Raw genomic sequence first — 56,751 nt, 5'->3', positions numbered from 1 at the left:
ACTGGGCTTCGAGCTGTCGTTTGACGAGCTGGGCGGCGCTGCCGTGGACAAATATGGCGTGCCGCTGGCCGACGAAACCCTGGAGCGCGCGCGCGCTGCCGATGCCGTACTGCTGGGAGCGGTCGGCGGACCGAAGTGGGACAAGATCGATCCTGCCATCCGCCCCGAGCGCGGCCTGCTGAAGATCCGCTCGCAGTTGGGCCTGTTCGCCAACCTGCGCCCGGCCATCCTTTACCCGCAGCTGGCCGACGCTTCGTCGCTCAAGCCGGAAGTGGTTGCGGGCCTGGACATCCTCATCGTCCGCGAGCTGACCGGTGGCATCTATTTCGGCCAGCCGCGTGAGAGCAAGGTGCTGGATAATGGCGAGCGCATGGCCTACGACACGCTTCCGTACAGCGAAAGCGAGATCCGTCGCATCGCCAAGGTCGGTTTCGACATGGCCCGCGTACGTGGCAACAAACTGTGCTCGGTGGACAAGGCCAATGTGCTGGCCTCCAGCCAACTGTGGCGCACTGTGGTCGAGGAAGTGGCCAAGGATTATCCGGATGTCGCGCTGAGCCACATGTATGTCGACAACGCGGCCATGCAGCTGGTGCGTGCACCCAAGCAGTTCGACGTGGTGGTCACCGACAACATGTTCGGCGACATCCTCTCGGACGAAGCGTCGATGCTGACCGGTTCCATCGGCATGCTGCCGTCCGCTTCGCTGGATGCCAACAACAAGGGCATGTACGAGCCATGCCACGGTTCGGCACCGGATATCGCAGGGCAGGGCATTGCCAACCCGCTGGCGACCATCCTGTCGGTGTCCATGATGCTGCGTTACAGCTTCAACCAGACCCAGGCCGCCGACGCCATCGAGCAGGCCGTGAGCCGCGTGCTCGACCAGGGCCTGCGCACTGGCGACATCCATTCGGCGGGCACGACCAAGGTCGGCACGGCGGCAATGGGTGATGCAGTAGTCGAAGCGCTGCGTAGTCTGTAATCTTCCAGGCCGCCGGAAAGTGGCCGGCGGTTTGTTCATATAGGTGTAGTGGTTATGAAACGTGTAGGTCTTATCGGTTGGCGTGGCATGGTTGGTTCCGTGCTCATGCAGCGCATGCTGGAAGAACAGGATTTCGATCTGATCGAACCGGTGTTCTTCACCACTTCCAACGTCGGCGGCCAGGGTCCGGCCATCGGCAAGGAAACCGAGACGCTCAAGGATGCCTACAGCATCGAAGAGCTGAAAGGTCTGGACGTGATCCTCACCTGCCAGGGTGGCGACTACACCAATGAAGTCTTCCCGAAGCTGCGCGAAGCCGGTTGGAAGGGCTATTGGATCGATGCGGCGTCCTCGCTGCGCATGGCCGACGACGCGGTGATCGTCCTCGACCCGGTCAACCGCAAGGTCATCGACCATCAGCTCGACCTGGGTACGCGCAACTACATCGGCGGCAACTGCACCGTCAGCCTGATGCTGATGGCGCTGGGCGGCCTCTACGAAGCCGGCCTGGTCGAGTGGATGAGCGCCATGACCTATCAGGCCGCTTCTGGTGCCGGTGCGCAGAACATGCGTGAGCTGATCAAGCAGATGGGCGCGGTCAACGCCAGCGTCGCCGATGAGCTGGCCGACCCGGCCAGCGCCATCCTCGACATCGACCGCAAGGTCGCCGAGGCCATGCGCGGCGATGCGTTCCCGGTCGATAACTTCGGCGTGCCGCTGGCCGGCAGCCTGATCCCCTATATCGACAAGGAACTGCCCAACGGCCAGAGCCGCGAAGAGTGGAAGGCCCAGGCGGAAACCAACAAGATTCTCGGCCGTTTCAAGAACCCGATTCCGGTCGACGGCATTTGCGTGCGCATCGGCGCCATGCGCTGCCACAGCCAGGCGCTGACCATCAAGTTGAACAAGGACGTGCCGCTGACCGACATCGAAGGGCTGATCAGCCAGCACAACCCCTGGGTCAAGCTGGTGCCGAACCACCGCGAAGCGAGCATTCGCGACCTCGGTCCGACGGCAGTCACGGGTACCTTGAGTGTGCCGGTCGGCCGTCTGCGCAAGCTCAATATGGGTTCGCAGTACCTCGGCGCCTTTACCGTCGGTGACCAGTTGCTGTGGGGCGCGGCCGAGCCGCTGCGGCGCATGCTGCGGATTCTGCTGGAGCGTTGATCGTCACGAGCGCGCCGCAAGCGTGCAGTGAGGGGCGGGTAGAACGGTGTCGCTAGCGATTGCCGTCGCCCGCCCCTCTGCTTTTCGGTAGAGTGCCGAGTCTGTTTCAGCCATCGAGCATCAGACGCCCCTCATGACTTCTACCTTTGCTATCGCCATCGTCGGCGCCACCGGCAGTGTCGGCGAATCCCTTCTGCAAATTCTCGAAGATCGCGGGTTCCCGGTGGGTGACCTGCACTTGCTCGCCAGCAATGAATCGGCGGGTCGAACGCTCCCTTACAAGGGCCGCAATCTGCGCGTTAGGGCCGTCGAGGGTTTCGATTTCAAAGCGGTGCAGTTAGCGTTTTTTGCTGCGGACCAGAGCGTGACCCTGGCCCATGCCGATGCGGTGCGCAAGGCAGGATGTTCGCTTATCGACCTGTCTGGCGCATTGTCGGCAGAGCAGGCGCCGCGAGTGGTGCCAGAGGTCAACGCGGCAATACTGGAAGGGCGTACGGCGCCGTTGGCACTGACCAGTCCGTCTTCGGTAGCTGTGGCGGTCACGTTGGTGCTCGCCGCTCTGCGCGATCAGGTGCAGGTCGATCGACTGGTGATCAACGCCGCGCTGGCAGTGTCCAGCCGCGGCCGGGAAGGTGTCTCGGAGTTGGCACGGCAAACTGCCGAGTTGCTCAACGGCCGTTCATTCGAACCGCGCCTGTTTGATCGGCAGATGGCCTTTAACGTGCTCGCCCAGGTCGACGAGCCGGATGCCGACGGGCATGGCCTGCTGGAGCGCCGCATCAACCAGGATATCAAGGCTCTGCTCGACAACGCCTCGCTGAGCGTTGCTGTCAGTTGTCATCAGGTGCCGGTTTTCTTCGGCGATAGTTTGAGTGTGACCGTGCAGGCGTCTACACCTGTAGAAGTGAATCAGGTGATCGCCGCTCTGGATGCCGCGAGCGGTATCGAGCTTGTCGAGGCGGGCGACTATCCGACCGTCATCGGTGACGCAGTTGGCCAGGACGAGATATATGTAGGGCGCGTACGGCGTGGTTTGGATGACCCCTGCGAGCTAACTTTGTGGATTGTGTCTGATAACGTGAGAAAAGGTGCGGCTTTGAACGCCGTGCAACTGGGCGAGTTATTGATAAAACACTATCTGTAAAAGATACTTATCCGGACATGTGAAGATCTATTCGAGCTTGGCAGCTATTGAGCGCGCTGATCGCTGGCTGGGGGGCCTGTAAAAGGGGGCAGCCAGCGATCACCAACCCTCTCGTTGTGCGAGAGCAGTTAACACAAAGGAAAAGGCTATGGTTCGGGTTCGTAAACTGGTACTGGCTATCGCTGCGGCGACGGCGCTGTCTTCCGGTATGGCGCATGCGCTGGGTGTCGGCGAGTTGACACTCCAATCGTCTCTGAACCAGCCGCTGGTGGCTGAGATTGAGCTTCTGGACGTTCGTGACCTGTCGGCGGCAGAAGTACGCCCGACGCTGGCGTCGCCAGAAGAATTCAACAAGGCCGGGGTGGACCGCCAGTACTTCCTGACCGACCTTACCTTCACGCCGCTCGTCAAACCGAATGGCAAGAGCGTGATTCGCGTCACCTCCACCAAGCCGGTTCGCGAACCCTATCTGAATTTCCTCGTGGAAGTGCTGTGGCCCAATGGTCGACTGCTGCGTGAATACACGCTGCTGCTCGATCCGCCGCTTTATTCCCCTCAGGCCGCTGCCGCACCGCAGTTGCCGGTTGTTGCGCCAGCGCCGGTACCGCGCCCAGCACCGAATGCCGCCCCGCGTGCTACTGTCCCGGTTACCAGTGCCCCTGCTGCACCGCGTGCCGCCAGCGCCGGTGGTGACTACCGCACCAACGCCAACGACACGCTCTGGGAAGTCGCCCAGCGTGCCGGCGGCAGCGGCAGCGTCCACCAGAAGATGCTGGCCATCCAGGATCTCAACCCGAACGCGTTCATCGGCGGCAACATCAACCGCATGAAGAGCGGCCAGGTGTTGCGCCTGCCGGATGACCAGCAGATCGCTAGCCGCTCCCAGGCGCAGGCACTGGCCCAGGTCAACGAGCAGAACAGCTCCTGGCGCCAGTCGCGCAGCGCACCAGCGGCGGCCGGCACTCGGCAGATCGATGCCACCCGTCGCACCGGTGCTGGCGCAGCACCTGCTCAGGTGCCGAACGAAGACAAGCTCAAGTTGCTCGCTGCGGATGCTGGCAAGGCCACCTCTGGCAGCGAAAACGGGGCGAATAACAGCGCTGCGTTGAGCAATCAGCTGGCGGTCACCCAGGAAAGCCTGGACTCGACCCGTCGTGAAAACGATGAGCTGAAAGACCGTATGAATGACTTGCAGAGTCAGCTCGACAAACTGCAGCGACTTATTCAGCTCAAAGACAATCAGTTGGCCAAGCTGCAGGCGGACGTCTCTGCGCCTGCCGGGCAAGCTGCCGGCGCCAGCGAATCTGCCGTTGCCGCTCCTGCAACTGGCGAGCTGCCTGCCGATCCGGCGGCTAGCTCTGCCGAGGCAGGGGCTGACGCCGCTGCGAATGCCAACGCACCGGCTGCGCCAGTGGATCCGGTAACCGAAGCGCCGCAGGCTGGTGCAGAGGTCGCGCCAGGCGCTTCGGTTGATGGTACTGCTCCGGCTGAAGAGCCTGCAGCTCCCGCGCAGCCAGTACCCAGCGAACCGGCTGCACCTGTCGTTGCCGAGGCACCTGAGCCGGCAGCTGCCGCGCCCGAGCCCGTTGAAGAAGACAGTGCCCTCGACAACCTGCTGGCCAACCCGATGTTGCTCGGTTTGATCGGCGGCAGCCTGTTGCTCGCGTTGTTGCTGGTGCTGTTGATTCTGTCGCGCCGTAATGCGCGCAAAGAAGCCGAGCAGGAAGAAAGCCTGGCGGTGTATCAGGAAGACACCCATCGTTTCGACAGCGATATGGAATTGCCTGCCGACAGCCTGAACGATCTGCCTGATGATCGCGCAACGCTGCTGGCACCGGTCGGTGAAGAGCGCGTTACCGCGCAGACCGGCGATGCGCTGGGCGAAGCCGATATCTACATTGCCTACGGCCGCTTCAATCAGGCCGCGGAATTGCTGCACAACGCCATCAACGACGAGCCGCATCGCACCGATCTGCGCCTGAAGTTGATGGAAGTCTATGCCGAGCTGGGCGACCGAGATGGGTTCGCTCGTCAAGAAAGCGAGCTGCGTGAGATTGGCGGCGCCCATGCTGAAGTTGAGCAGCTGAAAAGCCGCTACCCGGCCATGGTGATGCTGGGTGGCGCCGCGGCGCTGACCAGCACTGCCACCGCTGCCGACGACCTTGATTCTTTCAGCCTGGATGACCTGACGCTGGAGGAGCCTGCGCAGCCAGTTGCATCGCAGCCTGCTGATGATTCGTTCGATCTCGATCTGGATGCACTCGAGGCCGAGTTCGCAGCGGACCCGCTACCGCAGGCGCAAAGTGCTGATCGTTTCGATGAAGTCGACACCCTGAGCCTGGACTCTGATCTGGACTTGCAAACGCCGCAACAGCCGGTCGCCAGCAAGCGCGAAGACGATGCGTTCGACATTGATTTCGGCAGCGAAACCGATAGTCGCCAGGACCTGGGCGGCGAGCTGGCGGATTTCAGCCTCGACCTGGACTCGCCGGCAACGCCCGTCGCCAAGGAAGATGAATTCCTGCTGAGCCTTGACGATGATGCCGATAAGTCGCCAGCCAACGATGATCAAAATGATTTCTCCTCGGCGCTGGCCGGCGAGAAAGCCAAGGATGATTTCGATTTGCCAGCCGATTTCGACCTGTCACTCAATGACGAACAGCCAGCGCCAAACAGTGGGGCCAGCTTCGCCGCTCAGCTTGATGACGTGACTGCCGAACTGGACCAGTTGGCCGAAAGCATGGAGCAGCAAGGTAAGCTTGAGCCAGAGTATCTGCAGGCGGATACGTCGTCGCTTGATGATGACGAAGAGTTCGACTTCCTCTCAGGCACCGACGAGACGGCTACCAAGCTTGATTTGGCGCGGGCCTACATCGATATGGGCGATTCCGAAGGCGCGCGTGACATCCTCGATGAGGTGATTGCCGAAGGCAACGAAGGTCAGCAGCAGGAAGCACGTGAGCTGATCGGCAAGCTGGTTTGATGTCTATCTGACGTGCCATCGACGGCAGCCGAAATGGCTGCCGTCTTTGTTTCTGAGGTCCGCTAAGCACACGCCTTTCATCGCTATCGCGTTCTCAGCTGTCTTGGCTTCGCTTGGGTTGAGCGTTGGTAGAATCAGAACCCGAATAAAAAGCCCCGCATTTTGCGGGGCTTTTTATTCGGGTTCGCGCTAGTCAAACGGCGGTCGATTTGGGGTAGCTGGTCTTGTATCGCGTCAACTCGTCCTTGCCCGGCTGGCGATAAGGAGTACCTGGGCCGTCGTTGGCAATGAAGAACGTGTCCGACGAGGGGTGCTTTGCGGCCGCCTTGGAAACCGTGTCGAGTGGAGTCCAGGGCAGTACGACTGAGCCTTTCTGGAATGATGTGCAGCCATTGATAGAGGCGAGGTAGAGCTTCTTTACCGGAGCTCCTGGTAGGGCAACTGTCGCTTCGCGCTCTTCAAGTAGTCGCTTGGCAACGGCCGCGCCCAGCAGTCGTTCAATGGGGGCGGTCAGGCTATCGATGTTGCCCGGGACCGCCACCAGCGTGTGATCATTCTTGTTCATGGCTACCCGCAGGACCCTGGCGAATTCGTCCGGGTAAAAGCCGTGCTTAACCGTGTGATACATCATATTCCGCATCCTTACGTTGATAATTCCTGTTGATAAAATAATACCTGAACCATCAGCCTGCAAGGCGGTATTCGCTGGGCGGCTGCGACTGATGTTCTGCGTTCGCAATAGGGCAAAAGGGACCTTTGATTGCCTGGGGCCGGCGAAGAAAGGCGGTGTCGTTCCCCCAACTAAAACCTCGCCCCGCGTGTTGCTGCGTTTTGGCAGCGGTATAATTGGCGTAACTGCGAAACTACCTGGTCCTGATTTTTTGATTACTAAAAACATGTCGGCAGCCGAAATGGCTGCCGTTGGCATCTATAAGATAGCCTTGGGCGTCGAATACCGTGGCGCGCGCTATCGTGGCTTTCAGCGCCAGCGTGACGGTGTTCCGTCTATCCAGGCTTCGCTCGAGAAAGCCCTGTCCAAAGTCGCCGGAGGCGCGCCTGTGACGCTGAGCTGTGCGGGGCGTACCGATGCCCTGGTGCACGCCAGCGGCCAGGTGGTGCACTTCGACACCACGGTCGAGCGCTCGATGCATGCGTGGGTAATGGGTGCCAACATGAACCTGCCCGGTGACATCAGCGTGACTTGGGCCAAGGCCATGCCGAAGCACTTCGATGCACGCTTCTGCGCCATGGCGCGACGCTATCGCTATGTAATCTATAACGACCAGATCCGCCCGGCGCACATGGCCGAAGAGGTGACCTGGAATCACCGTCCGCTGGACATTGAGCGCATGCGCGAGGCCGCGCGGGTATTTATCGGTACGCACGACTTCAGCGCGTTCCGAGCCCGGCAGTGCCAGGCGAAATCACCTATCAAGACGGTGCATCATCTTGAGCTGCTGCAGCACGGGCGCTTTATCGTGCTGGATATTCGTGCCAATGCATTCCTGCACCACATGGTGCGTAACATTGCTGGCGTATTGATGACTATTGGTGCGGGCGAACGACCTGTGGAGTGGGCGGGCGAGGTGCTGGCAACCGGCGTGCGGCGTACTGGCGGCGTGACGGCTCACCCCTATGGGTTGTACCTGGTGCAGGTCGATTACCCGGCGGAGTTCGAGCTGCCGACGCGTTATCTGGGACCGCACTTTCTCTCCGGACTTCGAGACGTCGCAGCCCCATAGCAAGCGGCGGAGCAAGGCGCGGCCAGTAATTAATGGCCCCATGCCGGTCGGTCATTTGTTACCATTCGGCATTTCGCGGAGGTATTCGTCCGTTGTCAGTTGTTCGCTGCAAGATCTGCGGGATTACCCGTCTCGAGGATGCACTGGCCGCAGTGGCTGCTGGTGCAGACGCTATTGGCCTGGTGTTCTATGCGCGCAGCCCGCGGTCGGTGTCGATCGAGCAGGCTCGTAGCATCGTTGCCGGATTGCCGCCGTTCGTTACTACGGTTGGTCTGTTCGTGGACATGCCGCAAGCCGAGATCGAACAGGTGCTGGCAGCCGTGCCGCTGGACCTGCTGCAGTTTCACGGCGATGAAAGCGCAGCCGATTGCGATGCATTGAAACGACCCTACATCAAGGCGCTGCGTGTTCGCGCGCAGGATGACGTGACGGCTCTGGTCGATGCCTATCCCGATGCGCGTGCCGTGTTGCTCGATACCTTTGTCGATGGCGTGCCCGGCGGAACCGGTCAGGCGTTCGATTGGGCGCTGGTGCCCGCGCGCCTTGGCAAGCCGGTGATCCTCGCCGGAGGCCTGACACCCGAAAATGTCGCTGCGGCCATCGCTCAGGTGCAACCTTACGCGGTGGACGTCAGCGGTGGCGTGGAATTGGCCAAGGGCATCAAGGATGCGGCCAAGGTAAAAGACTTTGTACGTGCCGTGCGGACGGTCGAGGGCTCAATGTGACGGCGCCGCTTGGCGAACCGTCCATACTCCTATCGCCGCAACGAGTGCGCGCTTTTTTCGTGGTTGGGCTAGGTGGCGGGCTTGATGCCGGCCCCTGTCCTGACCACTTTTTGAATTCGCTTGTCATGTGCAGCAAGCATGTTGAAGCCTACAGCGTTGGAGAATCGAGAGCATGAGCAACTGGCTGGTAGACAAACTGATCCCATCGATCATGCGTTCAGAGGTCAAGAAGAGTTCGGTGCCAGAAGGTCTTTGGCACAAATGCCCGTCCTGCGAGGCCGTGCTGTACAAGCCTGAGCTGGAAAAGACCCTGGATGTTTGCCCCAAGTGCAACCACCACATGCGTATCGGTGCTCGTGCACGCCTGGACATCTTTCTTGACGCGGATGGCCGCGAGGAAATCGGCGCCGATCTGGAACCGAATGATCGCCTGAAATTCCGCGACAGCAAGAAGTATAAAGATCGCCTGGTCGCTGCACAGAAGCAGACTGGCGAGAAGGACGCGCTGATCTCCATGAGCGGTACGCTGGAAGGCATGCCGATCGTGACCTGTGCGTTCGAGTTCTCCTTCATGGGTGGCTCGATGGGCGCCATCGTCGGGGAGCGTTTCGTGCAGGCCGCCAATGTGGCCCTGGAAAAACGCTGCCCATTCGTGTGCTTCGCTGCTTCCGGTGGCGCGCGCATGCAGGAAGCACTGATCTCGCTGATGCAGATGGCCAAGACCTCCGCGGTACTGGCGCGTTTGCGTGAAGAAGGCATTCCGTTCATTTCCGTGCTGACCGACCCGGTATACGGCGGCGTATCCGCCAGCCTTGCCATGCTGGGTGACGTGATCGTTGCTGAGCCGAAGGCGTTGATCGGCTTTGCTGGCCCACGTGTGATCGAGCAGACCGTTCGCGAGAAGTTGCCAGAAGGCTTCCAGCGCAGCGAGTTCCTGATCGAGCACGGCGCCATCGACATGATCATTCATCGCGCAGAGCTGCGTTCGCGCCTGGCTCGTTTGCTGGCGCAATTTACCCATCAGCCATCCCCTGCAGCGTTGCCGGTCACGGCATGACCCAGCGCTCCCTGGCCGAGTGGCTGGCGTATCTGGAGCGTTTGCACCCCAGCGCCATCGACATGGGCCTGGAGCGCTCCCGCGAAGTAGCCGGGCGGCTGGGCCTTTCTCGGCCTGCGCCGAAGGTGATTACGGTTACTGGCACCAACGGCAAGGGCTCGACCTGTGCCTTTCTGGCGTCGCTGTTGCGTGCCCAGGGGCTCAAGGTCGGCGTATACAGCTCGCCGCACTTGCTGCGTTACAACGAGCGTGTGCAGATCGACGGCCAGCAGGCGAGCGATGAAGCTCTTTGCGAAGCCTTCACTGCCGTTGAGGCCGCTCGCAGCGATACCTCGCTGACCTATTTTGAAATGGGCACCCTGGCAGCTTTCTGGTTGTTCGAGCAGGCGTCGCTGGATGTCGCAGTGCTGGAAGTGGGCTTGGGTGGTCGCCTGGATGCGGTGAATTTGATTGACGCCGATCTGGCGCTGATCACCAGTATCGGCGTCGATCACGCCGACTGGCTGGGGGATACCCGTGAGTCGGTGGCGTTCGAGAAGGCCGGTATCCTGCGCCCTGGCATGCCAGCATTGTGCGGGGACTTCGATCCGCCGCTGCCTTTGCTGGAGCGCGTGGCTGAGGTGGACGCGCCGTTCTTCCTGCGCTGCCGCGATTTCGACCTGAGTATTGGCGAGCGCCATTGGAGCTGGTACGGGCTGACAGCTCGTGGCGAGGTGTTGCGTCTGGCCGACCTGCCGTTGCTCGATCTGCCGATGGAAAACGCCGCCTTGGCCTTGCAGGCCTATGCCTTGCTTGATCTTCCCTGGGATAGCGATTGCATCGCCTCGGCGTTGCAAGCGACTAAGGTGACCGGACGCCTGGACCGTCGCCGCTTGAACTGGCAAGGCAAGTCCCTCACTCTGTTGCTCGATGTAGGGCACAATCCCCATGCTGCGCAGTTTCTCGCGGGTCGCCTGCAGGTGAGTCAGCCTGCTGGCAGGCGCCTTGCCGTGTTTGGCCTGTTGGCCGACAAGGATCTGCCCGGTGTGGTGGCGCCTTTGCTGGCCGAAGTGAAGCACTGGGCCGTGACGCCGCTGCCGACCGAGCGCTCGCGCTCTGCGCCCGAGCTGCACGGCCACTTGCTGGCCTGCGCAGCGCAGGCCGAGATGCACGCTGATGTTGCCAGTGCGTTACAGGCGCAGTGCGAGCGTGCCGTGGAAGGGGACGAAATTCTGCTCTTTGGATCTTTTTTCTGCGTGGCCGAAGCCCTGATGTGGCTGGAGCGTCACGCCCAGGAGGGTGTGCAGGATGGCAATGCTGGATAGCGGAACGAAGCAACGTATCGTCGGGGCTCTGGTGCTTGTTGCGCTGGCCGTGATCTTCCTGCCGATGCTGTTGTCCCGGCCTGACGAGTTGCGTCATGTTGTCGTGGATGCACCGACCATTCCGGCCAAGCCGGTAGTGCCGGAAATCGAGATGCAGCCGGTGATCGTCCCGGATCCGCAGGAACTGCCGCAAGAGCCGGTGCCAGGCGACAGCAATGCTGCCGATCAGGCTCAGGCCCAGGCGCCGGTGGAGCAGCCTATCGCCGAGCTGCCTGCGCCCGAAGCACCGGCAGCAACTGCTGCGCCGCAGCCTACCCCCAGCAAGCCCGCGGAAGTGGCGCCGCCTCCGCAAAAGGCGCCCGCTGAACGATTGGATGTCAACAGCCTGCCGGTAAGCTGGTCGGTTCAGCTGGCCAGTCTCTCCAGTCGTCCGGGTGCCGAGACGTTGCAGAAAACCCTGCGTGCTCAGGGTTACAACGCCTATATCCGCAGTGTCGACGGCATGAACCGGGTCTTCGTCGGCCCTCTGATCGAGCGGGTCGAAGCTGATCGCCTGCGTGATCAGCTCAATCGTCAGCACAAGCTAAATGGCTTTGTGGTGCGCTTCCAGCCGGAAAGCAACTGACATCACATCCGTATCTGCGCTTAACCGATGGATCGGGCTCTGCTAAAATGCAGCGCCTCTTCTATCGGTAGCCTGCATCGTGGCATTCACTTGGGTCGATTGGGCGATCATCGCCATCATCGTCGTATCGAGCCTGATCAGCTTGAGCCGTGGCTTCGTCAAGGAAGCCTTGTCGCTGGTTACCTGGATTATCGCCGGTGTGGTGGCCTGGATGTTCGGCGGCGCGCTTTCTCAGCACCTTGGCGCGTATATCGACACCCCATCTGCACGCGTCATCGTTGCTTGTGTCGTGTTGTTCGTGCTGACGCTGCTGGTCGGCGCGCTGATCAACTACCTGATCGGTGAGCTGATTAGGGTAACCGGCCTGTCTGGCACTGACCGCTTCCTGGGTATGGTGTTTGGCGCTGCCCGTGGGGCGTTACTGGTCGTGGTAGCGGTTGGGCTGTTGAGCCTGGCGCCTGTGGAACAGGACGTCTGGTGGCAGCAATCGGCACTGATTCCGCATTTCCTATTGGTTGCAGACTGGTCGAAGAACCTCATATTGGGGATGTCCAGCGAGTGGTTGGCGAGTGGTATTCGCGAGCCGGTCGAACTGCCGTTCAAAGATGTGCTGTCGGGCTCCATTCCCGTTGGCACTGGTAATTAGTCGTTCCACTGAGTAGGGGTTGCGTCACATGTGTGGCATTGTCGGTATCGTCGGTAAATCGAACGTCAATCAGGCGCTGTATGACGGCCTGACCGTCCTGCAGCACCGCGGCCAGGATGCTGCCGGTATCGTCACCAGTTACGAAGGACGGCTGTTCCTGCGCAAGGACAACGGCCTGGTGCGCGATGTGTTCCAACAACGGCACATGCAGCGCCTGATCGGCCACATGGGCATCGGTCACGTGCGCTACCCCACTGCGGGCAGCTCCAGTTCGGCCGAGGCTCAGCCGTTCTATGTCAACTCGCCCTATGGCATCACCCTGGCGCACAACGGCAACCTGACCAACGTCGAACAGTTGGCCAAGGAAATCTACGAATCGGATCTGCGCCACGTCAACACCAACTCCGACTCGGAAGTGCTGCTCAACGTGTTCGCACACGAGTTGGCCGTACGCGGCAAACTCAATCCCAGCGAAGAAGATGTTTTCGCCGCGGTCAAGGACGTGCACAAGCGCTGCCGTGGCGGTTATGCAGTCGTAGCGATGATCACCGGTTATGGGATCGTCGGCTTTCGCGACCCGAACGGTATTCGTCCGATCGTCTTCGGTCAGCGTCATACCGATGAGGGCGTGGAGTACATGATCGCCTCGGAAAGCGTGGCGCTCGATGTGCTTGGCTTCACCCTGATCCGCGACCTGGCGCCTGGTGAAGCGGTGTATATCACCGAGGAAGGCCAGCTGCACACGCGTCAATGCGCACCGAATCCGCACTACGCACCGTGCATCTTCGAGCACGTTTACCTGGCGCGTCCGGATTCGATCATGGACGGTGTCTCGGTCTACAAGGCGCGCCTGCGCATGGGCGAGAAACTGGCCGACAAGATCCGTCGCGAGCGCCCCGAGCATGATATCGACGTGGTCATCCCGATCCCCGATACCAGCCGTACCTCGGCGCTGGAGCTGGCTAATCACCTTGGTGTGAAATTCCGCGAAGGTTTCGTCAAGAACCGCTACATCGGCCGTACCTTCATCATGCCGGGCCAGGCTGCGCGCAAGAAATCGGTGCGCCAGAAGCTCAATGCCATCGAGCTGGAGTTTCGTGGCAAGAACGTGATGCTGGTGGACGACTCCATCGTGCGTGGCACCACCTGCAAGCAGATTATTCAGATGGCCCGTGAGGCCGGTGCCAAGAACGTGTACTTCTGTTCTGCAGCGCCTGCCGTGCGTTATCCGAACGTGTATGGCATCGACATGCCAAGCCCCCATGAGCTGATTGCCCATGGTCGCACCACCGAGCAGGTGGCTGAACTGATCGGTGCCGACTGGCTGGTGTATCAGGATCTTGATGATCTGAAAGAGGCCGTTGGTGGTGGCAAGATCAAGATCGAGCATTTCGATTGCGCGGTGTTCGATGGTCAGTACGTCACGGGTGACATTGACGAGGCCTACCTCAATCGCATCGATCTGGCACGTAATGACGGGTCCAAGACCAGTCAACAGGCGGTCAGTGAGATCATCGATCTGTACAACAACTGATTGGTAGACAATGCGTAAATATCCGGGCCCATGTGGCCCGGACTGGTTTCTGGACGAGGACGCGATATGACGCAGGAATGGGATGCTGGTCGGCTCAACAGTGATCTGGACGGTGTCGGCTTTGACACCCTGGCAGTGCGTGCCGGGCAACACCGCACGCCCGAAGGTGAACACAGCGAGGCGCTGTTCCCCACCTCCAGCTACGTATTCCGCACTGCCGGCGATGCCGCTGCGCGCTTCGCGGGTGAAGTGCCGGGCAACGTCTATTCGCGTTACACCAACCCGACGGTGCGCGCCTTCGAGGAGCGCATTGCCGCGATGGAAGGCGCCGAGCAGGCTGTCGCCACGGCTTCGGGTATGTCGGCGATCCTGTCGATCGTGATGAGCTTCTGCAGCGCTGGCGATCATGTGTTGGTGTCGCGCAGCGTCTTCGGTTCAACCATCAGCCTGTTCGAAAAGTACCTCAAGCGCTTCGGTGTTCAGGTCGATTACGTGCCGTTGGCTGATCTGCAGGCCTGGGCCGGGGCGTTCAAGCCCAACACCAAGCTGCTGTTCGTCGAGTCGCCGTCCAACCCGTTGGCCGAGCTGGTAGATATCGCTGCATTGGCCAAGATCGCTCACGAGCACGGCGCGCTATTGGCCGTCGACAACTGCTTCTGCACGCCAGCGTTGCAGCAGCCTTTGAAGCTCGGTGCGGACATCGTCATGCACTCGGCGACCAAGTTTATTGATGGCCAGGGCCGTGCCATGGGTGGTGTGGTGGCCGGTAGCACCAAACTGATGACCGACGTGGTGGGTTTCCTGCGCACCGCCGGGCCGACGCTGAGCCCATTCAATGCGTGGATCTTCCTCAAGGGCTTGGAGACCTTGCGCATTCGCATGCAGGCGCATTGCAGCAGTGCCCTGCAGCTGGCGCAGTGGCTGGAGCAGCAGGACGGCATCGAGCACGTGTATTACGCTGGTCTTGCCAGTCATCCTCAGCATGAACTGGCTGCGCGCCAGCAAAGCGCCTTCGGCGCGGTGGTGAGTTTTGAAGTGAAGGGCGGCAAAGAGGGCGCCTGGCGTTTCATCGATGCCACTCGAGTTATTTCCATCACCACTAACCTCGGTGATACCAAGACCACCATCGCTCATCCGGCGACCACGTCTCATGGTCGCCTGTCGCCCCAGGAGCGCGAGAGTGCGGGTATTCGCGACAACCTGATCAGGGTTGCGGTCGGCCTGGAGGATGTTGCCGATCTCAAGGCCGACTTGAGTCGTGGCCTGCAGGCGCTTTGAGCAATGAGCAGTGAAGTCGCCCCAGGGCGGGTCGCGCTGGTTACCGGCGCTGCCCGTGGCATTGGCGAGGGTATTGCCCGTTGGCTGCTAAGCCATGGCTGGCGTGTAGCCCTTTGTGATCTGGCTGAAAGCCGGGGCCTCGAAGTGGCGACAGCGCTCGGCGACGAGGCGCTGTTCGTCGCCATGGATGTCGCCGATGAAGCTCAGGTCGAGCGCGGTGTTGCAACGGTTATCGAGCGGTTTGGCAGGTTGGACGCGCTGGTCTGCAACGCCGGCGTGGCCAGCCCCCACAGCGGCCCGCTGAACACGTTGTCGCTGGATAATTGGAATCAAGTGCTGGCGATCAACCTTGGCGGACCAATGTTGTTGGCCAAGCACTGCGCAGCGCACCTGCGCGCCAGGGGTGGCGCAATCGTCAACATGGCGTCGACCCGAGCCAGTCAGTCCGAGCCTGAAAGTGAAGCCTATGCTGCCAGCAAAGGTGGGCTGGTGGCGTTGACCCATGCGCTGGCGGTCAGTCTCGGTCCGGCCATACGGGTAAATGCCGTGAGCCCCGGCTGGATCGACTCCCGAGACTTCGAACAGCGTGCTGACGAACCGTTGAGCGCTGATGATCATGCGCAACACCCCGTCGGCCGAGTCGGCCGGGTGGACGATGTGGCGGCGCTGGTTGCCTGGTTATTGTCGGATGAGGCGGGGTTTGTGACCGGGCAGGAGTTCGTCACCGATGGCGGTATGACGCGCAAGATGATCTACCGCTGAAGGCGGGCAGGGTGCATGGCGTCTTTTTAGAAAAAAATTCAATAGCGGCCTTGACTTAGGTGAGGCCGCCGCGTAAATTTCGCCTCCTCGCAAGGCAATGGGTGATTAGCTCAGCCGGGAGAGCATCTGCCTTACAAGCAGAGGGTCGGCGGTTCGATCCCGTCATCACCCACCATTCCCTTGAGAGATTGGACGCAAGTCCACCGACGCGCAGCGGTAGTTCAGTCGGTTAGAATACCGGCCTGTCACGCCGGGGGTCGCGGGTTCGAGTCCCGTCCGCTGCGCCATATTTTCCATCTCTGCACCCTGTGTTGAGGTGTGATACGAAAGCTGCTTTCGTATCTGACGAAGCAAGAGTTGTTCGGACGCAAGTCCACCGACACGCAGCGGTAGTTCAGTCGGTTAGAATACCGGCCTGTCACGCCGGGGGTCGCGGGTTCGAGTCCCGTCCGCTGCGCCACATCCACCTGCCTCGAGCAGGTTTCCTGAAAAGCGGCCGTTGGCCGCTTTTCTTGTTTCTGCCCCTCCATCTAATTTCGTTGAATGCACGAATCGCCCCAGTCGAGCGTGATTCTTGACTGCTGACTGCTGCCTGTTATCGCCCTGTGATAATGGCCCAGGTGCAATTAGGGCCTTTTTTCCGATTCGCTCATCTCTGTTCGAATTCCAACAGCTTCTTGTCTTTACCGCTTCAGTTGCGAGTGATATTTTCGCTAATGAAAATGTCATACAACTGTCACATTCGTGTGCGCAGCTAAAAAACAAGAACTGGAGTCTCTGGATGTTCGCCTTCTTCCGTCCTGCCCCGCATCGGGAAACCTTGCCCGATGAACAAATAGATAGCACCTACCGCCGCCTTCGCTGGCAGATATTCGCCGGGATATTCATCGGCTATGCCGGTTACTACCTCCTGCGCAAGAACTTCTCGCTGGCCATGCCCTTCCTCATCGAGGAAGAGGGCTACACCCGAGGCCAGCTTGGCTTGGCCATGTCGGCTATCGCTATTTCCTACGGCTTGTCGAAGTTTCTTATGGGGCTGGTATCCGACCGCTCCAATCCGCGCTATTTCCTGCCATTCGGCTTGCTGGTGTCAGCGGGCGTGATGTTCGTTTTCGGTTTCGCGCCTTGGGCAACCTCCAGCGTGACCATGATGTTCATCCTCCTGTTCATCAACGGCTGGGCGCAGGGTATGGGCTGGCCACCGAGTGGCCGAACCATGGTGCATTGGTGGTCGCAGAAAGAGCGCGGCGGCGTAGTGTCGGTGTGGAACGTCGCGCACAACGTCGGCGGTGGTCTGATCGGGCCACTGTTCCTCGTCGGCATGGGCTTGTTCAACGACTGGCACGCGGCGTTCTATGTACCGGCTGCAGTCGCGCTGCTGGTCGCAGTGTTCGCCTTCATGACCATGCGCGATACGCCGCAATCGGTCGGCCTGCCGCCCATCGAGCAGTACAAGAACGACTATCCCGAGGGCTACGATGCTAGCCACGAGAAGGAATTCAGTACCAAAGAAATCTTCGTCAAGTACATCCTGCGCAACAAGATGCTCTGGCTCATCGCCTTTGCAAACGTGTTCGTTTATCTGCTGCGCTATGGCGTGCTGGACTGGGCGCCGACCTACCTCAAAGAGGTCAAGCACTTTACGGTCGACAGCACCTCGTGGGCGTATTTCTTCTACGAGTGGGCAGGTATTCCCGGCACGCTGCTGTGCGGCTGGATGTCGGACAAGGTGTTCCGTGGTAACCGTGGTCTGACCGGTGTGGTGTTCATGGCATTGGTGACGGTCGCAACCGTGGTGTACTGGCTCAACCCACCGGGCAACCCGATCGTTGACATGGTCGCGTTGTTCTCCATCGGCTTCCTGATCTATGGTCCGGTCATGCTGATCGGCCTGCATGCGCTGGAGTTGGCTCCGAAGAAAGCGGCGGGTACTGCTGCAGGCTTCACAGGTCTGTTCGGTTACCTGGGCGGGTCGGTCGCAGCGAGTGCCGCCATGGGCTACACCGTTGACCACTTCGGCTGGGATGGCGGTTTCGTCCTGCTGATCGGCGCGTGCCTGCTGGCGATCGCGTTCCTGATCCCGACCTTGTGGCACAAGCAGATACCGAGTGAAGAGCGGTGATGATCAGCTAGGCCGTCACTGATATGGGCGCGGCGCGGGCATAGGCCGCGCTGCACCTTTCTTCGGTGAACGCATCGCTTGAAAAAACGGGACGCCGGTCATTGATCGGCGCCCCGTTTTTTTTGCCCACTTCGCTCTGTAGAGCCGCGGGCGGTCGAGGCTCCCGCCTACACGGGAGCCGCTGCGCTTTCAGGCTTCGTTCACTCAGCTTTTTGCCGATTGGTCGTCGGTGTGTTTGCCGTGCGGCTCTCGACGCAGCAGCGACAGCACCCAAGTGAAGAAGATCGGCACGAAGATCACCCCGAGCAACGTCGCGCTGAACATCCCGCCAATGACGCCCGTACCGATGGCGCGCTGGCTGGCAGCGCCAGCGCCGGTGGCGATAACCAGCGGTACCACGCCGAGCATGAAGGCCATGGAGGTCATGATGATCGGCCGGAAGCGCAGGCGGGCTGCTTCGATGGCTGCGTCACGCAGGGAGTAGCCGTCTTCCCAGAGGTCCTTGGCGAACTCGACGATGAGGATGGCGTTCTTCGCCGCCAGGCCGATCACGGTGATCAGGCCGACCTTGAAATACACGTCGTTGGGCAGGCCGACGGCGGTCACCGCGAGCACCGCGCCGAGGGCGCCGACCGGTACGATGAGCATCACCGCCAGTGGAATCGCCCAGCTCTCGTAAAGCGCGACCAGCAGCAGGAACACCACCAGAATGGCCAGCGCGAAGAGGATCACCGCCTGACCACTGGCGACCTTCTCCTGATAAGACAGGCCCGTCCATTCGTAGCCGATGCCTTCCGGCAGGTCGCCGGCGATGCGCTCCAGTTCGGCCATCGCCTCGCCGGTGCTCACGCCAGGGGCGGCGTCGCCGGAAATGCGGATCGAGGGATAGCCGTTATAGCGTGCGACCTGTACCGGCCCTTGCTCCCACTGGGTGGTCACGAAGGCGCTGAGCGGCACCAGGCTGCCGCTGTCGTTGGGCACGTGCAGCTTGAGCACGCTGTCTGGCGTCATTCGCGCGCCTTGCTCGGCCTGCACGACCACGCGCTGCTGGCGCCCGGCGTTGGCGAAATCGTTGATCACCGACGAACCGAACGCGGTGGACAGCGCACTGCTGATCGACTCGAAGCTCACGCCCTGAGCGCGTGCCTGGTCGCGGTCGATGACCAGCCGCAGCTGCGGCGCCTCGGCCAGACCTTCCATCATGCCGTAGAGGAACAGCGGGTTACCGTTGACCTTGCCGAGCACTTCGTCACGCGCGGCGAGCAGCGCCTCGCGGCCGAGGCCGGCGCGGTCCTGCAGGCGCAGGGAGAAGCCGCCGGAGTTGCCCAGGCCTTCGATCGGCGGCGGTGGAACGGCCATCATCGCGCCGTCATCAAGGTTGGCGAAGCGACCGTTGACTGCCGTGGTTTCGGCCTGCACCGACTGCTCCGAGCTGCGTTCAGACCAGTCCTTGAGCAGCGGAAAGGCGATGGCGGCGTTTTCGCCCATGCCCGAGAAGCTGAAGCCCAGTACCACAAAGGAGGTGGCCACAGCTTCGCGCGAGGCGAGGAATTGCTCCAATTCTTTGGCGGTCGACGAGGTGCGCTCGCGGGTGGCCCCCGGCGGCAACTGGATGTCGACGATCATGTAGCCCTGGTCCTCGACCGGCACGAAGGATTCCGGCAGGCGCAGGTAGAAGAAGCCCATCAGGATCACGATGCCCAGGTAGATGAACATGAAGCGCCCGGCGCGCGGCACCAGCTTGCTGTTGAGTTTCGTGTAACGTCCGGTCAGCCCGGTGAATTTGCGGTTGAACCAGCCGAAGAATCCGCTTTTTTCGTGATGCCCCTTGGGAATCGGCTTGAGGATGGTGGCGCACAGCGCAGGCGTGAAGGTCAGCGCCAGGAAGCCAGAGAACAGGATCGACACCGCCAGCGACAGCGAGAATTGCTGGTAGATCACACCCACCGAGCCGGACATGAACGCCAGCGGCAGGAACACCGCCGACAACACCAGGGTAATACCCAGGATCGCCCCGGACACCTGTTCCATCGCCTTGATGGTCGCCGGCACCGGGTCCAGCCCTTCTTCGGCCATGATCCGCTCGACGTTCTCGACCACCACGATGGCATCGTCGACCAGGATGCCGATCGCCAGCACCATGCCGAACATGGTCATCATGTTCACCGAGAAACCGAGCAGGTACATGAAGGTCAGCGTACCGAGCAGGCACACCGGCACCACGATGGACGGAATCAGCGTGTAGCGCACGTTCTGCAGGAACAGGAACATCACCAGGAACACCAGCACCATGGCCTCGAGCAGGGTCATGATGACCTTGTCGATGGCCACATCGACGAACCGCGAGGTGTCGTAGGGCATGGAGAACTGCACGTTGTCCGGAAAGTTGGCGGACAGCTCGGTGAGGCGCTGCTTGACCGCTTCGGCGGTCTGGATGGCGTTGGCGCCCGGGGCCAGCTGCACGGCCGCAGCGACGGCCGGTTTGCCGTCCTGGCGCGAGCCGAAGTTGTAGTCCTGGCTGCCGATTTCGATGCGTGCGACATCGCCCAGGGTCAGGCGCGAGCCGTCCTGATTGGCGCGCAGCACGATGGCGGCGAATTCCTCCGGATTGTCCAGAGTGCCCTTCACGGCCAAGGTAGCGGTCAGCTCCTGCTCCGCGGTGCCTGGCGTGCTGCCGAAAGCGCCCGCCGGCACCTGCACGTTCTGGGCGCGAATGGCGTTGTTGACGTCGTCGATCGACAGGCCGTAACCGACCAGCTTTTGCGGGTCGATCCACACGCGCATGGCCGCTTCGGAGGCGAAGAACTGCAGTTTGCCGACGCCCGGCACGCGGCGAATTTCGTTGTTGATATTACGCGCGGCGTAGTCGGCCAGCGCAGTGGTGTCGTCGTCAGCGCCACCGTCCTTGTAGCTCAGCGCATAGATCAGCAGAAAGCCGGCGGTGGCCTGTTCGGTCTGGATGCCGAGCGTGAGCACGGCCTGGGGCATGCGCGCCTCGGCACGCTTGAGACGGTTCTGGACGTCGACCTGAGCCAGCTCCGGGTCGGTGCCGGGCTGAAAGGTGACGGTGATTTCAGCGATGCCGTTGGCGTTGCTGGTGGACTCGAAGTACAGCAGGTTCTTCGCGCCATTGAGCTCTTCCTCGATCACGCTGGTGACCGAGTCGGTCAACACCTGCGCCGAAGCACCTGGATAGGTCGCGGTTACGGTGATCTGCGGCGGCGCTACGTTGGGGTACTGCGCAACCGGCAGAAACGGAATGGCCAGCAGCCCGGCCATGGTGATGAACAAGGCGACTACCCAGGCAAAGTTGGGGCGCCGGATAAAAAACAGGGACATGTCGTTGCTCCGGCTTACTGCGCCTGGGGAGTGTTTTCGTTCTGCGCCTCAGCGCTGGGCTGGCGTGGCACCACCTTGGCGCCCGGGCGAATGGCCGTCAGGGAGCTGGTGATAACCTGGTCGCCGGCTTTCAGGCCCTCGGTGATCTGCCAGCGTGCGCCTTGCATGGCGCCGGTGGTGACCGGTCGCGGTTCCACGGTGTTCTCGGCGCCCAGCACCATCACACTGGCCTTGCCGTCGGCGGAGCGCTGCACGGCCCGTTGCGGCACCAGAATGGCGTCCTGATCGAGGCCTTGCGGCGTGCGTACACGCACGTACATGCCGGGCAGCAGCACCCCGTTCGGGTTGTCGAAGCGCCCACGCAAGGCAATCTGGCCGGTGCTGCGGTCCACTGAGATGTCGGTGAACAGCAAGGTGCCTTTGCTCTCGATATCAGTGCCGTCTACACGCAGCGACAACGTCTTGTCGCCGTCACCGGAAACCTTGCCATCAGCAATCGCCGCGCGCAGGCGCAGCGCATCGGCGGCGGGCTGGCTGAAGTCGGCATAAACCGGGTCGAGCTGCTGAATCCGGGCGAGCAGGGTGGTTTCGCCCTGGCCGACCAGCGCGCCTTCAGTAACCTGCGCACGCCCGATGCGCCCGGCAATAGGCGCACGTACCTGGGCATAACCCACATCCAGTTTCGCGGTTTCCACGTTGGCCTGGGCCGAACGCTTGTCGGCCTGGGCGCTTTGCATTGCCGCACGGGCGACATCGAAATCCTGCTGGCTGACGGCGTTGATTTTTACCAGCGGCTCGTAGCGTTTGACCGTAGCCTGGGCCTGGAACAGCTGCGCCTCGGCGCGTGCCAGTTCACCCTCAGCACGCGATAGCGCGGCCTTGAACGGCGCCGGGTCTATCTGGAACAGCAGGTCGCCCGCCTTAACGTCAGCGCCTTCCTCGAAGGTCCGCTTGAGCACGATACCCGCGACCCGCGCGCGCACTTCGGCAACGCGTACCGGCTCGATGCGGCCCGGCAGTTCAGCGACCACGGTAAACGGTTCGGTCTTGACGGTAAGCACGTCGACTTCGCGCGGCGGTGCTTCCCCCCAGCCTTGTTCACCCTTGTCACAGCCTGCGAGGCTGACGGCTACCAGAAGGGCTATCGTCGAAAAGACGCAACGTTCGCGAATCCTGCTCATGCTTCACCTGGGGCGTAGCCCATTCGTTAGTTCTTGAAAGGCGCGGATGATGGTACTTTACTGCAAATGAGTCAATATTGACTCATTTGCAGTTTTCGTGATCAAAATGGATGGTCCCCTTGAGGAAAAAGGTTTTTCCTGCACAATGACGCGCCCTTGCCGACGCCTGAATGAAGACTGGAATTGATGCTTAGACCCGCTGCTGAAGAAAAACTGCTCAAGGCCCTGGCGGTCGCCATCGTCGAACACCCGCGCGGCACCTTCAAGGAAATAGCCCAGGCTGCCGGGGTGAGCAAGGCGACCCTGAATCGTTTTTGCGGAACCCGCGACAACCTGATCGAAATGCTCTTCGATTATGGCTCCGAAGTCATGAATCAGATCATCGTTGAAACGGATCTGCATGAGGCACCAGTGCCCGAAGTCTTCCAGCGGCTGGTTGACGGTCATTTGGTCCATCGCGATTTGCTGGTGTTCCTGATGTTCCAGTGGCGCCCCGACTCATTGCATGACTGCGGTGAAGAGGCGCGCTGGCTGCCGTACACCAATGCTCTGGATCAATTCTTTTTGCGCGGGCAGCGTGAAAAGGTTTTCCGTATCGATATCGGCGCGCCGGTTCTCACCGAACTGTTCGCCTCGCTGCTGTTCGGTCTGGTAGATGGCGAGCGGCGCGGGCGGGTTGCGCGGGCGAGCATGGGGGCCACGCTGCAGCAGTTCTTCATGCAGGGCGCAGCGGCAGGGTGAGCGACTGACGAGCGCGCCGAGCGTGATGGCTGATAAGATGCCGTGAACAACGTGGCCGGCAGCTTTGCCCAGACCTGATTACGCAGACAGAAGCTGCGCCCCGCGGAGAAACGACGCATGAATGTACAAGTGATCGAGCGAGACGGCGAACCGGAATACGCCGTGCTGCCGTGGGCCGAGTACCAGGCGCTGTTGCAAGCGGCCGGGAAGGGCGTCGCAGCGCCGGCTGCTCAGCCCACACCTGATGCGCCGAAGCCGCTCACTCAGCTGGCTGCGTTGCGCGAACTCAAGGGCCTTAGCCGCGATGAGCTGGCCAGGGCAGTGGGTATCAGCCCGCATTACCTGGGCATGATCGAGAGCGGCGAGCGGCAACCTGATGCGGCGATCCTCCGTGCCTTGGCGTGGGTACTTGGGATTTCCGGCTGGGAGGCTGGTGCGTGAGCGTGCGCATCAGCCGCGCGCACTGGGAAGCCCTTCTGGCAGCTCTTGACGACGCCCGTCGGCAGCGCCATCTGCTGACCTACCGCGCCCTGATCGAACGTCTGTCGCTGCCCGCGCCGGCCATGCAGACCCTGACCGCCGCACTCGAGCACCTCGCCGCGCTGGACGCCCGCGGCGAGCGACCGCTGCGCAGCGCGCTGGTAATCAGCCAGGGCGCCAGCCGCCTGCCGCGCACCGGGTTCTTCGACTGTGTCACCCGCCTGGGCCGCTTCGAAGGCGCCTCTGACGGGGTCGCTGCCGCCTCTTGGCACGCGTCGGAAGTGGCGCGGGTATTCGAGTTTAATTATCCCGACACGCCCTAGGCGACTGAGCCCTGCAACGTATGCGTGTCGATCACATGCACGCTGTAACCCGGTATAGCCTTGGCGTGGCGCTTGGCTTCCGAAGCCAGGCCGGCCAGCTCGCTGGCGTCCAGCAGCGTGCAGTGCTCTGGATGTAGATGAACGACGCCCAGTGACAGAGACAGCAGCGGGAACTCTTCGCGCTGGCCCTGGCGGTTGTGGCTGACGAAGCAGCCAGCGTCCAAGTGTTCATCGAGATAGAAGCGGCGGCACTGGCCCTGGAAATCTTCCAGCAGGCGATTGAGGCGGGCGCGCCAATCCTTCGAGCCGAATACCAGCAAAAAGTCGTCACCGCCGATGTGGCCGACGAAGTCGCGTGTCGGGTCGATCCGCTCGTTCAGGCAATGCGCCAGACACAGCAGAACCTCGTCACCCTTGGCGTAGCCGTAGAGGTCGTTGAAGGGCTTGAAGCTGTCGATGTCGACATAACAGATCACTGCTTCGCGGCTTTGCTGCAGCAGGCGCGTCAGGCACTGCTGAATCGGCACGTTGCCGGGCAGCAGAGTCAGCGGATTGGCATAGCGGGCCTGCTGGATCTTCAGTTCGGTGATCAGTTTGAGCACATCGATGACCCGGCCCAGGCCTAGGTAGCAGCCGTCGACGGTAATTATGAAATCTTCTTCGATACGCTGGCGTGCGCGGCTGGTCAGCAGGCGGCTGACTTTCTGCAGCGGCTGGCTGACCTCCACGGCGAGAAAGTCATTGCTCATCAGCCGGCTGATTGGCTTGCGCGCGAACAGTTCGGTGGCAAAGGGCTTGAGCAGCACTTCCGACAGCGAGTTACGGTGCACGATGCCGACTGGCCGTTGTTGTTCGTCCAGTACCGCCAGTGAATTGAGGTTGGCCTGGGCACGAAAGGCTTCCAGCACATCGGCGGTGGGCGTGGCGATCGACACGGCCGGCGTTTCGTTAAGGAGCGCGGTGAGGTCGCTGCCTTCTTCGCTGAGCGAAGTTGGCGGGCTGTCCAGTGCCGGCAGCAGGCTGCGCGCATCCGTCGGCGGCTGATCTTGCGGGCGGCAGAGCAGGTAGCCCTGGAGCAGGTCCACACCCATTTCGCACAGCACCGCCAGCTCCTCCTCGAGCTCGATGCCTTCGGCGATCACCTGGGCGCGTGACGCCTTGGCCATTTGCAGGATCGAGCCGACGAACTCGCGCTTGACGGCATCCTGGTGGATGCCGTCGATGAAATGTCGATCAATCTTCACGTAGTCGGGGCGCAGCTCCGACCACAGGCGCAAGCTCGAATACCCTGCACCCAGGTCATCCAGAGCGATGGAAAACCCCATGTCGCGGTAGTGATGCAGAGCGGTATCGAGCAGGTTGAAGTCGTCGGTAGGCGACTGCTCCGTCAGTTCGATCACCACCCGACTTGGCGGAATACCGTAAGCCTGCAACAGCTGCAGGGTGCGGCCGGGCTGATGATGAGCGTCGAGCAAGGAGTCTGGCGACACGTTGAGAAACAGCAGGCCATCCAGCTTCAACTCGCTGAATCGGCGGCAAGCATTCTTGCGGCAGGCAAGCTCCAGCTCGCATAGCAGGCCAGTCTGCCGGGCCGCGGCAAACAAGGTGATAGGAGAGTGCAGCGGGCTGTTCGACGGCCCACGGGTCAGCGCCTCGTAGCCCAGGATGCGCCGCTCGGAGAGCGACACGATTGGCTGAAACAGGCTATGCAGGTCGCCGTGCGCGAGGATTTGGCCCAATGCGCTCAATTGCTCGGTGACGGTCATGACGGGAACTCTGTAGAAATCGGGAGGTGCGCGAGCACAGGCAGGCCTCGCGGATCGATGCCGCTGAATGTCGGCGATTTCACTACAGATTGATGACGCTTTGATGAACAGCAGGGCGTCGACACAACTCGCCACGATGGCTCATAGGCTCGGGGAAGACTGATGAACCCGTGAGGCACAAAAAAGGGCGTCGTATTCACGACGCCCTTGGGATTTACCGTGTGCCTGTTATTGCTTGGCCAGGCGGGTGTTGAGCTTGAGATAGTCGATGAGGATGTGGCCGGTTTCCGACAGGTAGGCGTCATCCTCCGGCTTGGTCTTTTTCTCTTCCTCGTTTTGTGCCAACACGTCGTCTTCGTCTTCTTTCTTGAGTTCGGTCAGCGGCTCTTCGCCTTTGGCGCTGCGGCGTGCGTTCTCGATCACCAGTTGACGTTTCTCGATGTCGGCCTGCTGGGCTTTGCGCTTGGCTTCATTGAGGCTGACAGTCTTCTCGGCCATCAGCTCGCGAGACAAGGCCAGGCGATCACGGGCAAAGTTGAAGTCCGGGTTGTTGGCTGTGCGCGTGTCATAACGGTTCTTCAGCTCGGTGAGGAACGGCTTGATCGGGTCGAGCTCAGGCTTGATAGCGGGGCGAATGCTGTCCCATGGCATGGCCTCGGGCAGCGCGCTTTCGCCGATCTCCTTGTTGTCCATCACGTCAGGGTAGGAGATATCTGGCACCACACCACGGTGCTGAGTGCTCTGCCCGGAAACGCGGTAGAACTTGGCCAGGGTCAGCTTCAGTTCGCCATGGTTGAGCGGCTGAATGGTCTGCACGGTGCCCTTGCCGAAGGTTTGCCCACCAAGAATCAATGCGCGGTGATAGTCCTGCATGGCGCCCGCGAAAATTTCTGATGCCGATGCGGACAGGCGATTGACCAGCAGGGCCAGCGGACCTTTGTAGAACGCACCGTCATGTTCATCAGCCAGCACGTCGACGCGGCCATCGCTGTTGCGTACCAGCACGGTCGGGCCCTTGTCGATGAACAGCCCGGTCAATTCGGTCGCTTCCTGCAGCGAGCCGCCACCGTTGTTGCGCAGGTCGATGACGATGCCGTCGACCTTTTCGGCCTGCAGCTCGGTGATCAGTTTCTTGACGTCACGGGTGGTGCTTTTGTAATCCGGGTCGCCAGCGCGGAACGCCTTGAAGTCCAGATAGAAAGCGGGAATTTCGATCACTCCAAGGCTGTAAGGACGACCGTCCTGTTCAATCTTGAGGATGGATTTCTTCGCCGCCTGTTCTTCCAGCTTGACCGCCTCGCGGGTGATGCTCACCACTTTGCTGGTCAGGTCATTCGGGGCGTTGCTGGCGGGAATCACTTCCAGGCGAACACGCGAACCTTTGGGGCCGCGGATCAGCTTGACGACTTCATCGAGGCGCCAGCCGATCACGTCGACTATTTCGTCGTCGCCCTGGCCCACACCGACGATCTTGTCGGCTGGAGAAATCTGCTTGCTCTTCTCGGCCGGGCCAGCCGGCACCAGGCGTACGACCTTGACGTGCTCATTATCGCTCTGCAACACGGCACCGATGCCCTCGAGGGACAGGCTCATGTTGATGTCGAAGTTTTCCGCACTGTCCGGAGACAGGTAGTTGGTGTGCGGGTCGTAGCTCATGGCGAAGGCGTTGATGTAAGCCTGGAACACGTCTTCGCTACGGGTCTGCTGCAGGCGTGCCTGCTGGGCCTTGTAGCGTTTGGTCAGCAATTCCTGGATGGCCTTCGGCTCTTTGCCTGCGAGTTTCAAGCGCAGGACTTCGTCCTTGAGACGCTTGCGCCACAGGTCATCCAGTTCCGCGACGTTTTTCGCCCACGGGGCCTTTTCGCGATCCACGAGCAGGTCTTCATCGACCGTGAAGTCGATTTTGTCGACACCCTTGGCAAGCAAGTCCTGCACGTACTGCAGGCGGCTTTGCTGACGCTCCAGGTGGCGCTTGTAAATATGGAAACCTGGCTCGAGGTCGCCTTTTTTCAAAAGGTCGTCAAATTTGTCTTTCCAGCGGTCGAACTCTGCAATGTCGCCCGCGGTGAAATAGCTGCGCGCCGGATCGAGCATCTTCAGGTAACCCTGATAGATTTTCTCGGAGCGTGCATTGTCGAGCGGCGGCTTGCTGTAGTGATGGCGCTGCAGCAATTCGACGACGTTGAGGCTGGCGATGACCTGATCGCGATCAGGCTGCAAGTATTCCCACGGATCGGCTTGGCTGGTTTTTGCGGCGAGGGGCAAAGCGCCCAGCCCGAGAACGAGGGCCAGGGTGGCGCTGATAAGAGATCGCTTCATGCTGATTCGACGCGGGGACAGTTGATAACGCATATTAGGCCGTCTTTGAGGGCGCCAGGTTCCATCGGCGCAATGCAAAAGCCCAGCGCGAGGCGCTGGGCGAGGTTCAAATGCACTATGGAGGCAGCGTGAAAGCATTGCAAGGCGTGGAAGGGCAGGTGGAATGGGCACAGCGTCCCACTCCTGCCTGTGATGTGGGTGAAGTACGCATTCGCGTGGCGGCCGCGGGCCTGAACCGTGCCGACCTGTTGCAACGTGCCGGGTTGTACCCGCCACCACCGGGTGCCAGCGATATTCTCGGACTGGAATGTGCCGGCGTCATCAGCGAAGTGGGTGCCGGCTGCGACTGGCAGGTCGGTGATCGAGTTTGTGCGCTGCTCGCCGGTGGTGGTCTGGCGGAAGAAGTGGTGGTCGATGCGCGGCATGTATTGCCGGTGCCGGAGGGCGTTTCACTGCATGAAGCAGCAGCGCTCCCTGAGGTGTATTCGACCGCCTGGCTCAACCTGTTCCAGTTGGCCGGCTTGAAGCCAGGTGAAAAGGTGCTGCTGCACGCTGGCGCCAGTGGTGTCGGTTCGGCGGCGATCCAGCTCTGCAAGGCCTTCGGCAGTGCTTGCTGGGTGAGCGTCGGATCGGCAGAACGGCTGGCCTATTGCGAGAGCCTGGGTGCTGCCGGTGGCGCAATTCGCGGTGGCGACGGCCTCGAAGCGCTGCATGAGGTCGGTCCGTTCGAGGTGATTCTCGACCCGGTAGGCGCCAGTTACGCGGCGCTGAATCTCAAGTTGCTGGCGCTCGACGGGCGCTGGGTGAACATCGGCCTCATGGGCGGACGCAAGGCAGAGTTCGACATGGCCCTGCTGCTTGGCAAGCGAATTCAGTTGATCGGGTCGACCCTGCGCAGCCGTGATGACCTATTCAAGGCAGATCTGCTGCGTGACCTGCGTCAGCACGTCTGGCCGCTGTTCAGCGAAGGGCGGCTCAAGCCTCAGCTGGCGCGCACCTTCCCGATTGCCGAAGCCCAGGAGGCGTTCGCCACCCTGGAAGGCAATCAGGTCAACGGCAAGCTGGTGCTGGTCATCGACGACAGCCTGAGCTGACCGCCAAGCCGGATGCGGCGCCACTCGGCGTCGCGTCAGGCAGCCGCATCGAAACTATCGGCGCGGGCCATCTTCCACATCCTGGCGTAGAACTCGCCCTCGATGTTGCCGCTGAGCAGCTCGCCCGGCTTGAGGAACACGTGCTGCTGCGAAAACAGGCGGATTTCGGTGGCAGACATGCGCTGTACCAAGTGGCGCGCGTCCATCTGCGAGGGGTGATCGAGGCCGGCTGCGGCGAGCATTTCGGCCAGTGCCTTGAGTGTGTTGCGGTGGAAGTGGTAAACCCGCTGCGCCTTGTCCTCAACGACGAGTGCACGCTGGCGAAGCGGATCCTGAGTCGCCACACCAGTCGGGCATTTATTGGTGTGGCAACTCTGGCTCTGAATGCAGCCAATGGCAAACATGAAACCGCGTGCCGAATTGGCCCAGTCGGCACCGATGGCCAGCACCCGAGCGATATCGAAGGCGCTGACGATCTTGCCGCTGGCGCCGAGCTTGATCTTGTCACGCAGGTTCAGGCCAACCAGGGTGTTGTGCACGAACAGCAGGCCCTCGCGCATCGGCACGCCCAAGTGATCGGTGAACTCAACCGGCGCGGCGCCGGTGCCGCCTTCCTTGCCATCGACGACGATGAAGTCCGGCAGGATGCCGGTTTCTAACATGGCCTTGGCGATGCCCATGAACTCCCACGGGTGGCCCAGGCAGAATTTGAAGCCGACCGGTTTGCCGCCCGACAACTCGCGCAGGCGAGCGATGAATTGAAGCAGTTCGATAGGGGTGGAAAACGCGCTGTGACGTGACGGCGATACGCAGTCTTCGCCCATCGGTACGCCACGGGTTTCGGCGATTTCCGCGGTAATCTTGTGTTTTGGCAGGATGCCGCCGTGGCCCGGTTTGGCGCCCTGGCTCATCTTGATCTCGATCATCCGCACTTGCGGTCGCTGGGCCTGAACGGCGAATCGCTCTGCATCGAAGGTGCCCGATGCGGTGCGGCAGCCGAAGTAGCCGCTGCCGAGCTCCCAGATCAGGTCGCCGTCGTGCTCGCGGTGGTAGCTGCTGATGCTGCCTTCGCCGGTGTCGTGAGCGAAGTTGCCGAGCTTGGCACCCTGGTTCAAGGCGCGTATCGCGTTGGCGCTCAGTGAGCCGAAGCTCATCGCGGAGATATTGAACAGCGACGCCGAGTACGGCTGGCTGCACTGCGGCCCGCCAATGATCACGCGGAAGCTGTCAGGGTCGGCCAGCGGCGCCGGGCGCATCGAATGGCTGATGAACTGAAAACCGTTCTGGTAGACATCGGTGAGCGTGCCGAATGGCTTGTCGCCGCCCTCGTTCTTGGCCCGGGCGTAGACCAGCGAGCGCTGGGCGCGGGAGAAGGGCAGTTGCTCGCTGTCGCCTTCGAGCAGGTACTGGCGGATCTCCGGGCGGATGCCTTCGACCAGGTAGCGGATGTTGCCCAGGATCGGGTAATTGCGCCGCACAGCATGACGCTTCTGCAGCAGATCGCCCACCCCGATGAGGCTCAGCAGGGCACCGACCAGGGTCAGTGGCCAGACCCATTCATGCTGCAGGAACGCCAGGCTGACGAGGGTGAGCAGCACACAGAAAGCGAAAAAGGCGTAGCGGCTTAGCAGGGACAGGTTCATGCAGAATCCTTGGCGCATGGGTGGCGCCCGCAATGTAGACGGCCTGCGGCCTATTCGTCGATGGTTAACGCGTATGTGCAAGCACCGTTGTTCATGCGGGGGCAGGCGAAAACAGGGCGCCTGTGGCACACTTGAATGCCTGTAATGGAGGTGTTTGCGCGGACGGCACGCTGTTGTCGACCACGCAATTGACACCCTTGGCCGCCCTGCGGTTTGCCTGACTATCGCCGCGAATGGCGAAGAACAAGAGGAATACTCGTGCATAACGTCGTCATCAGCGGTACGGGCCTGTATACCCCGGCCAACAGCATTTCCAACGACGAGTTGGTGGCGTCCTTCAATGCCTTCGTGCAGCAGTTCAATGCCGAGAATGCCGAGGCTATCGCGCGCGGCGACATCGAGGCGTTGAGCGAATCGAACAGCGCCTTCATCGAAAAGGCCTCGGGCATCAAGAGCCGTTTCGTAATCGACAAACAGGGCATTCTCGACCCGCAGCGCATGGTGCCGTTCATTCCGGAGCGCAGCAACGAGCAGTGGGGCATCCTTTGCGAGATGGCCGTGGCTGCTGCCGAGCAGGCACTGGCCCGCGCCGGCAAGACCGCTGCGGACATCGACGGGGTGATCGTCGCCTGTTCCAACCTGCAGCGCGCCTACCCGGCCGTAGCGATCGAAGTGCAGGCGGCGCTGGGTATTCAGGGCTTCGGCTTCGACATGAACGTAGCCTGCTCCTCGGCGACCTTCGGCATCCAGGCGGCCGCGAACAGCATCCAGCTTGGCCAGGCGCGGGCGATCCTGATGGTCAACCCGGAGATCTGTACCGGCCACCTGAATTTCCGTGATCGCGACAGCCACTTCATCTTCGGCGATGCCGCCACTGCGGTGATCATCGAGCGCGCCGACCTGGCCACGTCCGAGCATCAGTTCGACGTGGTCAGCACCAAGTTGCTGACCCAGTTCTCCAACAACATCCGCAACAACTTCGGTTTCCTCAACCGCGCTGCTGAAGAGGGTGGCCCGCTGGCTGAAGGTCGGCTGTTCGTGCAGGAAGGGCGCAAGGTATTCAAGGAAGTGTGCCCGATGGTTGCCGAGTTGATCGCCCGTCATCTCGAAGAAAACCAGTTGAGCGTGACCGACGTGAAGCGCCTCTGGCTGCACCAGGCCAACCTCAACATGAATCAGCTGATCGCCCGTAAGCTGCTGGGGCGCGACCCTGAAGCGCATGAGGCGCCGGTGATTCTCGATACCTATGCCAATACCAGTTCGGCGGGTTCGGTGATCGCGTTGCACAAGCACCAGGACGATCTGCCCGCGGGGTCGCTGGGCGTGCTTAGCTCGTTTGGCGCCGGTTACTCCATCGGTAGCGTGATCCTGCGCAAGCGCTAATCATCGTGGGCAGCATGCAATGTGCTGCCCATTTACCTAGTTGCTCGCAGCCCCTCTAGAACAGCCCATACAGCCCATATTGGTTACCCGTGTGCGGTAACGTCTGTCAAGCGTTATATTCAAAGGGAGTAAAAAGTTCCCTTGTCATCAAATATTTATATATCAGCAACCGCGCTGAAATAAGCCGCCGCGAAGATTCCCCCAGCACGAACGAGCACCAAGCTCGGGTGTTTTTCAGCACTTAAGTTCAATTAGGGGAATTCTCGATGATCCGTAAGCACTTCGCCGGTTTCGCAGCCAGCGCCCTGGCTCTGGCCGTTTCCGCCCAGGCTTTCGCCGGTACCGTCACCACCGACGGCGCTGACATCGTAGTTAAGACCAAGGGCGGCCTGGAAGTCGCTACCACCGACAAACAATTCGGTTTTAAGATCGGCGGCCGTCTGCAAGCGGATTTCGATCAGTTCGACGGTATTTACAGCCGCAACGGCAATACCGCCAATGAAGCCTACTTCCGTCGCGCTATTCTCGAAGTCTCTGGTGTTGCTTACACCGACTGGAAATACGCGTTCAACGTGGACTTCGGCGAGAGCGGCGGCAGCAAGTGGGACGAGGCCTCGATCACTTACACCGGCTTCAAGCCGGTCAACGTGAAGATCGGCCGTTTCGACCCGGACTTCGGTCTCGAGAAGGCCACCAGCTCCAAGTGGATCAGCACGATCGAGCGTTCGGCCATCTATGACCTGGCTGATTGGGTCAACGACAAGCAAGACGGCATGGGCGTGCAGGTCAGCGGTGTCGCGGGCAATCTGTTCTACGGTTCTGCCGGCTTCAACCGTGCCAAAGGCAATGAAGATGTCAACGGCAAGAACAACAACACCTACAACCTGCGCGGTGTAATCGCGCCGATGGCTGAGTCGGGCAATGTCCTGCACTTCGGTGTGAACTACGCCAAGCGCAGCACAGAGAACTTTGACGGCCGCATTCGTTCGCGTATGAACGTGCGTGGCACCACTGAAGATAGCGTCAACGGCAACCGTCCAGACTTCGCGCCAGCTGTCGCCGGGCAGTTCGATGGTGACAGTGCCTGGGGTCTCGAAGCTGCATTCGCCGCCGGCCCGTTCTCGGTGCAGAGCGAATACCTGCGCCGTGACATCGACGCTATCTCCGGTTCTGCTCGTAGCGACCGTGAGGCTTCCGGCTACAACGTACAACTGGCTTACACCCTGACCGGTGAAGCGCGCGGCTATAAGCTCGATGGCGGCAAGTTCGACAGCATCAAGCCACAGAACAAGCAGTACGGCGCTTGGGAACTGGTCTATCGCTACGACAATATCAAGGCCGAGGAGGCCAGCATCATCGACACCAAGGCCAAGATCCACACCGTGGGTGTGAACTGGTACGCCAACGAAGCCATCAAGGTGTCGGCCAACTACCTGATGGCCAGCACTGACAACGTCGTCAACGCCGCTGGTGATGACGATGGCGATGGCGTCAGCTTGCGCCTGCAATACGCGTTCTAAGCAATACGCTCCAAACGTGGTGCTCCCTTTTAACCCCGCCTTGTGCGGGGTTTTTTATTATCTGCCACGTGTAGCGGTCGGCTTCCGGCCCGTGGTAAGCGAGGCAACGGCTCGGGCCATTTTTCATGGGCGGTCGGCTCTGGCCATTGCTTGACGATATAGTGTGCGCTGATTGCCCGCGGATATTGCCGATGCCTGTTTACAGCCTGCACGCCCTCAACGAACTCGATGCTGAAGTGTGGGACGGCCTGCTCAGCGAACCACAGCCGTTTCTGCGTCACGCCTTTCTGTCGGCGCTTGAGGACAGCGGCAGCGTTGGTGGCCGTAGCGGCTGGCAAGCGGCGCATCAGGTGCTGCTCGGCGTCGACGGCCAACCGCTGGCTGCGCTCCCGGCCTACGTTAAATACCACTCTTCCGGTGAGTACGTGTTCGATCACAGCTGGGCTGATGCCTGTCGTCGGGCTGGCATCGCCTATTACCCCAAGCTGCTCGGCGCGATTCCCTTTTCACCGGTCACCGGTCAGCGCCTGCTGGGCAACGTCGAAGCGGCAGGGCAGATGCTCGATGCAGTAACGGCATCGCTGGAGGACCAGGGACTATCCGGGCTGCATGTGAATTTCACCGACGCAGCCGGCAACCAGCTGCTGGAAGGTCGCGCGGGCTGGCTGCAGCGCCTGGGCTGCCAGTTTCACTGGCACAACCGTGGCTATCGGGATTTCCAGGATTTTCTCGACACGCTCAGCTCACGCAAGCGCAAGCAGATGCGCAAGGAGCGCGAGCAGGTGGCCGGGCAGGGGATTCATTTCGAATGGCGCGAAGGGCACCAGCTGAATGAGGCGGAGTGGGACTTCGTCTATCACTGCTACGCCAACACCTACCACATACGCGGTCAGGCGCCTTACCTGACCCGCACTTTCTTCAGCCTACTGGCCGAGCGCATGCCCGAGGCGATTCGTGTGGTGCTCGCCTGCCGTGGCTCGCAACCGGTGGCCATGGCGTTCAGTCTACTGGGCGGTGACAGCGTGTATGGTCGCTATTGGGGATGCCTGGCCGAGTTCGACCGGCTGCACTTCGAAACCTGTTTTTATCAGGGGATGGAGCAGGCTATTGCCCAAGGGCTGCAGCGGTTCGATGCGGGCGCGCAGGGCGAGCATAAGTTGATTCGCGGCTTCGAACCGGTCATCACTCATTCCTGGCATTACCTGGTGCATGAAGGGCTGCGTGATGCGGTGGCGGGTTTTCTACGGGAGGAGCGGGTGGGCGTGCTGGCCTACGCCGAGCAGGCACGGGAGATGTTGCCTTACCGGCAGGTTTGAGCTGAGGCACTGGCGCGCTGCGGTTACCCGCAGCGCAGCACGCAACCGATCACGCGTCGTAACGGCCGCCCCATTCCAGAAAGCGCATCTTGTGGGTTTCACCCTGGCTGTCGGTGAAGACCATGATCACCGGGACTACGCCCCTTTTTTCAGAGACGTCGGTGCGGTACAGCACCTTTTGCACGTCGACTTTCATGCCGTAGTGATAGTCCTCGGTCGGCAGGCCGGCACCGGGCTTGGCCTGGATGTCGGCAGCGAATACGGCAGGAGCGAGACTGGAAAGCAGAGCGGTGACAGCGGTTGCGATTTTCATGGGTGAGTCCTCGATCATTTCGGATGACAAGCAGCCCGGCCGGCTCGGTCGGTCTCGTTGCCTGTAGGACTCATATGACCAGCAAAGCCGACACCGCGGAAATTGATGCCTTCGTTAATGGGTATCACGGAAAATGATAGATGTTAGCAAGCTAACTATTGTCATGATTTTCAGACGTCCTGCGGTACCTGGTCGGCGTCAGTCGACGCCGACGAAGCCGCCCGTCTGGTGCTGCCACAGCCGGGCATAGAGGCCACCGCGTGCGATCAGCTCGGCGTGGGTGCCAGTCTCGATCACCTGGCCCTGGTCGATCACCACCAGGCGATCCATTCGCGCGATGGTGGAAAGGCGGTGCGCAATGGCGATCACCGTCTTGCCGTCCATCAGGCTATCGAGGCTCTCCTGAATGGCCGATTCGACCTCCGAGTCCAGCGCCGAGGTGGCTTCGTCCATGATCAGGATCGGCGCATCCTTGAGCAGCACCCGGGCAATGGCAATGCGTTGGCGCTGGCCGCCAGAGAGTTTCACACCGCGTTCACCGACCTGGGCGTCGAAGCCGAGGCCCCCCTGGCTGTCATCCAGGGGGGCGATAAAGCCCTCTGCTCGGGCCTTGCGTGCCGCGGCCCAGAGCTCTTCGTCACTGGCTTCGGGCTTGCCGTAGCGCAAGTTGTCGCGGATCGAGCGGTGCAGCAGGGACGTATCCTGGGTGACCACGCCGATGTTGGCGCGCAGGCTTTCCTGGCTCACCGCGGCGATATCCTGACCATCAATGAGGATGCGTCCGCTCTCGAGGTCATAGAGACGCAGCAACAAGTTGACCAGGGTCGACTTGCCGGCGCCCGACGGCCCGACCAGGCCGATCTTCTCGCCAGGGCGGATGTCGATGGCCAGGCCGCTGATCACGCCGCCTTGCTTGCCATAGTGAAAGTGCACGTCGTCGAAGCGCACGCCGCCCTGTTGAACCTGTAGCGGCTTGGCGTCTTCACGGTCGAGTACTTCACGCGGCTGGACGATGGTCTGCATGCCGTCCTGCACGGTGCCGACGTTCTCGAAGATGCCGTTGACCACCCACATGATCCATTCGGCCATGTTGTTGATGCGAATCACCAGGCCCAGTGCCAGGGCGATGGCGCCGGTGCTGATCAGCGCCTCGCTCCATAGCCACAACGCCAGGGCGCCCGTGCCGACGATCAGCAGGCCGTTCATACAGGTGATCAGGAAGTCCAGGCTGGTGATGATGCGCGACTGCAGGCGGAATTTGTCGAGCAGCTCCTGCATGGCCTCGCGGGCGTAGGTTTCCTCCTCGCGCGAATGGGCGAACAGCTTGAGCGTGGCGACGTTGCTGTAGCCGTCGACCACCCGACCCATGACTTTCGAACGCGCTGCCGAAGCGGCTGCCGAGCGGGCCTTGATACGTGGCACGAAATACCAGAGCGCGGCGCTGTAGCCGATGATCCACAGTGACAACGGCACGATCAGGCGCAGGTCGGCGGCGGCGAACAGGTACAACGCGCTGCCGGCGTAGACCACCACGTGCCATAAAGCGTCGATCACCTGCATGGCCGAATCGCGCAGCGACGGGCCGGTCTGCATGACGCGTTGGGCGATGCGCCCGGCGAAGTCGTTCTGGAAGAAATTCAGGCTCTGCTTGAGCACGTAGCGGTGGTTCTGCCAGCGAATCAGGTTGGTCAGCCCCGGGTTGATCGCCTGGTGGGTGAGCAGGTTGTGCAAGCCAAATACCAGCGGGCGGATGATCAGCGCCACCAGCGCCATCCACAGCAATTGGTTGCGGTGTTCGGCAAAGAATGTCCGCGCGTCGGTGGTCGCCTGGGCCATGTCGATCAACTGGCCGAGGAAGCTGAACAGCGCCACTTCGATCAGCGCCGCGAAAAAGCCGATAACCAGCACCGCGATCATCAGCGGCCATACCTGTTTCAGGTAATGGGCGTAGAAGCGCAGCATGCCGCTGGGCGGCGCAACGTCAGGGCTGGGTTTGAAGACATCGATCAGGTTTTCGAAGCGGCGGAACAACATGAGGCGCAGTCTGCTCTGGCGAGTTGGCGGGCGTTTGGCTTGTGGCTGCCGACAGGCGACGCCTGCCGTATGAAAGAGTGCCGATAGGCGTGAGCGCGGGGCTCGGAGGTGAACTCGCGTGCCTTGGCACGCGAGTTACCGGCAAGAGCGTAGCAGTATCAGAGGCGCTTGGCGTCGAGAATCACCACCGGGTCAACCGGCACGTTCTGCTGGCCGGCGCGGTTGGCGGTGCGCACCTGGGCGATGCGGTCGACCACTTCCATACCGCGGGTCACCTTGCCGAACACCGCATAACCGAAGTCGCGCGAGCCGTGGTCGAGGAAGGCGTTATCGGTGTGGTTGATGAAGAACTGGCTGGTGGCCGAGTCGCGCACCTGGGTGCGGGCCATGGCCAGGGTGCCGCGTACGTTGTGCAGGCCGTTGTCGGCTTCGTTCTTGATCGGCGCCTTGGTGTCCTTCTGGCGCATGTTCTCGTCGAAGCCGCCGCCCTGCACCATGAAGCCGGGAATCACCCGGTGAAACTGCGTGCCCTTGTAGAAGCCGCTGTCCACGTAAGCGAGGAAGTTCTGGGTGCTGATCGGTGCCTTCTGCTCATCGAGCTGCACTTCGATTTCGCCCAGGCTGGTGGTCAGCAGCACAGTGGGGTTCTCGGCCGCCATGAGGTGAGCGGTGAACAGCAGCGAGCAGGCGGTGAGGGCAAGTTTCTTCAGCATCGGGTCTAGTCCTTGGGTGAGGTGGCAGCAGTGTTTTCGACTTCCGGCAGAAAGGCAAGCAGACGGCGCATCGACGGCAGGGGATAAGGCCATTGCCGTGCGGTATGGCTTCAGGCCGGCGCTGCCGGTGAGCCAAAGGCTGCGTTCAAAGGAGCGGCGTCGAAGCGTTGAATGAGGTCGGTGAGAATCTGCGTGGCCGGCCCGAGGGCCTTGTCCTTGCTGGCATAAAGGAAGAACACCGGGCTGCGGCTGCCGCCTTTATCCAATGGCAAGGGTTTGAGCAGGCCGTCACTCAGCTCGCGCTCAATCATATGCCGCGGCAGCCAGGCAAAGCCCAAACCGTTGCCGACGAAGGTCGCAGCGGTGGCCAGGCTGCCGACCGTCCAGCGCTGCTCCGCTCCAAGCCAGCCGACATCACGGGGTTGCTGACGCCCCGAGTCGCGGATCACCACCTGCATCTGGGTTTCCAGGTCCTGGAAGCTCAACTGCCGCTGCAGGCGATGCAAGGCATGATCGGGATGGGCCACGGCGATAAATTCCACGGGGCTCATTTCCGCACCGAGAAAACCGGGAATGTTGTAGCCGCTGATCGCCAGGTCGGCGACACCTTCCTTGAGCACTTCCTCGACACCGGACAACACTTCTTCGCGCAGGCGCACCCGGCAGCCTCGGCTTTGCGGCATGAAGGCGGTGAGTGCGCGTACCAGGCGCGCGCTCGGGTAGGCGGCGTCCACCACCAGACGTACCTCGGCTTCCCAGCCCTGTTCCATATGGTGCGCAAGATCTTCCAGTTGGCTGGCCTGCTTGACCAGTTGCCGGGAGCGGCGCAGCAAGACGTCGCCGGCCTCGGTGAGCACCGCTTTGCGACCGTCGATACGCAGCAACGGCACGCCCAGCTGTTCCTGCATGCGTGCCACGGTGTAGCTGACCGACGATTGCGAGCGATGCAGCACCTCCGCCGCCTGGGCGAAGCCGCCATGGTCGACCACAGCCTGCAGCGTGCGCCATTGGTCGAGGGTTACGCGTGGGGCCTTCATTGCATCTCCTCCGCCAGTCCCTTGCGCACGGGCAGGGTACTGGCCCTAAACTGACAGCCCACCGTCGGAGGCTGGCCATGAAAAAAATCTGTTGCGCGCTGATCACCCTGTTGCCACTGGCAGCGCAGGCCTATCCCATCGAGTTGGAGAAGCAGCTCAATGGGGCTGAGGTCGCGGCCAGCTCTCAGGAAATCGACCACAACATGGCGGCGGTGCGGGTGCAGAACTACGGCGCAAAGGCTGCCTCCTGCAAAGGCGTATTTCGTAATGGCCCGGAAGCGCCGCGTACCCGTAGCGTCAGCCTGGCAGCGGGGGAGAGCGGAAACCTGACCGTGAAATTCGCCCGCAGTATCATCCGTTTACGCGTGCAGCTCACCTGTGAACCGCAGTAGCTCATCGCGCTCGCAGCCTAGGGTCTGCGGCGGAACAAATCAACTTCGTCGATAGTTGGCAGCGGATAATCACGCTTTATTATCGAATCCTGCGTCTCTAGTCTCTGCGCCATCGTTTGATCCGCCTATCGATGGAGCGTCCAATGGCTCGGCTACTGGTGATTGAAAGCAGTGCACGTCAGCACGGCTCGGTTTCACGGCAACTGACCGAGTGCTTTCTGACACGCTGGCGTGCTGCGCATCCGGATGACCGCATTTGCCGTCGCGATCTGGGCGCCGAACCCGTGCCGCATCTGGATATCGCTCTGCTCAACGCCTGGACGCAGCCCGCCACCAGCCATGGCCCGGCGGAGTGTGCCGCGCTGCAACGTGCCGATCAGCTGGTTCACGAATTGTTGGTGGCTGATGTGCTGATGCTGGCTGCGCCAATGTACAACTTCACTATTCCCAGCACACTCAAGGCGTGGTTCGACCATGTGCTACGCGCCGGAGTAACCTTCCGCTACAGCGAAAATGGCCCTCAGGGGCTGCTGCATGGCAAGCGCGCCTTCGTCGTGACGGCCCGCGGCGGCATCTATTCCGGTGGCATTCAGGACCATCAGGAACCCTACCTGCGCCAGCTGTTGGCATTCATGGGCATCCATGACGTGACCTTCATTCATGCCGAAGGGCTCAACCTCGGCAGCGAGTTCATGGCCAAGGGCCTTGAAGCGGCCGAGCAGCGCATCGCCCACCTCATCTGACGCAATCGCTTTCATCCTCCATTTCCGGCTACGGCACCTGGTAGTTGTCTAGTCGATGGCCGGTTCCTGCACGCGCCGGGCTGCAGGTGATTGTCTGTCAGGCAGTGAACCGTTATGGTGCGCCGCCCATTCGTATAGCGGCGTTGACGTGCTCGCCAGCGCCGTCTCGGCGTCGCCGCTGCTGTCGGCTGATAGGCTGAAAACGAATGGCTTTCTTTCCTTCGAGGTGCGTGATGACGCTTTCCGGGCGTGGTGTGGTGTTTTCTGTCAGCGCCTCGATTCTTTTTGCGCTGATTCCCGGCTACGTGCAGATGCTTACACCGCTGGATGGCTGGCAGGTGTTCGCGCAGCGCGTGCTGTGGTCGATTCCCGCTGTATTATTGCTGGTTACCGTGCTGCGCCAGTGGCCGGCGCTGTTTACCGTACTGCAGCGCCTGCGCAGTGAACCGCTGCTGCTGGCGGCCTTGCCACTGTCTGCCGCACTGATCGGCGTGCAATGGTTTCTGTTCGTGTGGGCACCGCTAACCGGGCACATGCTCGATGTGTCGCTGGGCTACTTCCTGCTGCCGTTGGCGATGGTGCTGGTCGGCCGGGTGTTCTATGGCGAACGCCTGCGCCCCCTGCAGAAGATCGCCGTGGCCTGCGCTTTTGCCGGCGTGCTGCACGAACTGTGGCGTTCTCAGGCATTTTCCTGGGTGACCCTGGTGACCGCGCTGGGTTATCCGCCGTACTTCATGCTGCGTCGCTGGATGCGCCTCGATGCCCTGCCAGGGCTGATTCTGGAGATGGTGATGCTGGCGCCGCTGGCCATCTGGATGATCGTGCACTGGGCGCCGGCCAACGTGTTCGACGAGTTCCCGCGCCTGTGGTGGCTGGTGCCGGGTATGGCGATGCTCGGCACCGTCGCGCTGGCCGCGATGATGGCCTCGGCGCGGCTGCTGCCGCTGGGCCTGTTCGGCATCCTCAGCTACGTGGAGCCGGTGCTACTGTTTATGGTCAGCCTGGTATTTCTGGGTGAGCAGTTCGACTCGGCCCAGTTCCTCACCTACTTGCCGATCTGGCTGGCGGTGGTGCTGGTGGGTTGGGACAGCGGCCGTCTGCTGCTCAAACAGCGGCGCATGCGCACCCCTATCTGACGGTTTTCAACCTGCCGTTCGGAGAAACAATTCGGCCCCGAGGCGCGAACGCGGTAACCTATGCGGCTGATTTAGCATTTGCATCGAGGTTGTCCCGTGTTTGCCCAATTTGCCCTGCATGAACGCCTGCTCAAAGCCGTGGCCGAGCTTAATTTCGTCGAGCCGACTCCGGTACAGGCAGCGGCGATTCCGCCTGCGCTGCAGGGCAAGGATCTGCGTGTCACCGCCCAGACCGGGAGCGGCAAGACCGCGGCCTTCGTGCTGCCGATGTTGCATCGCCTGCTCGGTGACGGTAATTCCAAGCAGCGCCTGAGCGTACGTGCGCTGATCCTGCTGCCGACCCGCGAGCTGGCCCAGCAGACCCTCAAGGAAGTCGAGCGCTTCGCCCAGTTCACCTTTCTCAAGGCTGGCCTGGTGACCGGTGGTGAAGACTTCAAGGTGCAGGCGGCGATGATGCGCAAGATCGACATCCTGATCGGCACGCCGGGCCGTCTGATCGAGCACGCCAATGCGGGCAACCTGCTGTTCGACGACGTTGAAATGCTGGTGCTGGACGAAGCCGACCGCATGCTCGACATGGGCTTCGCCGAAGACGTGCAGCGTTTGGCGGAGCTGTGCGGCAACGAGCACCAGACCCTGTTGTTCTCTGCCACCAGCGGCGGCGCCAGCCTGCGTGAAGTGATCGCCAAGGTGCTGCGTGACCCGCTGCACTTGCAGCTCAATCGCGTCAGTGAACTGGCCGAAGGCACGCGTCAGCAGATCATCACGGCCGACCACAACCATCACAAGGAACAGTTGGTCGAGTGGCTGCTGAGCAACGAGACCTACGACAAGGCGATCATCTTCACCAACACGCGTGCCCAGGCCGATCGCCTGTACGGCAAGCTGGTGGCCAAGGAATTCAAGACCTTCGTGCTGCACGGCGAGAAGGACCAGAAGGATCGCAAGCTGGCCATCGACCGCCTGCGCCAGGGCGCGGTAAAAGTGCTGGTCGCCACCGATGTCGCCGCTCGCGGTCTGGACGTCGATGGTCTCGATCTGGTGATCAACTTCGACATGCCACGTTCCGGCGATGACTACGTGCACCGTGTTGGCCGTACCGGCCGTGCCGGTAGCGAAGGCACGGCGATCTCGCTGATTACCCACGGTGACTGGAACCTGATGTCGAGCATCGAGCGCTACCTCAAGCAGCGTTTCGAGCGGCGCAGCATCAAGGAGCACAAAGGCGTCTATCAGGGGCCGAAGAACCTCAAGGCGTCTGGCAAGGCAGTAGGCCCGAAAAAGAAAAAGGTCGACCCGAAAACCGGCAAGAAGATCGCCAAGAAGCCAGCGGCGAAAACCCCGGCCAAACGCAATACGGTAAACAAGCCGAAGAGCGATGCGCCGACCCTGATCAGTCAGGACGGCCTGGCGCCACTGAAGCGCAAGGCGCCTTCCACCGACGCGTGATCCCCGCGCAAGGCTGACTGGCGCATCCTGCTGCGCCAGTCGTTGCCTGGATCATTCCACCTGTTCCTCGACCTCGGCGCCGATCTCTTCGAGTTCGCGCAGGCGTTGGTCGTACGCATCGCAGTCGGTACCGAGCTTCTGTGCTTCGGTTTGCGGTTGCGCCTCCTTGAGTTCCTGTCGCAGCAACGCGGCCCGTTCGGGATCGCGCTGAGTAATTTCCTCTACCTTGGCCGCCAGCTCCTGCGCCTTGGCGCTGGCTTCGTCGGCGGTGCAGGCCTGCGCTTGGCCCATGCCATAAAGCGCCAGGGCCAGGCCGCAAAGCGGCGCTATCTGCTTGATCATGCTCGGTTCCTCACGCTTGAGTCCGTGCGGTTGAGTATCCGCCCAGCGTGAAGGTTCAGGCTTTTGCCCGGCGCCTTATTTGTTCTGATCCAGGCTCCTGACCGTCAGATCCAGCGCCTTTTGCATGTCCAGACGCGCCGAGCGGCCGATGTCCTTGTCGTTCAGATTGAAGCCACGTTCGGATGGCAGGATGGGCGCGGTCAGGTCGTCGGCGTCGGTCGGCTCAAAGTCGAACTCTTCGCCGATGGTCATGGCGCTGCGACGCAGCAGCATGCGCAGTTGATCGGGGTGCAGTTCTGGGTTGATCGACATCAGCGCGGCGACCACGCCCGCCACCAGCGGCGTGGCGTAGGAGGTGCCGCAATGTACCTTGCCCTGTTCGTTTTCGGCGGCGGTGGACGCACGCACGCAGGCGGCGGCCGTGATGTCGACACGGGTGTCGACGTTCGAGGAGCTGCGGCGAGTGACGTAGGCCGGGTCGTCAACCGCGACATCCTGTCGTTCGCTGCGCTGGTGGCCGCCGACCACGAACAGTTGCTCGGTGACGAAGGACGAGGGCAAGCGGTAGTCGTCGGCGCCGGAGAACGAGGCACCATTACCCGCGGAGTTGATCACCACCACGTCCGGGTGCTCGCGGCGCAGCCACAGGAAAAACTCCTCAAGCAGTTCCTCGTAACCGCTCATTGCCACGCCCGAGCGCACCAGCGAATCGATTTCGTCGCCATGAATGTTCTTGGCGCCGACGCGGTGAATGCCCCAGCTCCAATTCAGCACACGCACGCCATCTTCCACCAGGTTCACCGAAGCCGCGACGTTGGCGGTGATGCCAGCGTCGGAGTTGCGGTCGACGATCACCTCGAAGCCCGGGCCGGCGCCGTCCAGGCCGCGCAGGAAGCCGGTGTTGCCGCCGTCGTTCCAGCGCGCGGCGAGAATGCCGGCAACGGTGGAACCATGGCCGTTGGGTTTATCGGCGTCGCGGCTGTACAGGCGGGTATGCGGCGTGTGGCCCTGGCGGTCGGCTGCGCCGAGGTAGTCTTTGAAGTCCGGCGCGTCGAAGTCGACGTTGCGTTCGATCAGCCCGATGCGCACGGGGGTTGTCGTGATGGGCGAGCCTTTCGACGGAATGCGCCGCTGGTAGTAATTGACGGCATCGAGGAAACGGTTCGCGGCCCATTCTTCCTCGTCGAGATGGTCGTTGGCTGACTCGCCGCTGGGTGCTTCCTGCTCCTCCGCCGAGGACTCCTCGATCACCACGGCATCAACGCTCAGCTCGCTGCCCAGGCGCAGTACCAGTGCGTCGCGCTGAATCAGGTTCTTGGCCGGCAGGCGCAGCTGGAAGGTATTGAGCGGCGGAATTGCCCCCACTACTTCAGCGCCGTATTTCTTTGCCAGCGCCCTGGCCGTCTCGAGACCCTTGGCATCCTCCTCGATGACCACGCTGACCAGGTCGACGTAGGTATTCAGGCCGTCCATGTTCTTGGCCACTTCGTTGGGCTTGGCCGCCACAACGTGGCTGCCGGCCATGGACAGCCACACCGGATTGCTCGCCGCATCGCCCTGTTGTAACCACAGCGGGCCGCTGCGATAGCGGCCGCTGTCCAGGGTGATGCGCAGGCCCTCGCGCCGGTCGATGGCGCTGGCGGGCAGCGGCTTGCCATCAAGCAGCACCTGCAGCTCACCGTTAGCGATACCGCGGGCGTCGAGGCAGAAGGCCTGGCGCTGGGTGTCCAGCACGTCTTCGCAGCGATACAGGTGTTTGAGCCGCAGGGGCTCAGCGGCCAGTACCGACGGCGCGAGGGCTGCCAGAAGCAAGGCGCTGAGAACAGGGCGCAGCGGTGGCCGGCGGAGCATGGGTAAGTCCTTTGTACGAGGGGGAGATGCGCCTCAGACTGGCGCCGTTTGCCTTGGTTCACGCGGCGTTTGGGCAGATAGGACGAACCTTGCCCAGCGCAGCGGCGTCACAGTTTTACAGGCGCCTGCGGGTGCCGCATCCGATAGTCCCATCGGGTGCCTGAATGGTGGGAGATGATGATATGACGACTCAGACCCAAACCCATAACTGGGATCTCATCGAGCGCATGCTGCACGCGGTGCAGAACAGCGCTGGTCAGCCCTTCGTGCCGCGCCGCTGCGCCGAGGAATTGGCCGAAGCCCTGCAACAGGCCGGGCAGGAGGTGCGGGACGTTGACGGGCTCAAGGCTCAGGCCGACCGCTATGAAGCCACGCTGCTCGAGGGCGGCTTCATCGAATCACGTCCCGAATGCGAGGGCGGCAATGGTGAGAACTTCATGCTCACGCCGCGCGGCTCGCAGTTGCTGAGCATGATCGACAGCACCTTCCCGGGCGAAGAGCACCCGCGCGAGGTATTGGATCAACACGGTGAGGCTGCGCTGACGCCGGACGTTTTCGACGGCCTGGCGCCCAAGGCGACGCTGGTATGAGGCACTGATTCGTCAGTGAGCACCCTTGCCGCTATTATGCAGTGCGGCGCTGGACAGCCTGGGGCGCTGCCGCTATACCCACAGGCTATGGAGCGGATGAGTGGCAGGTAGGCAGATGAAGGTGTTGATGCTCGGGCTGTCTCTCGTCGCCTTCAACTGCCTGGCAGAGGAGCTTAGCGTGGGGTTTGGTACGCACAAACCTCCCTATGTATTTGAGCGCGAGAACAAAGGGCTGGAGTTCGACATCGTGGTGGCGGCCGCTCGGGCCGCCGGTTTCACGGTCAAGCCCTATTATTCACCCATGGAGCGCTTGCATCGGTCCTTCTTGCTGGGCGAAATCGATGCCATGACCACCACCAATCCCCAGGGCGGCATCGCGCCCTACTATTCGAAGCCCTATATCCATTACCAGAACGTTGCCATGTCGCTGGCTGCTCGCGGCTACACGATCGAGCGCATCAGTGACCTGCGGCGCCATTCGGTGCGCGCCTTCCAGCGGGCACGGTTCCTGCTCGGCGACGACTTCCGGCAAATGGCTGAAAGCAACCCGCGTTATCACGAGGAGGCCCAGCAGGTGGCCCGCAACCGGCTGCTCTACAGTGGCCGCGTGGATGTGGTGATCGGCGATCGGCGCATCCTGCACTACTTCAACCGTGAGGTGTACGCCCAGGTGGATGTCGGCCAGCCGGTGGTCGAATACCTGCTGTTTCCTGCGACGCCCTACCACCTGGGGCTGCACGACGAGTCAGTGCGTGATCGCTTCGACCAGGGGCTGGCAGAGATCCGGGCGAGTGGCGAGTACGCCGAGATCGAGCGGCGTTACGCGATCTACTAAGTGCAGCGAGCGTGGCTCACTGCGCCAGCTCGGAGGTGTCTTCCTCGCCCTGAGCGGCCAGCAGCTCAGCTTCTATCGGCCGGGTTTCGACGCTGAAATCGGTGATTTCGATCGCGCCTTTGCCTTCACCCACCAAGTGGAAGGAAAACGCCTTGCGCGTGTCGAGGTTGTCGAACGCGAAGCTGAGCTCCAGCGGCTGGCCTTCCTTTAGCAGGGGGATCTCCGGAATGTTGATCAGCACATCACGGTCGAACTCCTTGGTCTTCAGGCGCAGCGTGGCGCCCGAGTCGGCCATCTTCAGCGCATTGATCTTCAAGGTCACCGTGGTCTGCGTGCCTTTCGGCAATTCCAGGTACTGGGCGCCAATCAGGTTGTCGGCCCAGTCATCGCCTGGCGTAGTACGCAGGCGGATGCGCTCGTTGCTGGCGAACTGCAGCAATTGGTTACCCTGACCGTCGCTGAGCGAGCGATCCAGTAATTCCGCCCGCTGGCTGACCTGTCGTGCCGGCTTGCCGCTCAACCGGCCCAGGTAGTCGGCATGCTCGGCGATGAAACCGGGACTGGCGTAACGGCGGCACACTTGCTGGAAGTTGCACTCGGTCAAGGTGCCGCGGCCATCATGCTCGCGCAGCAGGCCGTTGGTGTAGGAGATGATCTCGCGGCCCTGGGCATAATCGCGCAGCATCGAGCGGCCAGTGATATCGGCTGGCAGCGGCAGGGCGAAGTAGTCGAGGATAGAGGCGGTCAGGTCGACGTGCCCGTAAACGCCGCGCTTGAGCGACGGCAGCTGAGCCTGCTCCGGCGCGAGCATCAGGTTGAAGCCCCAGGCTGAGGCCAGGCGGACGTTCTCGATGCCGTGAGACTCATCCGAGGTGACCACCACCAGGGTGTCGTCGAGCACACCACGCTTTTCCAGTGCATCGAGGAATTCACCAACCGCATCGTCCAAGTAGGCAATGGCCGCCTGCTTGGCGCTGGGGTAACGGTCGAGGTAATCGGCTGGGGCCGAGTAGGGCTGGTGTGTGCCGACGGTCAACAGCGTCAGCATCCAGGGTGCTTTTTGTTTACGCAGGCCGTCGACGTAGGTTAGCGCACCTTCGAAATAGGCACGATCATCCATGCCCCAGGCGAAATCGAGGTACGGCGTATTGCGAAACCAGTCGCGGCCCAGGGTTTTTTCAAAGCCCATGCGCGGCATGATCTGATCCTTGGCCATGAAGCGCAGCCCGGCACCCTGCAGGAAATGCGTGCTGAAACCCTGTTCGCGCAACTGCGCCGGCAGGCACTGGGCACTGCGTTCGGCGTTGGCCAGCAGCTCGATACCCTTCGGAGTGCCTGAGGCCAGTTTGTCGTAGTCGCCGCAGAGCATCGCATAGAGGCCGCGGATGGTCTGGTGGCCGTGCAGCACGTAATCGCTGGTCAGCATGCCGCGTTCGGCCCACTGGCTCAGGCGCGGCATCGGGTCGGCATCGTAGCTGCTACCGATAGCCTGGCGGCTGGCCGCGAGGTAGGCGCCGGGAATGCCTTCCAGGGTGATGATCAGTACGTTGCGCGCGCGGCCAGGCTCGCTCAGCAGCGGGGTGCCGTCCATATCCTGGAGGGTCAGGCCCGTGATGTCTGGCGGGCTGCCTGGTTGGCCTTTAGCAATCCAGTCCTCGACCCTCATTTGCGCCAGGCTGAGGCTTTCGGCCAGCAACTTGTGGGGCAGGTTGAACTGCAGCCATTGATCCGCTTCGCTGGGGCTGCGGTACTGGTACACGGCGTGAGTCACGAACAGCCCGAGCGGTAGCAGCAGCCAGGCAGTCGAGGCCTTTGCAGCCTGCTGTTTGCGACCGGCGATCAGCAGAATGAAAAATGCCAGGACCACCGAAATCATTGCCGCAGCTAGCCAGGGATGGGTGAGCCCGCCACCTTGGGTCGAGTGGCTGAGAAATTGTGCGTCGGTCAGGTACTGCAGGTCAGCCGGTTCCGGCATGCGGCCGACAGCGCTCACCAGTTCAATGGTGCCGAGGTTCAGCGTTACCCAGCCGACGATCAGTGGAATGCCGAGCAGCAGGCCGCGACGCTGTGCCAGCCAGAGCAACAGGCTGCCGATGGCCAGATCCGAAAGGTAACCGAAGGGATGCGACCAGCCCAGGGCGTAGCGGCTAACCAGTGGAAGGACGATGAACAGGACAACCAGCGCGGCCAGCGCACTACCGGGTCGCTGCAGCCTGGGGCTGAAAAAACGCACGTATATTCCTTAAACAAAAACCAGTGATCGACGTGCCCGCGTGAGCGCTGTCGGATCGCTTTATAGAGTGGCAAGCAGGCAGGGCGCTGAGCTGTACGAGCGCAACATTGAAAGCGGGCTGACATTATTCTGAAACATACGTGTGCTCATCGCCAGCGAGAAGCGGCGAAGACGAGAATTATGTCGTTCAAATCATTGCCCGGACGGGCGGGGGAAGGTTGCCGACCTGGCGCCTGGGATACAGACGCTGCAGGTCGATACAGACCGGTATTACTTCTTGGCGATGGTAATGTGGCGGCTGGCTGGACCGTTGGTCTGGCCGCTCACGCCTTTGGCAATCTCTTGGATCTTGCCGCCGGACTGGAGGAACGCCGCAATCTGGGCGTTGATCGATTCGCTGGTTTCCACCGCTGGGGCGGGTTTAGCTTTGCTCTGGGATGCTTTGACGCGCATGACGGCCATTTAACCTACTCGAGAATCAAGATGGCCGCCTATTGTACCACCGAGAGGCGCCTCACTGTTCATTCAATGACCAATGGGCAGAAAATGCCTGGGGCCCGGCGCGCACAAGCCGAGAATCCAGCGGGCGAGTCGGGTAAACTGCCGGCCTGAAAATGAGGGTAGGCACCATGGCTGTTATCGGACGTATGAATTCCTTGCAGGTCGTCAAGCACACCGACTTCGGTCTGTATCTGGATGGCGGGGCGGATGGCGAGATCCTGCTGCCCAAGCGCTACATCCCCAAGGAGACGCCGAGCGAGGTAGAAGACTGGCTCAACGTGTTCGTCTATCTCGACAGCGAAGACAAGCTGATCGCCACCACCGAGAAACCCAAGGTGCAGGTGGGCGAGTTCGCCAGCTTGAAAGTGGTGGACATCAACCGCGTCGGCCTGTTTCTCGATTGGGGCCTGCCCAAGGATCTGCTGCTGCCGCACTCAGAAGAGAAGCGCCCGCTGCAGATCGGTGATTACTGCGTGGTGCACGTGTTCGTCGACAAGCGCAGCCGGCGCATCACCGCAACGGCGCGACTGGATCGTTACCTCGACAAGGTGCCAGCCAGCTACAGGAACGGCGAAGAGGTCGACCTGCTGGTGGTTGAGCAGACCGACATGGGTTTCAAGGCGGTCATCAACGGCAAGCATTGGGGGCTGATTCACAAGAACGAAGTGATCGGCTTCATGCGCCCCGGTATTCGCCAGCCCGGCTTCATTAAGGAACTGCGCAGCGATGGCAAGATCAGCCTGAGCCTGCAGCCCATTGGCCAGCAGGCCGCAGACAGCCTCAGCGAACAGATACTCAACCGCCTGCGCGACAGTGGCGGCGTGCTGGAATTGAGCGACAAGAGCTCACCGGAGCGTATCAGCGAGCTGTTCCGGGTCAGCAAGGGCAACTTCAAGAAAGCCATTGGCGGCCTATATAAGCAGGGCCTGATCCATATTCATGAAGACCGCATCGAGTTGGTCGGGTAAATCCTGCGGCCCGTCTGGCGCCTCAAAAATTGCTTGAGCGGCGCCAGCAGGCTGCTAAATTAACTCCCCCGCCGGTGTAGCTCAGTCGGTAGAGCAGCGCACTCGTAACGCGAAGGTCGTAGGTTCGATTCCTATCTCCGGCACCATCTGCACAACAAAAAGCCCGCTTTCGAGCGGGCTTTTTGTTGTGTGTTGAGCGGCGCCAAGGCTGCGTTCATCGCATCTTGACGACGATCTTGCCTTTCGCGCGGCCGCTAACAACGTGGGCCAAGGCTTCGGCCGTGGCCTCGAACGGTAGAACCTGTTCGACCACCGGGCGGATGGCGCCCGCTTCGATCAGCGTGGTGATTGCGCTCAGTTGCGTGCCCTCGGCCCGCATGAACACGAAGGAATAGCGCACGCTGCGCTGCTTGGCCTGTTTACGGATGCGGCGGCTCAGCAGACGCATCACCAGTTTCAGCGGCCAGCGCAGCCCTTGCTCGGTGGCGAATTCGGGTGTGGGCGGGCCGGAGATAGAAATCAGCTGGCCGCCAGGCTTGAGTACCTGCAGCGATTTCTTCAGCACGTCGTTGCCGAGGCTGTTGAGCACCACGTCGTAGCCGCTTAATTCGGCGGCAAAGTCCTGCTGGCGGTAATCGATCACCACATCTGCGCCCAGCGCCTTTACCCACTCGACGTTGCTCGTGCTGGTGGTGGTGGCGACAAAGGCGCCCAGGTGTTTGGCGAGTTGGATGGCCAGGGTGCCGACGCCGCCGGAACCTGCATGAATCAGTACTCTCTGGCCTTTCTTCAGTTGTGCCGTTTCGACGAGCACCTGCCAGGCCGTCAGCGCCACCAGCGGAACGCTGGCTGCCTCCTCCATGGACAGGTTGGTCGGCTTGAGTGCCAGTGCGTCTTCCCTTACGGCGATGCGTTCGGCGAAGCTGCCGATACGATCCTGGTCAGGCCGTGCGTAGACTTCGTCGCCGGCCTTGAAGCGCGTGACGCTCGCGCCGACTCTGAGCACCGTACCGGCGAGGTCGTTGCCGAGCGTCAGCGGCATGCGGTAGGGCAGAATCAGCTTGAACTCGCCCGACCTGATCTTGGCATCCAGCAGGTTCACACTGGCGGCATGCACCTGGACCAGCACATCGGTGTCCTGCATGTCCGGCTCGGGAACATCGGCAATCCGCCCGACTTCCTTCTTGGCATAACGGTCAATGATGAAAGCTTTCACAGGGCGGATTCCTTGGTGTTCAGGGGGCAGTCGGTAAGGTCATTCATGCAGAAACGCCAGGACGCGGGCCACGAAATCGCCGGGTACTGGAAGATCGAGCCATGTCCGGTGTCCAGGTGGATGACCAGCCGGGCGTCCGGTAGCCGATCCGCCAGCTCACGGCTCAGCGTCGTGGGAGCCATGATGTCGTGGTCACCGTTGGCCATCAGCACCGGAATACGGATGCGGCACAGGTCCTGTGGCAGTTGCTCACCCCCAGGCCTTGATGGCCTCACGCTGACGCAAGAATGCAGACGGGCCGGCCGCGGTCGGCGAAAGTTGTTGCGCTCATCCTCACCAAGCGGTTCGGTGCAGCGTTGTAGCCCTGGGTTTGGGCAGGGATGAGCGCGTTCATGGAGGCGTGGCTTCGATCAGCCGGTTGTCCGGTAACGTTCGGCCGCATTGGTCATACGGATGTCGGAGAGCAGCAGCTTGCGCGCGGTGTCCAGTGCCTCCCAGCGCTCGGCGACGTGCAGCGGCGGGATGGTGACCAGTTCGCGGCGGTCGAAACCGACCAGTGCGGCATCGACCAGCTCGCCGACTTCCATCACCTCAGGCAGCGTGTTGATGTCGATGCCGGCGCGCTCCCAGATCTCGGTGCGGGTCGCGGCGGGCAGTACCGCCTGCACGTACACGCCCTTGGGCGCCAGTTCCAGGCTCAGGCCTTGGGACAGGAACAGCACGTAGGCCTTTGCCGCCCCGTAAATACTCATGCCGAATTCGGGTGACAGGCCGACCACTGAACCCAGGTTGACGATCGCGCCTTCGCCGGCTTGTGCAAAGCGCGGTGCAATGGCATTGGCCAGCCGCGTCAGGGCGGTGATGTTCAGGGAAATCAGCCGGTCGACAGCCTGTGCGTCCTGGGTCACGAACGCGCCGGCCTGGGCCAGGCCGGCGTTGTTGATCAGGATGCCGATGCTGGCGTCCTCACGCAGGCGGGCCTCGACGGCGGCCAGGTCGCCAGCTTGCGTCAGGTCGGCGCGCAGCACATCGACGGTAACCCCGGTTTCTGCCTGTAGGCGTGCTGCCAGGGTATCCAGGCGGCCCTTGTCACGGGCGACCAGGACGAGATTGTGGCCGCGACGGGCGAAGCGGTCGGCATACACAGCGCCGATGCCCGAAGAGGCGCCGGTGATCAGAACAGTTGGGAGCGTAGTCATGGGAAGTGCCTTGATGGGGGGACTGAATCGGGCCGCCTGCCAGGCAGTGCGGCTCCTGCGTGTGGAAGCCGGGTGGTTCAAGTCAGTGCGGGGTAGTCGGTGTAGCCCTTCGCGCCGCCGCCATACAGGGTGGCGGGGTCCAGGGGCGCGAGCGGCGCATTGGCGCTGAGCCGCTCGACCAGATCCGGGTTGCTGATGAAGGCACGACCGAAGGCGACCAGATCGGTTTTGCCTTGGGCGATTCGGTCGGTGGCCAGGTCCAGGTCATAGCCGTTGTTGGCCAGGTAAACCTGCTTGAAGCGGCTGCGCAGCGCGTCGTAATCGAACGGTGCGACATCGCGCGGGCCTCCGGTAGCGCCTTCCACCACATGCAGGTACACCACACCGAGGGCGTTGAGTTGCTCGACGATGTAGTCGTACTGAGGCTGCGGATCGCTGCAGCTGATATCCGATGCTGGCGAAACCGGCGAGATGCGCACACCGGTGCGCTCAGCGCCGATTTCCTTGGCCACCGCGGCGGTCACCTCCAGCAGCAGGCGGGCACGGTTTTCGATGGTACCGCCGTAGCGGTCGGTGCGCTGGTTGGCGCCATCCTTGACGAACTGCTCGAGCAGGTAGCCATTGGCGCCGTGCACTTCGACGCCGTCGAAGCCGGCGGCTATCGCGTTGGCAGCAGCCTGGCGGAAGTCCTCGACGAGGGCCGGCAGTTCATCGAGTTCCAGCGCACGGGGTTCGGATACATCGTGGAAGCCATTGTTGACGAATGTCTTGGTAGCGGCACGGATAGCCGATGGCGCCACCGGGGCGTTGCCGCCAGGCTGCAGGTCGACGTGCGAGACACGGCCCACGTGCCACAGCTGCACGAAAATGCGTCCGCCTTTGGCGTGCACCGCATCGGTCACCTTGCGCCAGCCGGCGATCTGTTCGGCCGTGTAGAGACCGGGGGTGTCCTGATAACCCTGAGCCTGGGCGGAGACCTGCGTGGCTTCGCTGATGATCAGGCCCGCCGAGGCGCGCTGGGCGTAATAGGTGGCTGCCAGCTCGCTGGGCACCAGGCCCTTGCCGGCACGGTTGCGGGTCAGTGGCGCCATGACAATGCGATTGTCGAGGGTCAGCGCACCGAGGGTGAAAGGTTCGAAAATCGGTTGGTCAGTCATGTCATGCCTCTGTGATGGGGAAAGCGGTTTGATGCAGTCGCTTTAATGATTATGTTTGTAATCATAATAGTCAATGGTTTTGATTTTGGTCGACATCAATGTAGGATTGCCGCTTGTATTGAGCTCAGTTCAAGCGAGGCCACGCCGTGAAAGTCAGCAAAGCGCAGGTGCAGGCGAACCGTGCACACATCGTCGAGACGGCATCGAAGCTGTTTCGCGAACATGGTTACGATGGAATCGGCATCGCCGATCTGATGGGGGCCGCGGGATTTACCCACGGCGGCTTCTACAAGCATTTCGGTTCGAAGGCAGATTTGATGGCAGAAGCGGCGGTACACGGGCTCGCGCAGTCAGCCGAGGAAAGCCAAGGCATCGATCTGGCCGCCTTCGTGAAGTATTACGTGTCGCGTGAGCACCGCGATGGCCCCGGCCAAGGCTGCACCCTGGCCGCGCTGTGTGCCGATGCGTCGCGTCAGCCAGCTTTCGTCAAGGAGACCTTCGCCGCTGGCATTGAACGCCAGCTGGGCGCCACCGAACTCGACGGCGATTCGGAGCGTGAGGAACGAGCCAGGAAGATCAACACCATGGCGCATGCGGTGGGCGCCATCGTGCTGTCGCGCGCCTGCCCGGACGACAGCGCGCTGGCGCAGGAGATTCTTGACCTGTGCCGTGAGCAGATTCTCGCGACCTTGCCACCGGCAGTCGCCAAGTAGACGCAGATGCACGCTAGTCTGCGCGCGGTTTGATCACCCTGTGGCTGCCGCTTGTTCGAGCATGAACCGGCCATTAATACCGGTCTGAGGCGAGCGTGCCCTGGATCAGCGCGCGTGGCCATTAGCCCGATCACATGGCTATTGCTGCCCGCCGTGCTGCCTGGCGGACTCATCAGCAGACACAGAGCAACCAATGATCAGCCCAGCGCGCCGCTGAACCTTGTGTGAAGCTCGTTCAGCAGGACGTCGCGTCCCTGATACAGAGCAGTCGATGGGATGGTGTGCAGCTTGCCATCTACTTCAGCCAGCAGTTGTGGCACACCGCGAATGCCGAGGCGGCTCATCAACTGTCGAGTCGAGCGGATACGTGCGTCGGTCTGCTGAGCCAGTGTCGAGTCTGTCTCCAGGCGCTGGCTGAGTTGCGTAGCTTCAACGGCATGGCCTGCATCGTTGAGAGCTGCGGCAGTGACCTCTGCGACGACCTGGGCGCTGGAGGTGTTCCGGCCCGCCACGTACCTGGCCAGTTGCAGATGCCTGAGCAGCGTGGGTTCCAGTTCGCTGCTGATTTGTCGAACCGCTGTCAGAGCCAAGTTGATGGCCGTGGAGTCGAACGGCGTGCTGCCGTCCAGCAGCACCTGATCATGGTACGCGTCGCTGAATACCTCGCCGGTGGCCGTCGCGATGCGCTGATCGTTGCTCCAGGCGTAGGCAGCCCAGTCGGCGGACATGGGCCGAGCACCAGCGCCCGAGAACATCCCGCTGGGCAACAGATCGAGCTGCGCCGGCCACTCTTGGGTGAGTGCAGCCAGTGCAGGCGAGCTTGCATAGCACCAGCCGCACAGCGGATCAAATATGTACTGGAAACGAATCGATGCCATGGTCGACGCCCTCGGGAAATACCAATGGCAGCACTCTAGGGCGTCCGGGGCTGCGGATATACCGGTCTCTGGTTGACGCTTTGTTGCTTCAAACGTGCTGATGATGGCTACCGCTCAGGCGATGACGTGCCGCACGATGCCAGCCACCAGTATCCCCGCAGCAATTGCCGGCAGCGGTTTCTTGACCAGCAACATGACGACGGCGGTGGTCAGCAGAGCCAGCCGTGCACCGCTGTCACCTTCCAGCGCCAGGGGCGCCAGCAGCGCAACCAGTACCGATCCGGACATGGCGTTGATGAATTGCTGAGTCCGGGTATTTATCGGCACGAATGACATGACGAAAATTCCGCCCCAGCGTGTGGCAAGCGTGACCACCGCCATAACGGCAACCACGATCAGGGCGCCGTGACCGGCTGATTCGATCATCATGCTTTTTTCTCCATCCACAGCGCGCCGAGCAGGCCACCCGCCAGCGCGCCGACCACCACATGGCTGTTGCTGGGCAGGTACCAGTAGGCGAGAAGCGAAGCGGCGGCGGCGAGTGCCCAGATGATCAGCATGCGCAGGTTCTTCTGGCCGCCAACGACCATGGCCAGCAGGAAGCAGCCCATCACCATGTCCAGGCCGAAACTCACCGGGTCATCGATGGCGCTGCCGAAGTAGATACCCAGCCAGGTGCCCAGCAGCCAGGAGGCCCAGAGTGCCAAGCCGCCGCCGAGGAGCAGGCCGAGCCCGGGTTCGCCGCGGCTGAAGGCCTGCATCGACATCGCCCAGTTGGCGTCAGACGCCACGAACATGACGCCGTAACGTTTGGCGGGTGGCAGATTACGCAGCCAGGGATACAGCGTGGCGCCCATCAGCAGGTGGCGGGCGTTGATTGCGAACACGGTCAGTGCCAGAGGCACCAGTGGGATATGAGTGCCCCACATATCCAGCGCGGCGAACTGCGATGCACCAGCAAACACCAGCGCACTCATGCTCAAGCTGGTCGCGGTGCCCAGCCCGGTCTGGGTCGCGGCAAGCCCGAACGCCAAGCCGAACAGCACCACAAATGCCGAAATCGGTAGGAACTGCTTGAAGCCAGCCCAGGCGATGGACAGGTTAATCGCTTCCAGATCTTTATCACTGCTTGGCACGTACCGCTCCTGGTTTATGGCACGCGTGTTTTTCGCCATCGCGCTTTCTTCCATTCAACAACCTGCAAGTGTGCGTCTGGCCGGCACGCCGGCAAAGCGCATTATTCGACTGGCTGTCAGTCGATATGCTCATGCA

50 protein-coding genes and 4 tRNA genes (1 of these 54 cut by a window edge) are annotated in these 56,751 nt (G+C 61.7%); 33 read left to right on the top strand and 21 right to left on the bottom strand.

Annotated elements, in window-relative coordinates:
- The 4 genes from leuB to BLS60_RS10785 form a co-directional block, all read left to right on the top strand.
- Positions 1-985, top strand: partial view of a 3-isopropylmalate dehydrogenase gene (leuB, locus tag BLS60_RS10800; protein ID WP_070881870.1) — the 3' portion only. It extends 98 nt beyond the left edge of the window; the window shows 985 of its 1,083 coding nt (coding positions 99-1,083); its start codon lies beyond the left edge, outside the window; it ends in the stop codon at positions 983-985.
- Between the two features lie 54 nt (positions 986-1,039).
- A complete protein-coding gene (asd, locus tag BLS60_RS10795) occupies positions 1,040-2,152 on the top strand; it encodes an aspartate-semialdehyde dehydrogenase (RefSeq protein ID WP_070881871.1) in 1,113 nt (370 codons plus the stop codon).
- Between the two features lie 133 nt (positions 2,153-2,285).
- Positions 2,286-3,296 (top strand): aspartate-semialdehyde dehydrogenase, encoded by a 1,011-nt coding sequence (locus tag BLS60_RS10790; RefSeq protein WP_092367764.1) that lies wholly within the window; start codon positions 2,286-2,288, stop codon positions 3,294-3,296.
- A gap of 148 nt (positions 3,297-3,444) precedes the next feature.
- Positions 3,445-6,279: a FimV/HubP family polar landmark protein gene (locus BLS60_RS10785; RefSeq protein WP_092367761.1), complete on the top strand. Its 2,835-nt coding sequence runs from the start codon at positions 3,445-3,447 to the stop codon at positions 6,277-6,279.
- 193 nt (positions 6,280-6,472) lie between these two features.
- Here BLS60_RS10785 and BLS60_RS10780 read toward each other — a convergent pair whose 3' ends face one another.
- Entirely contained in the window at positions 6,473-6,910 is a 438-nt protein-coding gene (locus BLS60_RS10780; RefSeq protein ID WP_092367758.1) for a hypothetical protein, read from the bottom strand.
- A 280-nt stretch (positions 6,911-7,190) separates the two neighbouring features.
- On the opposite strand from BLS60_RS10780, the gene truA reads away from it, so the two are divergent.
- The 13 genes from truA (at position 7,191) to glpT (ending at position 18,074) form a co-directional block, all read left to right on the top strand.
- Positions 7,191-8,021, top strand: coding sequence for a tRNA pseudouridine(38-40) synthase TruA (truA, locus tag BLS60_RS10775; protein WP_092368218.1), 831 nt, complete (start codon positions 7,191-7,193; stop codon positions 8,019-8,021).
- A gap of 92 nt (positions 8,022-8,113) precedes the next feature.
- A complete protein-coding gene (locus tag BLS60_RS10770; RefSeq protein WP_092367755.1) occupies positions 8,114-8,746 on the top strand; it encodes a phosphoribosylanthranilate isomerase in 633 nt (210 codons plus the stop codon).
- A gap of 172 nt (positions 8,747-8,918) precedes the next feature.
- Positions 8,919-9,803 carry an acetyl-CoA carboxylase, carboxyltransferase subunit beta gene (gene accD, locus BLS60_RS10765; RefSeq protein ID WP_070881876.1) on the top strand — a complete coding sequence of 295 codons (885 nt, stop codon included), beginning with the start codon at positions 8,919-8,921 and terminating at the stop codon, positions 9,801-9,803.
- Complete coding sequence (gene folC / locus BLS60_RS10760; protein WP_092367752.1) at positions 9,800-11,107, top strand: bifunctional tetrahydrofolate synthase/dihydrofolate synthase; 1,308 nt, start codon at positions 9,800-9,802, stop codon at positions 11,105-11,107. Before accD ends, folC begins: the two co-directional genes overlap by 4 nt.
- Positions 11,091-11,732, top strand: a complete 642-nt coding sequence (locus tag BLS60_RS10755) for an SPOR domain-containing protein (RefSeq protein ID WP_092367749.1) — start codon at positions 11,091-11,093, stop codon at positions 11,730-11,732. Before folC ends, BLS60_RS10755 begins: the two co-directional genes overlap by 17 nt.
- 79 nt (positions 11,733-11,811) lie before the next feature.
- A complete protein-coding gene (locus BLS60_RS10750; protein ID WP_070881879.1) occupies positions 11,812-12,378 on the top strand; it encodes a CvpA family protein in 567 nt (188 codons plus the stop codon).
- A 28-nt stretch (positions 12,379-12,406) separates the two neighbouring features.
- Positions 12,407-13,912, top strand: coding sequence for an amidophosphoribosyltransferase (purF, locus tag BLS60_RS10745; RefSeq protein WP_070881880.1), 1,506 nt, complete (start codon positions 12,407-12,409; stop codon positions 13,910-13,912).
- A 66-nt stretch (positions 13,913-13,978) separates the two neighbouring features.
- A complete protein-coding gene (locus BLS60_RS10740; RefSeq protein ID WP_092367746.1) occupies positions 13,979-15,190 on the top strand; it encodes an O-succinylhomoserine sulfhydrylase in 1,212 nt (403 codons plus the stop codon).
- Positions 15,191-15,193: 3 nt separating this feature from the next.
- Positions 15,194-15,952, top strand: a complete 759-nt coding sequence (locus tag BLS60_RS10735; protein WP_092367743.1) for an SDR family oxidoreductase — start codon at positions 15,194-15,196, stop codon at positions 15,950-15,952.
- Between the two features lie 99 nt (positions 15,953-16,051).
- Positions 16,052-16,127: transfer RNA gene (locus BLS60_RS10730), tRNA-Val, on the top strand.
- A gap of 35 nt (positions 16,128-16,162) precedes the next feature.
- Positions 16,163-16,239 (top strand) — tRNA-Asp (locus BLS60_RS10725).
- 96 nt (positions 16,240-16,335) lie between these two features.
- Positions 16,336-16,412, top strand: a tRNA-Asp gene (locus tag BLS60_RS10720).
- Positions 16,413-16,733: 321 nt separating this feature from the next.
- The gene (gene glpT, locus BLS60_RS10715; protein WP_070881883.1) at positions 16,734-18,074 is read left to right on the top strand and encodes a glycerol-3-phosphate transporter; all 1,341 of its coding nucleotides are present in this window, start codon (positions 16,734-16,736) and stop codon (positions 18,072-18,074) included.
- A gap of 204 nt (positions 18,075-18,278) precedes the next feature.
- Here the strand turns inward: glpT and BLS60_RS10710 are convergent, their stop codons facing one another.
- Together BLS60_RS10710 and BLS60_RS10705 are read right to left on the bottom strand one after the other, a co-directional pair.
- Positions 18,279-21,413, bottom strand: a complete 3,135-nt coding sequence (locus BLS60_RS10710) for an efflux RND transporter permease subunit (protein WP_092367740.1) — start codon at positions 21,411-21,413, stop codon at positions 18,279-18,281.
- 14 nt (positions 21,414-21,427) lie between these two features.
- Complete coding sequence (locus BLS60_RS10705; protein ID WP_092367737.1) at positions 21,428-22,594, bottom strand: efflux RND transporter periplasmic adaptor subunit; 1,167 nt, start codon at positions 22,592-22,594, stop codon at positions 21,428-21,430.
- 186 nt (positions 22,595-22,780) lie between these two features.
- On the opposite strand from BLS60_RS10705, the gene BLS60_RS10700 reads away from it, so the two are divergent.
- From BLS60_RS10700 to BLS60_RS10690, 3 genes are all read left to right on the top strand, one after another.
- The gene (locus BLS60_RS10700; RefSeq protein WP_092367734.1) at positions 22,781-23,335 is read left to right on the top strand and encodes a TetR/AcrR family transcriptional regulator; all 555 of its coding nucleotides are present in this window, start codon (positions 22,781-22,783) and stop codon (positions 23,333-23,335) included.
- Positions 23,336-23,452: 117 nt separating this feature from the next.
- Entirely contained in the window at positions 23,453-23,776 is a 324-nt protein-coding gene (locus BLS60_RS10695) for a helix-turn-helix domain-containing protein (RefSeq protein ID WP_092367731.1), read from the top strand.
- A complete protein-coding gene (locus BLS60_RS10690) occupies positions 23,773-24,138 on the top strand; it encodes a hypothetical protein (protein WP_092367728.1) in 366 nt (121 codons plus the stop codon). Before BLS60_RS10695 ends, BLS60_RS10690 begins: the two co-directional genes overlap by 4 nt.
- On the opposite strand, the gene BLS60_RS10685 is transcribed toward BLS60_RS10690, so the two are convergent.
- Both BLS60_RS10685 and BLS60_RS10680 read right to left on the bottom strand, forming a co-directional pair.
- Positions 24,135-25,904 carry a bifunctional diguanylate cyclase/phosphodiesterase gene (locus tag BLS60_RS10685; RefSeq protein ID WP_092367725.1) on the bottom strand — a complete coding sequence of 590 codons (1,770 nt, stop codon included), beginning with the start codon at positions 25,902-25,904 and terminating at the stop codon, positions 24,135-24,137. The genes BLS60_RS10690 and BLS60_RS10685 overlap by 4 nt on opposite strands.
- Before the next feature lie 228 nt (positions 25,905-26,132).
- Positions 26,133-28,223: a carboxy terminal-processing peptidase gene (locus BLS60_RS10680; RefSeq protein WP_208597293.1), complete on the bottom strand. Its 2,091-nt coding sequence runs from the start codon at positions 28,221-28,223 to the stop codon at positions 26,133-26,135.
- A 128-nt stretch (positions 28,224-28,351) separates the two neighbouring features.
- Between BLS60_RS10680 and BLS60_RS10675 the strand changes: the two genes are divergently transcribed.
- On the top strand, positions 28,352-29,317 hold the full coding sequence (locus BLS60_RS10675; protein ID WP_092367720.1) for an NAD(P)H-quinone oxidoreductase: 966 nt from the start codon (positions 28,352-28,354) through the stop codon (positions 29,315-29,317).
- Between the two features lie 35 nt (positions 29,318-29,352).
- Here the strand turns inward: BLS60_RS10675 and BLS60_RS10670 are convergent, their stop codons facing one another.
- Complete coding sequence (locus BLS60_RS10670; RefSeq protein WP_092367717.1) at positions 29,353-30,960, bottom strand: FMN-binding glutamate synthase family protein; 1,608 nt, start codon at positions 30,958-30,960, stop codon at positions 29,353-29,355.
- 258 nt (positions 30,961-31,218) lie between these two features.
- Between BLS60_RS10670 and BLS60_RS10665 the strand changes: the two genes are divergently transcribed.
- The 3 genes from BLS60_RS10665 (at position 31,219) to BLS60_RS10655 (ending at position 35,179) form a co-directional block, all read left to right on the top strand.
- The gene (locus tag BLS60_RS10665; RefSeq protein ID WP_070881932.1) at positions 31,219-32,343 is read left to right on the top strand and encodes a beta-ketoacyl-ACP synthase III; all 1,125 of its coding nucleotides are present in this window, start codon (positions 31,219-31,221) and stop codon (positions 32,341-32,343) included.
- A gap of 266 nt (positions 32,344-32,609) precedes the next feature.
- Positions 32,610-33,863, top strand: coding sequence for an OprO/OprP family phosphate-selective porin (locus BLS60_RS10660; RefSeq protein ID WP_070881933.1), 1,254 nt, complete (start codon positions 32,610-32,612; stop codon positions 33,861-33,863).
- A 191-nt stretch (positions 33,864-34,054) separates the two neighbouring features.
- Positions 34,055-35,179, top strand: a complete 1,125-nt coding sequence (locus BLS60_RS10655; RefSeq protein WP_092367714.1) for a GNAT family N-acetyltransferase — start codon at positions 34,055-34,057, stop codon at positions 35,177-35,179.
- 49 nt (positions 35,180-35,228) lie between these two features.
- Here the strand turns inward: BLS60_RS10655 and BLS60_RS10650 are convergent, their stop codons facing one another.
- The 4 genes from BLS60_RS10650 to BLS60_RS10635 form a co-directional block, all read right to left on the bottom strand.
- Positions 35,229-35,492, bottom strand: a complete 264-nt coding sequence (locus BLS60_RS10650) for a DUF2790 domain-containing protein (RefSeq protein ID WP_070881935.1) — start codon at positions 35,490-35,492, stop codon at positions 35,229-35,231.
- A 198-nt stretch (positions 35,493-35,690) separates the two neighbouring features.
- Positions 35,691-37,526: an ABC transporter ATP-binding protein gene (locus BLS60_RS10645; protein ID WP_092367711.1), complete on the bottom strand. Its 1,836-nt coding sequence runs from the start codon at positions 37,524-37,526 to the stop codon at positions 35,691-35,693.
- A 158-nt stretch (positions 37,527-37,684) separates the two neighbouring features.
- The gene (locus BLS60_RS10640; protein ID WP_092367708.1) at positions 37,685-38,239 is read right to left on the bottom strand and encodes a peptidylprolyl isomerase; all 555 of its coding nucleotides are present in this window, start codon (positions 38,237-38,239) and stop codon (positions 37,685-37,687) included.
- A gap of 110 nt (positions 38,240-38,349) precedes the next feature.
- The gene (locus BLS60_RS10635) at positions 38,350-39,276 is read right to left on the bottom strand and encodes a LysR family transcriptional regulator (protein WP_070881938.1); all 927 of its coding nucleotides are present in this window, start codon (positions 39,274-39,276) and stop codon (positions 38,350-38,352) included.
- Between the two features lie 77 nt (positions 39,277-39,353).
- On the opposite strand from BLS60_RS10635, the gene BLS60_RS10630 reads away from it, so the two are divergent.
- The 4 genes from BLS60_RS10630 to BLS60_RS10615 all read left to right on the top strand — a co-directional run bounded on the left by BLS60_RS10630 (position 39,354) and on the right by BLS60_RS10615 (position 42,996).
- Positions 39,354-39,668 (top strand): 3-phosphoglycerate kinase, encoded by a 315-nt coding sequence (locus BLS60_RS10630; protein ID WP_070881939.1) that lies wholly within the window; start codon positions 39,354-39,356, stop codon positions 39,666-39,668.
- Between the two features lie 143 nt (positions 39,669-39,811).
- Positions 39,812-40,411 carry an FMN-dependent NADH-azoreductase gene (locus tag BLS60_RS10625; protein WP_092367705.1) on the top strand — a complete coding sequence of 200 codons (600 nt, stop codon included), beginning with the start codon at positions 39,812-39,814 and terminating at the stop codon, positions 40,409-40,411.
- Positions 40,412-40,644: 233 nt separating this feature from the next.
- Complete coding sequence (gene rarD, locus BLS60_RS10620; protein ID WP_070881941.1) at positions 40,645-41,547, top strand: EamA family transporter RarD; 903 nt, start codon at positions 40,645-40,647, stop codon at positions 41,545-41,547.
- A gap of 96 nt (positions 41,548-41,643) precedes the next feature.
- Positions 41,644-42,996 (top strand): DEAD/DEAH box helicase, encoded by a 1,353-nt coding sequence (locus BLS60_RS10615; protein ID WP_070881942.1) that lies wholly within the window; start codon positions 41,644-41,646, stop codon positions 42,994-42,996.
- A 51-nt stretch (positions 42,997-43,047) separates the two neighbouring features.
- On the opposite strand, the gene BLS60_RS10610 is transcribed toward BLS60_RS10615, so the two are convergent.
- Both BLS60_RS10610 and BLS60_RS10605 read right to left on the bottom strand, forming a co-directional pair.
- Entirely contained in the window at positions 43,048-43,338 is a 291-nt protein-coding gene (locus tag BLS60_RS10610) for a hypothetical protein (protein ID WP_083328670.1), read from the bottom strand.
- A gap of 75 nt (positions 43,339-43,413) precedes the next feature.
- Positions 43,414-45,189 (bottom strand): S8/S53 family peptidase, encoded by a 1,776-nt coding sequence (locus BLS60_RS10605; RefSeq protein ID WP_092367702.1) that lies wholly within the window; start codon positions 45,187-45,189, stop codon positions 43,414-43,416.
- A gap of 182 nt (positions 45,190-45,371) precedes the next feature.
- Here BLS60_RS10605 and BLS60_RS10600 point away from each other — a divergent pair, with 182 nt between their 5' ends.
- Together BLS60_RS10600 and BLS60_RS10595 are read left to right on the top strand one after the other, a co-directional pair.
- Positions 45,372-45,779, top strand: coding sequence for a transcriptional regulator (locus tag BLS60_RS10600; RefSeq protein WP_092367699.1), 408 nt, complete (start codon positions 45,372-45,374; stop codon positions 45,777-45,779).
- 115 nt (positions 45,780-45,894) lie between these two features.
- The gene (locus BLS60_RS10595; protein WP_092367696.1) at positions 45,895-46,614 is read left to right on the top strand and encodes a substrate-binding periplasmic protein; all 720 of its coding nucleotides are present in this window, start codon (positions 45,895-45,897) and stop codon (positions 46,612-46,614) included.
- 16 nt (positions 46,615-46,630) lie between these two features.
- On the opposite strand, the gene BLS60_RS10590 is transcribed toward BLS60_RS10595, so the two are convergent.
- Together BLS60_RS10590 and BLS60_RS10585 are read right to left on the bottom strand one after the other, a co-directional pair.
- Positions 46,631-48,847: an LTA synthase family protein gene (locus tag BLS60_RS10590; RefSeq protein WP_092367693.1), complete on the bottom strand. Its 2,217-nt coding sequence runs from the start codon at positions 48,845-48,847 to the stop codon at positions 46,631-46,633.
- 270 nt (positions 48,848-49,117) lie between these two features.
- Positions 49,118-49,309: a hypothetical protein gene (locus tag BLS60_RS10585; protein ID WP_175154230.1), complete on the bottom strand. Its 192-nt coding sequence runs from the start codon at positions 49,307-49,309 to the stop codon at positions 49,118-49,120.
- A 167-nt stretch (positions 49,310-49,476) separates the two neighbouring features.
- Between BLS60_RS10585 and BLS60_RS10580 the strand changes: the two genes are divergently transcribed.
- Both BLS60_RS10580 and BLS60_RS10575 read left to right on the top strand, forming a co-directional pair.
- Complete coding sequence (locus tag BLS60_RS10580; protein ID WP_092367690.1) at positions 49,477-50,316, top strand: CvfB family protein; 840 nt, start codon at positions 49,477-49,479, stop codon at positions 50,314-50,316.
- 70 nt (positions 50,317-50,386) lie between these two features.
- Positions 50,387-50,462, top strand: a tRNA-Thr gene (locus BLS60_RS10575).
- A 68-nt stretch (positions 50,463-50,530) separates the two neighbouring features.
- Here the strand turns inward: BLS60_RS10575 and BLS60_RS10570 are convergent.
- From BLS60_RS10570 to BLS60_RS10555, 4 genes are all read right to left on the bottom strand, one after another.
- On the bottom strand, positions 50,531-51,532 hold the full coding sequence (locus BLS60_RS10570) for an NADP-dependent oxidoreductase (protein ID WP_092367687.1): 1,002 nt from the start codon (positions 51,530-51,532) through the stop codon (positions 50,531-50,533).
- Entirely contained in the window at positions 51,529-51,807 is a 279-nt protein-coding gene (locus BLS60_RS10565) for an alpha/beta fold hydrolase (RefSeq protein WP_338061634.1), read from the bottom strand. Before BLS60_RS10565 ends, BLS60_RS10570 begins: the two co-directional genes overlap by 4 nt.
- A gap of 135 nt (positions 51,808-51,942) precedes the next feature.
- Positions 51,943-52,731: an SDR family NAD(P)-dependent oxidoreductase gene (locus BLS60_RS10560; RefSeq protein ID WP_092367684.1), complete on the bottom strand. Its 789-nt coding sequence runs from the start codon at positions 52,729-52,731 to the stop codon at positions 51,943-51,945.
- A 77-nt stretch (positions 52,732-52,808) separates the two neighbouring features.
- On the bottom strand, positions 52,809-53,888 hold the full coding sequence (locus tag BLS60_RS10555) for an alkene reductase (protein WP_092367681.1): 1,080 nt from the start codon (positions 53,886-53,888) through the stop codon (positions 52,809-52,811).
- 146 nt (positions 53,889-54,034) lie between these two features.
- Between BLS60_RS10555 and BLS60_RS10550 the strand changes: the two genes are divergently transcribed.
- Positions 54,035-54,601, top strand: a complete 567-nt coding sequence (locus BLS60_RS10550; RefSeq protein WP_092367678.1) for a TetR/AcrR family transcriptional regulator — start codon at positions 54,035-54,037, stop codon at positions 54,599-54,601.
- 197 nt (positions 54,602-54,798) lie between these two features.
- Here BLS60_RS10550 and BLS60_RS10545 read toward each other — a convergent pair whose 3' ends face one another.
- The 3 genes from BLS60_RS10545 to BLS60_RS10535 all read right to left on the bottom strand — a co-directional run bounded on the left by BLS60_RS10545 (position 54,799) and on the right by BLS60_RS10535 (position 56,615).
- Positions 54,799-55,479: a DsbA family protein gene (locus BLS60_RS10545; RefSeq protein WP_092367675.1), complete on the bottom strand. Its 681-nt coding sequence runs from the start codon at positions 55,477-55,479 to the stop codon at positions 54,799-54,801.
- 114 nt (positions 55,480-55,593) lie between these two features.
- The gene (locus BLS60_RS10540) at positions 55,594-55,908 is read right to left on the bottom strand and encodes an AzlD family protein (protein WP_092367672.1); all 315 of its coding nucleotides are present in this window, start codon (positions 55,906-55,908) and stop codon (positions 55,594-55,596) included.
- Positions 55,905-56,615: an AzlC family ABC transporter permease gene (locus BLS60_RS10535; protein WP_244153394.1), complete on the bottom strand. Its 711-nt coding sequence runs from the start codon at positions 56,613-56,615 to the stop codon at positions 55,905-55,907. The genes BLS60_RS10540 and BLS60_RS10535 overlap by 4 nt, the downstream gene beginning before the upstream one ends.
- Positions 56,616-56,751: the final 136 nt, after the last annotated feature.

Source organism: Phytopseudomonas seleniipraecipitans, from assembly GCF_900102335.1.
Lineage (GTDB): Bacteria > Pseudomonadota > Gammaproteobacteria > Pseudomonadales > Pseudomonadaceae > Aquipseudomonas > Aquipseudomonas seleniipraecipitans.
Note: the sequence above shows the minus strand (reverse complement) of the source record. Positions and strands in the feature narration are given on the sequence as shown.

Bases quoted from the DNA above. Each gene is read 5' to 3' on its own strand.
- asd (WP_070881871.1), top strand. From the start codon at position 1,040: ATGAAACGTGTAGGTCTTATCGGTTGGCGTGGCATGGTTGGTTCCGTG.
- BLS60_RS10790 (WP_092367764.1), top strand. From the start codon at position 2,286: ATGACTTCTACCTTTGCTATCGCCATCGTCGGCGCCACCGGCAGTGTC.
- BLS60_RS10785 (WP_092367761.1), top strand. From the start codon at position 3,445: ATGGTTCGGGTTCGTAAACTGGTACTGGCTATCGCTGCGGCGACGGCG.
- BLS60_RS10780 (WP_092367758.1), bottom strand. From the start codon at position 6,910: ATGATGTATCACACGGTTAAGCACGGCTTTTACCCGGACGAATTCGCC.
- truA (WP_092368218.1), top strand. From the start codon at position 7,191: ATGGCTGCCGTTGGCATCTATAAGATAGCCTTGGGCGTCGAATACCGT.
- accD (WP_070881876.1), top strand. From the start codon at position 8,919: ATGAGCAACTGGCTGGTAGACAAACTGATCCCATCGATCATGCGTTCA.
- folC (WP_092367752.1), top strand. From the start codon at position 9,800: ATGACCCAGCGCTCCCTGGCCGAGTGGCTGGCGTATCTGGAGCGTTTG.
- BLS60_RS10755 (WP_092367749.1), top strand. From the start codon at position 11,091: ATGGCAATGCTGGATAGCGGAACGAAGCAACGTATCGTCGGGGCTCTG.
- purF (WP_070881880.1), top strand. From the start codon at position 12,407: ATGTGTGGCATTGTCGGTATCGTCGGTAAATCGAACGTCAATCAGGCG.
- BLS60_RS10740 (WP_092367746.1), top strand. From the start codon at position 13,979: ATGACGCAGGAATGGGATGCTGGTCGGCTCAACAGTGATCTGGACGGT.
- BLS60_RS10735 (WP_092367743.1), top strand. From the start codon at position 15,194: ATGAGCAGTGAAGTCGCCCCAGGGCGGGTCGCGCTGGTTACCGGCGCT.
- glpT (WP_070881883.1), top strand. From the start codon at position 16,734: ATGTTCGCCTTCTTCCGTCCTGCCCCGCATCGGGAAACCTTGCCCGAT.
- BLS60_RS10710 (WP_092367740.1), bottom strand. From the start codon at position 21,413: ATGTCCCTGTTTTTTATCCGGCGCCCCAACTTTGCCTGGGTAGTCGCC.
- BLS60_RS10705 (WP_092367737.1), bottom strand. From the start codon at position 22,594: ATGAGCAGGATTCGCGAACGTTGCGTCTTTTCGACGATAGCCCTTCTG.
- BLS60_RS10700 (WP_092367734.1), top strand. From the start codon at position 22,781: ATGCTTAGACCCGCTGCTGAAGAAAAACTGCTCAAGGCCCTGGCGGTC.
- BLS60_RS10695 (WP_092367731.1), top strand. From the start codon at position 23,453: ATGAATGTACAAGTGATCGAGCGAGACGGCGAACCGGAATACGCCGTG.
- BLS60_RS10685 (WP_092367725.1), bottom strand. From the start codon at position 25,904: ATGACCGTCACCGAGCAATTGAGCGCATTGGGCCAAATCCTCGCGCAC.
- BLS60_RS10680 (WP_208597293.1), bottom strand. From the start codon at position 28,223: ATGAAGCGATCTCTTATCAGCGCCACCCTGGCCCTCGTTCTCGGGCTG.
- BLS60_RS10670 (WP_092367717.1), bottom strand. From the start codon at position 30,960: ATGAACCTGTCCCTGCTAAGCCGCTACGCCTTTTTCGCTTTCTGTGTG.
- BLS60_RS10660 (WP_070881933.1), top strand. From the start codon at position 32,610: ATGATCCGTAAGCACTTCGCCGGTTTCGCAGCCAGCGCCCTGGCTCTG.
- BLS60_RS10655 (WP_092367714.1), top strand. From the start codon at position 34,055: ATGCCTGTTTACAGCCTGCACGCCCTCAACGAACTCGATGCTGAAGTG.
- BLS60_RS10650 (WP_070881935.1), bottom strand. From the start codon at position 35,492: ATGAAAATCGCAACCGCTGTCACCGCTCTGCTTTCCAGTCTCGCTCCT.
- BLS60_RS10645 (WP_092367711.1), bottom strand. From the start codon at position 37,526: ATGTTGTTCCGCCGCTTCGAAAACCTGATCGATGTCTTCAAACCCAGC.
- BLS60_RS10640 (WP_092367708.1), bottom strand. From the start codon at position 38,239: ATGCTGAAGAAACTTGCCCTCACCGCCTGCTCGCTGCTGTTCACCGCT.
- BLS60_RS10635 (WP_070881938.1), bottom strand. From the start codon at position 39,276: ATGAAGGCCCCACGCGTAACCCTCGACCAATGGCGCACGCTGCAGGCT.
- BLS60_RS10630 (WP_070881939.1), top strand. From the start codon at position 39,354: ATGAAAAAAATCTGTTGCGCGCTGATCACCCTGTTGCCACTGGCAGCG.
- BLS60_RS10625 (WP_092367705.1), top strand. From the start codon at position 39,812: ATGGCTCGGCTACTGGTGATTGAAAGCAGTGCACGTCAGCACGGCTCG.
- rarD (WP_070881941.1), top strand. From the start codon at position 40,645: ATGACGCTTTCCGGGCGTGGTGTGGTGTTTTCTGTCAGCGCCTCGATT.
- BLS60_RS10610 (WP_083328670.1), bottom strand. From the start codon at position 43,338: ATGATCAAGCAGATAGCGCCGCTTTGCGGCCTGGCCCTGGCGCTTTAT.
- BLS60_RS10605 (WP_092367702.1), bottom strand. From the start codon at position 45,189: ATGCTCCGCCGGCCACCGCTGCGCCCTGTTCTCAGCGCCTTGCTTCTG.
- BLS60_RS10600 (WP_092367699.1), top strand. From the start codon at position 45,372: ATGACGACTCAGACCCAAACCCATAACTGGGATCTCATCGAGCGCATG.
- BLS60_RS10595 (WP_092367696.1), top strand. From the start codon at position 45,895: ATGAAGGTGTTGATGCTCGGGCTGTCTCTCGTCGCCTTCAACTGCCTG.
- BLS60_RS10585 (WP_175154230.1), bottom strand. From the start codon at position 49,309: ATGGCCGTCATGCGCGTCAAAGCATCCCAGAGCAAAGCTAAACCCGCC.
- BLS60_RS10580 (WP_092367690.1), top strand. From the start codon at position 49,477: ATGGCTGTTATCGGACGTATGAATTCCTTGCAGGTCGTCAAGCACACC.
- BLS60_RS10560 (WP_092367684.1), bottom strand. From the start codon at position 52,731: ATGACTACGCTCCCAACTGTTCTGATCACCGGCGCCTCTTCGGGCATC.
- BLS60_RS10555 (WP_092367681.1), bottom strand. From the start codon at position 53,888: ATGACTGACCAACCGATTTTCGAACCTTTCACCCTCGGTGCGCTGACC.
- BLS60_RS10545 (WP_092367675.1), bottom strand. From the start codon at position 55,479: ATGGCATCGATTCGTTTCCAGTACATATTTGATCCGCTGTGCGGCTGG.
- BLS60_RS10540 (WP_092367672.1), bottom strand. From the start codon at position 55,908: ATGATGATCGAATCAGCCGGTCACGGCGCCCTGATCGTGGTTGCCGTT.